Origin of the sequence: Micromonospora sp. NPDC127501 (assembly GCF_040302185.1) — a bacterium.
Taxonomy (GTDB): domain Bacteria; phylum Actinomycetota; class Actinomycetes; order Mycobacteriales; family Micromonosporaceae; genus Micromonospora.
The window spans coordinates 57363-113600 of sequence record NZ_JBEORJ010000010.1 but is presented as its reverse complement, the minus strand read 5'-3'; the positions used below and the strand labels follow the sequence as shown (position 1 = coordinate 113600).

The 56238-nt window shown below is 71.5% G+C and carries 53 protein-coding genes (2 of these 53 running past the window's edge); 21 read left to right on the top strand and 32 right to left on the bottom strand.

Annotated features, from left to right (window positions below):
- The 5 genes in view from ABTW72_RS22540 to ABTW72_RS22520 are tightly spaced (at most 50 nt apart) and all read right to left on the bottom strand, a layout consistent with a single transcriptional unit that may run on beyond the window.
- Positions 1 to 446: the beginning of an IucA/IucC family protein gene (locus ABTW72_RS22540; RefSeq protein WP_350861574.1), read on the bottom strand. The gene continues 1183 nt to the left of window position 1, outside the view; only the first 446 of its 1629 coding nucleotides appear in the window; it begins with the start codon at positions 444 to 446; its stop codon lies beyond the left edge, outside the window.
- Entirely contained in the window at positions 443 to 1612 is a 1170-nt protein-coding gene (locus tag ABTW72_RS22535; RefSeq protein ID WP_350861833.1) for an ATP-grasp domain-containing protein, read from the bottom strand. The genes ABTW72_RS22540 and ABTW72_RS22535 overlap by 4 nt, the downstream gene beginning before the upstream one ends.
- 50 nt (positions 1613 to 1662) lie before the next feature.
- On the bottom strand, positions 1663 to 3162 hold the full coding sequence (locus ABTW72_RS22530) for an MFS transporter (protein WP_350861572.1): 1500 nt from the start codon (positions 3160 to 3162) through the stop codon (positions 1663 to 1665).
- Entirely contained in the window at positions 3159 to 4430 is a 1272-nt protein-coding gene (locus tag ABTW72_RS22525) for an MFS transporter (protein WP_350861570.1), read from the bottom strand. Before ABTW72_RS22525 ends, ABTW72_RS22530 begins: the two co-directional genes overlap by 4 nt.
- Positions 4427 to 5137: a siderophore-interacting protein gene (locus tag ABTW72_RS22520; RefSeq protein ID WP_350861568.1), complete on the bottom strand. Its 711-nt coding sequence runs from the start codon at positions 5135 to 5137 to the stop codon at positions 4427 to 4429. Before ABTW72_RS22520 ends, ABTW72_RS22525 begins: the two co-directional genes overlap by 4 nt.
- 81 nt (positions 5138 to 5218) lie before the next feature.
- Here ABTW72_RS22520 and ABTW72_RS22515 point away from each other — a divergent pair, with 81 nt between their 5' ends.
- A complete protein-coding gene (locus tag ABTW72_RS22515; protein WP_350861566.1) occupies positions 5219 to 5779 on the top strand; it encodes a GNAT family N-acetyltransferase in 561 nt (186 codons plus the stop codon).
- A gap of 68 nt (positions 5780 to 5847) precedes the next feature.
- Here ABTW72_RS22515 and ABTW72_RS22510 read toward each other — a convergent pair whose 3' ends face one another.
- Together ABTW72_RS22510 and ABTW72_RS22505 are read right to left on the bottom strand one after the other, a co-directional pair.
- Positions 5848 to 6510 (bottom strand): DUF305 domain-containing protein, encoded by a 663-nt coding sequence (locus tag ABTW72_RS22510; protein WP_350861564.1) that lies wholly within the window; start codon positions 6508 to 6510, stop codon positions 5848 to 5850.
- Between the two features lie 14 nt (positions 6511 to 6524).
- Positions 6525 to 8408: a sigma-70 family RNA polymerase sigma factor gene (locus ABTW72_RS22505; RefSeq protein WP_350861562.1), complete on the bottom strand. Its 1884-nt coding sequence runs from the start codon at positions 8406 to 8408 to the stop codon at positions 6525 to 6527.
- Positions 8409 to 8730: 322 nt separating this feature from the next.
- Between ABTW72_RS22505 and ABTW72_RS22500 the strand changes: the two genes are divergently transcribed.
- Both ABTW72_RS22500 and ABTW72_RS22495 read left to right on the top strand, forming a co-directional pair.
- Entirely contained in the window at positions 8731 to 8916 is a 186-nt protein-coding gene (locus ABTW72_RS22500; RefSeq protein ID WP_350861560.1) for a hypothetical protein, read from the top strand.
- A gap of 312 nt (positions 8917 to 9228) precedes the next feature.
- Positions 9229 to 9951 carry a SigB/SigF/SigG family RNA polymerase sigma factor gene (locus ABTW72_RS22495; RefSeq protein WP_350861831.1) on the top strand — a complete coding sequence of 241 codons (723 nt, stop codon included), beginning with the start codon at positions 9229 to 9231 and terminating at the stop codon, positions 9949 to 9951.
- A 6-nt stretch (positions 9952 to 9957) separates the two neighbouring features.
- Here the strand turns inward: ABTW72_RS22495 and ABTW72_RS22490 are convergent, their stop codons facing one another.
- On the bottom strand, positions 9958 to 11025 hold the full coding sequence (locus ABTW72_RS22490; protein WP_350861558.1) for a DUF2855 family protein: 1068 nt from the start codon (positions 11023 to 11025) through the stop codon (positions 9958 to 9960).
- 67 nt (positions 11026 to 11092) lie between these two features.
- The gene (locus ABTW72_RS22485; RefSeq protein WP_350861556.1) at positions 11093 to 12307 is read right to left on the bottom strand and encodes a PP2C family protein-serine/threonine phosphatase; all 1215 of its coding nucleotides are present in this window, start codon (positions 12305 to 12307) and stop codon (positions 11093 to 11095) included.
- Between the two features lie 266 nt (positions 12308 to 12573).
- On the opposite strand from ABTW72_RS22485, the gene ABTW72_RS22480 reads away from it, so the two are divergent.
- The gene (locus tag ABTW72_RS22480) at positions 12574 to 13593 is read left to right on the top strand and encodes an ice-binding family protein (protein ID WP_350861554.1); all 1020 of its coding nucleotides are present in this window, start codon (positions 12574 to 12576) and stop codon (positions 13591 to 13593) included.
- Positions 13594 to 13869: 276 nt separating this feature from the next.
- Here the strand turns inward: ABTW72_RS22480 and ABTW72_RS22475 are convergent, their stop codons facing one another.
- A complete protein-coding gene (locus tag ABTW72_RS22475; RefSeq protein ID WP_167493730.1) occupies positions 13870 to 14043 on the bottom strand; it encodes a hypothetical protein in 174 nt (57 codons plus the stop codon).
- 419 nt (positions 14044 to 14462) lie between these two features.
- Here ABTW72_RS22475 and ABTW72_RS22470 point away from each other — a divergent pair, with 419 nt between their 5' ends.
- Positions 14463 to 15644, top strand: a complete 1182-nt coding sequence (locus ABTW72_RS22470) for a low temperature requirement protein A (RefSeq protein WP_350861552.1) — start codon at positions 14463 to 14465, stop codon at positions 15642 to 15644.
- 7 nt (positions 15645 to 15651) lie between these two features.
- Here the strand turns inward: ABTW72_RS22470 and ABTW72_RS22465 are convergent, their stop codons facing one another.
- The 3 genes from ABTW72_RS22465 to ABTW72_RS22455 all read right to left on the bottom strand — a co-directional run bounded on the left by ABTW72_RS22465 (position 15652) and on the right by ABTW72_RS22455 (position 17737).
- Positions 15652 to 16683, bottom strand: coding sequence for a medium chain dehydrogenase/reductase family protein (locus ABTW72_RS22465; protein WP_350861550.1), 1032 nt, complete (start codon positions 16681 to 16683; stop codon positions 15652 to 15654).
- Positions 16684 to 16771: 88 nt separating this feature from the next.
- A complete protein-coding gene (locus tag ABTW72_RS22460) occupies positions 16772 to 17314 on the bottom strand; it encodes a TetR/AcrR family transcriptional regulator (RefSeq protein WP_350861548.1) in 543 nt (180 codons plus the stop codon).
- Between the two features lie 90 nt (positions 17315 to 17404).
- Positions 17405 to 17737 (bottom strand): nuclear transport factor 2 family protein, encoded by a 333-nt coding sequence (locus ABTW72_RS22455; RefSeq protein ID WP_350861546.1) that lies wholly within the window; start codon positions 17735 to 17737, stop codon positions 17405 to 17407.
- A 143-nt stretch (positions 17738 to 17880) separates the two neighbouring features.
- On the opposite strand from ABTW72_RS22455, the gene ABTW72_RS22450 reads away from it, so the two are divergent.
- Positions 17881 to 18372, top strand: a complete 492-nt coding sequence (locus ABTW72_RS22450; protein WP_350861544.1) for a winged helix-turn-helix transcriptional regulator — start codon at positions 17881 to 17883, stop codon at positions 18370 to 18372.
- A gap of 5 nt (positions 18373 to 18377) precedes the next feature.
- On the opposite strand, the gene ABTW72_RS22445 is transcribed toward ABTW72_RS22450, so the two are convergent.
- Entirely contained in the window at positions 18378 to 19259 is an 882-nt protein-coding gene (locus ABTW72_RS22445) for a helix-turn-helix domain-containing protein (protein WP_350861542.1), read from the bottom strand.
- A gap of 155 nt (positions 19260 to 19414) precedes the next feature.
- On the opposite strand from ABTW72_RS22445, the gene ABTW72_RS22440 reads away from it, so the two are divergent.
- A complete protein-coding gene (locus ABTW72_RS22440; protein WP_350861540.1) occupies positions 19415 to 20281 on the top strand; it encodes an oxidoreductase in 867 nt (288 codons plus the stop codon).
- Here ABTW72_RS22440 and ABTW72_RS22435 read toward each other — a convergent pair whose 3' ends face one another.
- The gene (locus ABTW72_RS22435) at positions 20282 to 21859 is read right to left on the bottom strand and encodes an MFS transporter (RefSeq protein WP_350861538.1); all 1578 of its coding nucleotides are present in this window, start codon (positions 21857 to 21859) and stop codon (positions 20282 to 20284) included.
- Positions 21860 to 21961: 102 nt separating this feature from the next.
- Here ABTW72_RS22435 and ABTW72_RS22430 point away from each other — a divergent pair, with 102 nt between their 5' ends.
- Positions 21962 to 22441, top strand: coding sequence for a winged helix-turn-helix transcriptional regulator (locus ABTW72_RS22430; RefSeq protein ID WP_350861536.1), 480 nt, complete (start codon positions 21962 to 21964; stop codon positions 22439 to 22441).
- Between the two features lie 430 nt (positions 22442 to 22871).
- Here the strand turns inward: ABTW72_RS22430 and ABTW72_RS22425 are convergent, their stop codons facing one another.
- Genes ABTW72_RS22425 through ABTW72_RS22405 form a run of 5 tightly spaced genes read right to left on the bottom strand, consistent with a single transcriptional unit; the run spans position 22872 to position 30251 of the window.
- The gene (locus ABTW72_RS22425; RefSeq protein WP_350861534.1) at positions 22872 to 25085 is read right to left on the bottom strand and encodes a DUF8189 domain-containing protein; all 2214 of its coding nucleotides are present in this window, start codon (positions 25083 to 25085) and stop codon (positions 22872 to 22874) included.
- A 46-nt stretch (positions 25086 to 25131) separates the two neighbouring features.
- Entirely contained in the window at positions 25132 to 27219 is a 2088-nt protein-coding gene (locus tag ABTW72_RS22420; RefSeq protein ID WP_350861532.1) for an alpha-galactosidase, read from the bottom strand.
- Positions 27216 to 28037 carry a carbohydrate ABC transporter permease gene (locus ABTW72_RS22415; RefSeq protein ID WP_350861530.1) on the bottom strand — a complete coding sequence of 274 codons (822 nt, stop codon included), beginning with the start codon at positions 28035 to 28037 and terminating at the stop codon, positions 27216 to 27218. Before ABTW72_RS22415 ends, ABTW72_RS22420 begins: the two co-directional genes overlap by 4 nt.
- Positions 28034 to 28954 (bottom strand): carbohydrate ABC transporter permease, encoded by a 921-nt coding sequence (locus tag ABTW72_RS22410; RefSeq protein ID WP_350861528.1) that lies wholly within the window; start codon positions 28952 to 28954, stop codon positions 28034 to 28036. The genes ABTW72_RS22415 and ABTW72_RS22410 overlap by 4 nt, the downstream gene beginning before the upstream one ends.
- Before the next feature lies 1 nt (position 28955).
- Complete coding sequence (locus tag ABTW72_RS22405; protein WP_350861526.1) at positions 28956 to 30251, bottom strand: ABC transporter substrate-binding protein; 1296 nt, start codon at positions 30249 to 30251, stop codon at positions 28956 to 28958.
- Positions 30252 to 30398: 147 nt separating this feature from the next.
- On the opposite strand from ABTW72_RS22405, the gene ABTW72_RS22400 reads away from it, so the two are divergent.
- From ABTW72_RS22400 to ABTW72_RS22365, 8 genes are all read left to right on the top strand, one after another.
- Positions 30399 to 31157: an SDR family NAD(P)-dependent oxidoreductase gene (locus ABTW72_RS22400; RefSeq protein ID WP_350861524.1), complete on the top strand. Its 759-nt coding sequence runs from the start codon at positions 30399 to 30401 to the stop codon at positions 31155 to 31157.
- Between the two features lie 35 nt (positions 31158 to 31192).
- Positions 31193 to 31903, top strand: coding sequence for a FadR/GntR family transcriptional regulator (locus tag ABTW72_RS22395; protein WP_350861522.1), 711 nt, complete (start codon positions 31193 to 31195; stop codon positions 31901 to 31903).
- Positions 31900 to 33045: a galactonate dehydratase gene (gene dgoD, locus ABTW72_RS22390; protein ID WP_350861520.1), complete on the top strand. Its 1146-nt coding sequence runs from the start codon at positions 31900 to 31902 to the stop codon at positions 33043 to 33045. The genes ABTW72_RS22395 and dgoD overlap by 4 nt, the downstream gene beginning before the upstream one ends.
- 14 nt (positions 33046 to 33059) lie before the next feature.
- Positions 33060 to 33878, top strand: a complete 819-nt coding sequence (locus ABTW72_RS22385; RefSeq protein ID WP_350861518.1) for a hypothetical protein — start codon at positions 33060 to 33062, stop codon at positions 33876 to 33878.
- Positions 33879 to 33888: 10 nt separating this feature from the next.
- On the top strand, positions 33889 to 34509 hold the full coding sequence (locus ABTW72_RS22380) for a bifunctional 4-hydroxy-2-oxoglutarate aldolase/2-dehydro-3-deoxy-phosphogluconate aldolase (protein WP_350861516.1): 621 nt from the start codon (positions 33889 to 33891) through the stop codon (positions 34507 to 34509).
- Positions 34506 to 35447, top strand: coding sequence for a sugar kinase (locus tag ABTW72_RS22375; RefSeq protein WP_350861514.1), 942 nt, complete (start codon positions 34506 to 34508; stop codon positions 35445 to 35447). Before ABTW72_RS22380 ends, ABTW72_RS22375 begins: the two co-directional genes overlap by 4 nt.
- A 22-nt stretch (positions 35448 to 35469) precedes the next feature.
- Positions 35470 to 36351 carry an SMP-30/gluconolactonase/LRE family protein gene (locus ABTW72_RS22370; protein ID WP_350861512.1) on the top strand — a complete coding sequence of 294 codons (882 nt, stop codon included), beginning with the start codon at positions 35470 to 35472 and terminating at the stop codon, positions 36349 to 36351.
- A gap of 99 nt (positions 36352 to 36450) precedes the next feature.
- Positions 36451 to 37554, top strand: a complete 1104-nt coding sequence (locus tag ABTW72_RS22365; RefSeq protein ID WP_350861510.1) for an L-dopachrome tautomerase-related protein — start codon at positions 36451 to 36453, stop codon at positions 37552 to 37554.
- Positions 37555 to 37571: 17 nt separating this feature from the next.
- Here ABTW72_RS22365 and ABTW72_RS22360 read toward each other — a convergent pair whose 3' ends face one another.
- Positions 37572 to 38327 (bottom strand): dienelactone hydrolase family protein, encoded by a 756-nt coding sequence (locus ABTW72_RS22360; protein ID WP_350861509.1) that lies wholly within the window; start codon positions 38325 to 38327, stop codon positions 37572 to 37574.
- Between the two features lie 163 nt (positions 38328 to 38490).
- Here ABTW72_RS22360 and ABTW72_RS22355 point away from each other — a divergent pair, with 163 nt between their 5' ends.
- Together ABTW72_RS22355 and ABTW72_RS22350 are read left to right on the top strand one after the other, a co-directional pair.
- Positions 38491 to 38901 (top strand): hypothetical protein, encoded by a 411-nt coding sequence (locus tag ABTW72_RS22355; RefSeq protein ID WP_350861507.1) that lies wholly within the window; start codon positions 38491 to 38493, stop codon positions 38899 to 38901.
- A complete protein-coding gene (locus tag ABTW72_RS22350) occupies positions 38898 to 39338 on the top strand; it encodes an SAV_915 family protein (RefSeq protein ID WP_350861505.1) in 441 nt (146 codons plus the stop codon). Before ABTW72_RS22355 ends, ABTW72_RS22350 begins: the two co-directional genes overlap by 4 nt.
- On the opposite strand, the gene ABTW72_RS22345 is transcribed toward ABTW72_RS22350, so the two are convergent.
- The 8 genes from ABTW72_RS22345 to ABTW72_RS22310 all read right to left on the bottom strand — a co-directional run bounded on the left by ABTW72_RS22345 (position 39242) and on the right by ABTW72_RS22310 (position 50975).
- Positions 39242 to 41257, bottom strand: a complete 2016-nt coding sequence (locus ABTW72_RS22345; RefSeq protein ID WP_350861503.1) for an FAD-dependent oxidoreductase — start codon at positions 41255 to 41257, stop codon at positions 39242 to 39244. The two genes, ABTW72_RS22350 and ABTW72_RS22345, sit on opposite strands and share 97 nt — an antisense overlap.
- Before the next feature lie 102 nt (positions 41258 to 41359).
- A complete protein-coding gene (locus ABTW72_RS22340) occupies positions 41360 to 42040 on the bottom strand; it encodes a response regulator (protein ID WP_112677736.1) in 681 nt (226 codons plus the stop codon).
- Entirely contained in the window at positions 42037 to 44586 is a 2550-nt protein-coding gene (locus ABTW72_RS22335; RefSeq protein WP_350861501.1) for a sensor histidine kinase, read from the bottom strand. The genes ABTW72_RS22340 and ABTW72_RS22335 overlap by 4 nt, the downstream gene beginning before the upstream one ends.
- 71 nt (positions 44587 to 44657) lie before the next feature.
- Positions 44658 to 45539, bottom strand: coding sequence for a potassium-transporting ATPase subunit C (locus tag ABTW72_RS22330; RefSeq protein ID WP_350861499.1), 882 nt, complete (start codon positions 45537 to 45539; stop codon positions 44658 to 44660).
- Entirely contained in the window at positions 45539 to 47734 is a 2196-nt protein-coding gene (kdpB, locus tag ABTW72_RS22325) for a potassium-transporting ATPase subunit KdpB (RefSeq protein WP_350861497.1), read from the bottom strand. The genes ABTW72_RS22330 and kdpB overlap by 1 nt, the downstream gene beginning before the upstream one ends.
- 20 nt (positions 47735 to 47754) lie before the next feature.
- On the bottom strand, positions 47755 to 49410 hold the full coding sequence (gene kdpA / locus ABTW72_RS22320; protein ID WP_350861495.1) for a potassium-transporting ATPase subunit KdpA: 1656 nt from the start codon (positions 49408 to 49410) through the stop codon (positions 47755 to 47757).
- On the bottom strand, positions 49410 to 49499 hold the full coding sequence (gene kdpF / locus ABTW72_RS22315; protein WP_036410889.1) for a K(+)-transporting ATPase subunit F: 90 nt from the start codon (positions 49497 to 49499) through the stop codon (positions 49410 to 49412). The genes kdpA and kdpF overlap by 1 nt, the downstream gene beginning before the upstream one ends.
- A 435-nt stretch (positions 49500 to 49934) precedes the next feature.
- On the bottom strand, positions 49935 to 50975 hold the full coding sequence (locus tag ABTW72_RS22310) for a TRM11 family SAM-dependent methyltransferase (RefSeq protein ID WP_350861493.1): 1041 nt from the start codon (positions 50973 to 50975) through the stop codon (positions 49935 to 49937).
- Between the two features lie 72 nt (positions 50976 to 51047).
- On the opposite strand from ABTW72_RS22310, the gene ABTW72_RS22305 reads away from it, so the two are divergent.
- On the top strand, positions 51048 to 51899 hold the full coding sequence (locus ABTW72_RS22305) for a zf-HC2 domain-containing protein (RefSeq protein WP_350861491.1): 852 nt from the start codon (positions 51048 to 51050) through the stop codon (positions 51897 to 51899).
- A 9-nt stretch (positions 51900 to 51908) separates the two neighbouring features.
- On the opposite strand, the gene ABTW72_RS22300 is transcribed toward ABTW72_RS22305, so the two are convergent.
- From ABTW72_RS22300 to ABTW72_RS22290, 3 genes are all read right to left on the bottom strand, one after another.
- Entirely contained in the window at positions 51909 to 52568 is a 660-nt protein-coding gene (locus tag ABTW72_RS22300; protein WP_350861489.1) for a CGNR zinc finger domain-containing protein, read from the bottom strand.
- Between the two features lie 4 nt (positions 52569 to 52572).
- Positions 52573 to 53421 (bottom strand): MBL fold metallo-hydrolase, encoded by an 849-nt coding sequence (locus tag ABTW72_RS22295; RefSeq protein ID WP_350861487.1) that lies wholly within the window; start codon positions 53419 to 53421, stop codon positions 52573 to 52575.
- Between the two features lie 254 nt (positions 53422 to 53675).
- Positions 53676 to 54338 (bottom strand): TetR/AcrR family transcriptional regulator, encoded by a 663-nt coding sequence (locus ABTW72_RS22290; RefSeq protein WP_350861485.1) that lies wholly within the window; start codon positions 54336 to 54338, stop codon positions 53676 to 53678.
- A 332-nt stretch (positions 54339 to 54670) separates the two neighbouring features.
- Between ABTW72_RS22290 and ABTW72_RS22285 the strand changes: the two genes are divergently transcribed.
- Together ABTW72_RS22285 and ABTW72_RS22280 are read left to right on the top strand one after the other, a co-directional pair.
- Positions 54671 to 55837 carry an acyl-CoA dehydrogenase family protein gene (locus ABTW72_RS22285; RefSeq protein WP_350861483.1) on the top strand — a complete coding sequence of 389 codons (1167 nt, stop codon included), beginning with the start codon at positions 54671 to 54673 and terminating at the stop codon, positions 55835 to 55837.
- Positions 55827 to 56238 carry the 5' end (the start) of an acetyl-CoA C-acetyltransferase gene (locus ABTW72_RS22280; RefSeq protein WP_350861481.1) on the top strand. The gene runs 803 nt beyond the window's last position, so only the first 412 of its 1215 coding nucleotides appear in the window; the start codon lies at positions 55827 to 55829; the stop codon falls past the right edge of the window. The genes ABTW72_RS22285 and ABTW72_RS22280 overlap by 11 nt, the downstream gene beginning before the upstream one ends.

Below are 56238 nucleotides of genomic sequence, written 5' to 3'. Positions count from 1 at the left end.
GCGAGCACGTCGTCCAGGAGCGCCGCCGGCAGGCCGGTCGGGGCGAGCGCGCGTCCGGCTGCCACCTCGGTGAGCACCCGTGCCCGGTTGCGGGCGGCGAGCCGCCGGGCCCGCAGGTCGGCGTGGCACTCGACGCCGAAGTCCCGCCAGCCGGCCTCGGCCTCGGCGTTGTCGTGCGGGGCGAGCAGCGTCAACAGTCCGTCCAGCGTCTCCGTACGCCGCACGTCGCCGGCGCGGGTCACCAGCAGCACCATCGGCGCGGCGCTGCGCAGGGCCTGCTGGAACCCGTCCGCCCGAACCGGTATGCGCAGCAGGCCAGCGGGGTGTGGCACCTGCCACCAGTCGGGTCCGTCCGCTCGGCCGGCGCTGAGCAGACCGAGGTGGTCCTCGCGCAGCAGAGCGTCGAGCACCCGGGCGAAGACCTCCCGCTCGCAGTCGTCGCTCACTCGACGATGGTCCACTGGAGGTCGCCGCGGAGGGCGGCCAGCGACTGGCGGACGCTGCCCTCGTCGGGGCCGATCCCGTGCAACACGGCGAGGTAGTCGCGGTTCGTACCGGTGTGCTCGGCGGTGCGGCCCACCTCGCGCAGCGGACGGCAGCCCAGCCGGACGTCGCCGTGGACGGTGTCGAGGGGGCCCGGTGCGGCGACGAGACGGCCGGACCGGTCCGCGCAGACGTACTCGACCCGGGCGTAACGGTCGACGGTGTCGGGCAGGCCGAGGGCGGCCAGCGGCTCGCCGAGGTGCAGCCGGATGACGTACTCGAACAACGGCACACCGAGCAGTTCGGCGAGGATCAGGTCCATCCGGTCGCCGATGAGGCGGTAGTTCACCTCGATCAGCCGGACCCGGCCGTCGGAGACGACGTACTCGGTGTGGCAGGCGCCGAAGCCGACCCCGAGGACGTCGAGCCGCGCGCGCAGTTGGGCGCGCGCCCGCTCGGCCGGGGGCGACCAGGCGAGGCTCTCCTCGGTGAAGGTCGGTGGCGGACCGAGGCCGGTGCGCCACCCGCCGAGGGAGGCCAACCCGGTGCCGTCGCCGAGGGTCTCGAAGGTCCGCAGTTCGCCGGCGAGGTACTCCTCGACCACCAGTGCCACGTCCGGCCGCCGACCACGGATCTCGGCGACCCGGGCGACCAGCTCGGCGTGGTCGGCCACCAGGTACGCGTCCTCACTGGCCACCCCCTCGCGGGGTTTGACCACCGCCGGGAACATCCCGGTCGGCACGTTTGGCGTGGCGCCGGGGTCGACGGTGACGGTGCGTACCAGATCGAGGCCCGCAGCCGCGATCGCCCGGCGGGCCGCGGCCTTGTCCTTGCAGAGTCGGGCGGCGTCCGGGTCCTTGCCGGGCAGGCCGAGCTTTCGGGCGGCGATCGCGGTGGCCTCCTGGAGATGGTCGCTGTTGGACAGTAGCGCCACCGCTCGGGTGGGTGCCGCCGCCGCGACCACAGCGGCCGGGTCGCGGACGGCGCAGCGCGCCACCGGCACGTCCGCCGGCCATTCGGCCGGCCGGTCGGTCAGCACGGTCGCCGACAGCCCGAGCGACGCCGCCGCCGGGAGGAACCCGTCCAGGACGGCGTCGGTGGGGTTGAGCGCGGTCAGGTAGAGCCGCATACCGCCTCCGTCGACTACCACGATGTGACTATTAGGGTAGCCTACCCTTATTAGGCGGTTTTGGTGCGATCTGCCCGGTGCAGCAACCCGGCGGCAACCAGGCCACCGATCAACACCGCAGCCGCACCCACCAACTGCCCCGTCTCCAGCGCCGAGGCGAAGGCGACAGTCACGGCCTCCCGTTCGGCCCCTTCACCGGCGGCGGCGAGAGCCGCGGGAAACGACCCGGCACCGGCCAGGGCCGCCGGCAGCAGCGCCGCGAACCGGGCGTTCAGCACGGCACCCAGCACCGCGATGCCGAGGCTGCTGCCGACCTCGGTCATGGTGCCGTCGACACCCGCGCCCGCGCCGGCCTTCGCCGCCGGGATCGCGCTCATCACCGCATCGACGATGGCCGGATTGGCCAACGCGCAACCGACACCCATGACGAGCAACCCGACCAGCAGCACCCCGTACCCGTCGGACGGAAAGAGGGTGACCAGCGCGAGTCCAGCCGCGAGCAGCGTCATGCCAACGGCGATGGCGACCGCCAGGCCGAGCCGACGGATCACGTTCGCGACGACGCCGCTGACGTTGAGCAGCACGATGGACAGCGCGAACGGCGCCATCCGCAGACCGGCCTCCCAGGCGGGGTAACCCCGGACGAACTGGAGGTGCTGGGTGAGCAGGAACAGCGCGCCGGTGGCGCCGAACGTGATCAGCACGACGCCGGAGATCGCACCGACGAAGCGCCGGTCCCGGAAGAAGCGCATGTCCAGCATCGGGTGTGCGATCCGTCGCTCCCACCGCACGAAGATCCCGAGCAGGAGTACGCCGACAGCCGCCGCGCCGATCACCTCGGTCGACGCCCACCCGCGCTCCGGCCCGGAGATGATCGCCCAGACGACCGCGGTCAGGCCGGCTGTGGAGAACACGGCGCCGAGCACGTCGAGTCGGCCGCCGGCCGGCCCGCGGGACTCGGGGACCAGCGCACGACCGACGAGCAGGCAGACCAGCACGATCGGCACGTTCATCAGGAAGATCGCGCCCCAGGGCAGATGCGCGAGGATCGTGCCGCCGATCGGTGGCCCGACGGCGAAGCCCAACGCGCTGGTGGCGGCCCAGATGCCGATCGCCCGGGACCGCTCGGCGGCGTCGAAGACCTGCATCGCCACCGCGAGCGTCGCGGTGACCAGCAACGCGCCACCGACGCCCATCCCGGCCCGCGCGGCGATCAGCTGCCCGCTGGTGCTGGCCAGACCGGCGGCCAGCGAGCCGACCCCGAACAGGACCAGCCCGGCGAGCAGCATCCGCCGGCGGCCGTACCGGTCGGCGGCACTACCGGCGGTGAGCAGCAACCCGGACAGCACCAACGCGTACGCGTTGATCATCCATTGCACCTCGGCGGTGCTGGCACCCAACTCGGTGGTGAGCACCGGCACCGCCACGGTCAGCACGGTGTTGTCCAACACCACGACCAGTTGCGCGACACACAGCACGGCCAGGATGAGCCATCGCTGTGGCAGTCGTGCCGAAGTCGCGGTGTCGGTGGCCGGCTGGACGGTGGTCACGCCACCGCCTTGACGCCGTCCACTGCGGGCTGCCCGGTGGGCTGCTCGGCGGTCGGGCCGACGGCGGGGCCCGGCCGGTGCGGGAATCGCCGCTGGTGGGAGAGGCCGAGGGCGACCCCGGCGACCACCAGCACGATGGCCGCGACCGCTACCGCCGGATAGCCGACCCGGTCGGCTGCCGCGAGACCGATGGACGCCGCCACGAACGAGCAGACCAGGCCGAACGACGACAGGACGGTGAAGTCGGTGCCGCCGGTGTCGGGCCGGGAGTAGTCCATGTTGACCGTGTAGAGCACGACGTTGGCGATGGTGTAGGCCACCATGAAGCAGCAGAGGGCGGCGACCGTCCCGCCCAGCGGAGCGCGGCCGTTCATCAGCGGCAGCAACAGCAACGTCGACACGGTGAGCGCCACGCCGCCGACCACGAGCACGCCACCGCGCCCGAACCGCCCGATCCCGAGCCCCGCGACCAGGCCCGCCACGATGGCCGGGGCGCTGGTCACCACGCCGGTGACGACGCCGATCCGACCCAACGACCACCCGGCGTCGACCAGCGCCGGGGTGACCAGGGCGTACGCCATGCCCGCGCCGACGTAGACCAGCGGCACCACGCCGAAGGTCCACCACCGGCAGCCCGGCTGGCCGAACACCGACAGCAACGCCCGGTAGGCGGCGCCGACCCGCTCCACCCGATCGGTACGGGGAGGCTCCCGGAACCGCCACACCACCAGCAGGCCGACAGCCGTCATCGCGGCCAGCAGGCCGATCGCCGGCACCCAGCCGAACTGGTCGTAGACCAGCACGCAGGCTCCGCCGCCGAGCAGGTTGCCGAGGTAGCTCGCGGCGACCTGGATGCCGTTGCCGGTGCCCCGGGCCGAGTCGGCCAGCATCCGGACCGCGACGGCGTCCACGGCGATGTCCTGGGTGGCCGAGAAGAACACGTAAGCGGCGCAGATCGCGATGATCGGGCCGAGCGCGTCAGCCGGGCTGGCGAACGGCAGCAGCGCCAGCAGGGCGAGCACCAGGGCGGTCTGGAGCACGAGCAGCCAGGAGCGGTAGTGGCCGCGGTGCCGTGAGCCGTACCGGTCGAGGATCGGCGCCCAGAGGAACTTGATGGGCCAGATCAGGCCGACGATCTGCAACAGCGCCAGCGTATCCAGCGAGGTGCCGCCGTCGCGCAGGATGGCGGTGAGCCCGACGGTGATGAAGCCGACGCCGAGGTACTGGGTGACGTACAGCGCGGTCAGGGTGCCGAGCCGGCCCTTCATGCCGCTTTCCAGTAGCCGAGGGAGGTCAACCGCTCCTTGTCGACGCCCAGCGTCTTGCGGAGGTGCCGGGTGATGCCCCGGGTGGTGGCCGCCTCGCAGGCCACCCAGTAGTGGCCCGCGCCGCTGGTCGGCAGGGCCGCGCAGACCGTGTCGACGAAATGCTGACCCGCATCGCGCCGCGGCACCCAGGTGATGTCGTGGTGCGCCCGGGCCCGCAGCGCGAGTGCCTTCTCACCCTCGTGGGCGTACTCCAGCCAGATCGTCGCCGGGATGTCGGCACCGGCGTCGAGCAGGCTGTTCACCGCGGGCAGGGAGGCCGCGTCGCCGACCAGGTAGAGGTGCTCGGGCGCGGGGTCGGGCAGTTCGAACGCGCTGCCCTGCACTGTCGCGCTGATGGTGTCGCCGACAGTGGCCGTGGTGGCCCAGCGGGCCGCACACCCGTCGTGGATGGCGAATTCGAGGGTGAATCGGCCGGTGGCCGGGTCGGGGTCCACCAGCGTGTACGCGCGCTGGTGCGCCCGGCCGTCGTTGTCGAACCACAGCCGGATCCACATCGTGGGGTGCACCCCGCACGTCTCCAGCAGGCCGCCCCCGTCCAGGAGGAGCCGCTGGTAGTGCCCGTCGATCGACTCGGTGCTCAGGACGGTCAGCTGAAAGTCCCGCCCTCCCATGGCCTTGAGGACCAGGGCCTCCCAGTTCCGTTTCACGCACCCCTCCAGGTAAGGTCATCCTTGGTTAGGGGAGGTTAACCTAAGTTGCGCCCCGGATGGAACAGAGGACAGCGCCCGATGACGTACCAGGAGAAGATCGCCGGTCTCGGCGAGCTGTCGTTGGTGACCGTGGACCCGGACCGGGACGCCGCACTCCTGCACGGTTGGGTGACCCTGCCCCGCAACTCCTTCTGGGGCATGGGTTCGCACACCCTTGAAGAGGTACGCGAGATCTACGCCTTTGTGGACAGTCTGCCCACGCACCACGCGTACCTGATCAGGGTCGACGGGGAGCCGGTCGGCCTCTTCCAGAGCTACCAGCCCGAGGCGGACCCGGTCGGCGAGCGCTACCCCGTCCAGCCCGGCGACGTGGGGATGCACCTGCTACTCAGCCCCGACCGACGCCTCGCTCGCAGCCTCACCAACGCGGCCGGCCCGGCCGTCGTCCGCTTCCTGTTCCGCGACCCCACCGCGCAGCGGATCGTGGTGGAGCCGGACGTCCGCAACCACCTCGCCCTACGCCGACTGGAGATCGAGGGCTTCACCTTCGACTCCGAGATCGAGATGCCGGACAAGCGGGCCCAGCTCGCGTTCCTGACCCGCGCCCGGTTCGCGGAGAGGCACCCGACGCCGGCCTGACCCAACGCCCCGTCGGGACGTCGGCGTGCAGGTGACGTCCGCATCGGCCGGTCCTCCGGGCCGCATGCTCAGCCGCCCGGTGCGGCGGTGGGCGCGCCGGGCCGGTCGTCCAGCGCGTTCAGCTCGGCAGTTCGCGCCTGCTGGATCCGGCCGGCGAGCGCCTTCAGCTCCGGGCTTCCCCCGCCGGTCTGCTCGCCCCGGCACAGCACCACGCTCTGCGCGAGGTGCGCCCGGATCAGGCCAGCCGCCCGGGACGACACCTCCGCGTCGGACGCGGCACGCAACTCGGCGAGGCTGGCCTCGGTGACCATGCCGGGCATCTGATGCCCCTCGTGGATGTTCAGCTCCGGCACGTTGCCCGCGGCCAGGAGCCCACGCAGGTCCCGCAACTCCGCCTGATGGGCCTTCCGAACCTGGCCGAGGAGGCCCCGCAGCGACGGATCCGCCGGGCGGGTGTCGAGCTGGTCGATCAGCGCGAGCGCGCCCTCGTTCATCGGGATCAGCAGTTGGATGAAGGCGTCGTCGGTGCCGTTGAGCACCACCGGCGCGGTGGGCACCGCAACGGCCGACGACGCTGCCACCGACGACGCTGCTGGCGCCTGGTTGGTGCGGCCCCAGCCCTGGCTGAGCCCGACGGCCACCGCCGTGGCGACCACTGTCGCGACGACGCCGACCAGCCGCCCGGCCCGTACGCGAAACCCTCGGCGCTCCACCATGATCTGCTCGTCCATCCGTTCGCCAGTGCTCAGCGGGCGGCTTGGAACGCGCGGCCGACCACTGTCGCCTCGGTCCCGTCGCTGAACAACCCGGACCGATCCTTGTCCGTGGCCGGTAGCCCGAACCAGGCGTAGCGCTGCAGGTAGGGGAGTTGGCCGAGCATGGCGGTGGCCGCCGTGAGGAAGGCCGCCTGCTGCTGCTGACTGGGAAACTGCGAACCGCCCCCGGCGAACCGGATCAGCGCGAACTCGGTCAGCCAGATCGGCTTGCGGTACCGCTGGTAGACGGCCTGGAGGTACTGCCGGAGTTGAGCCACCGCGGTGGCGGTCGTGAAGTCGGCGCCGAACCAGTGCAGCGTGATGAAGTCCACCCGGTGGCCGCGGGCCTGGGCACCGGTCATGAACCTGTCCAGCCAACCCTGCGGGTCCGGCCCGCCCCAGGCCACCGCCGGGCTGCCCAGTCTGCTGCCCGTCGCCATCAGCTGCGGCCACAGGTCCAACGCCTGCTCGACGGTCATGTTCGCCTGCTCGGGCAGGTCCGGCTCGTTGAAGGTGAGCAGGTACGGTCCGGCGGCCCTGGCCCGAGCCAGCTCCGCGGCGGTGACGTTCTCCGCGCTGCGGATCATCGGCACGAACGTCGCACCGCGCGGCGTGCTGATCCCCGGGTGCTGGGTGCCCCAGGTGTAGTACCAGCTGGCTTTGGAGTTCGCCAACGCCTCACTCGCCCCGGTGAAGTTCCACACCCCGACGCCCTTGCGGGCGGAGCTGACCGCCGGCGCGACCGGAGCCTTCGACGAGGGGCGTGCGCTCGGCGAGGGCGCGACGCTGGGGGTGGCGACGGCGGTGGGCGCGGCAGACGGCGGCGCCGCCCACGAGGGCGCGGACGGATCGTCCGGCAGGATCACCACCGCCATGGTGATGGCCAGGACGGCGGCGGCCACACCGGCGGCCAGGGACGGCACGAGGCCACGGGGCCGGTTCACGGCGAGGTCGACGACGCTCGGGCCGCCGCCCGCATCGGCGGGCACCGCGCCGGGTGGGGTCGGCCCGGCGGAGGGTCCGGCCGTCGCGCCAGACGGCGCGACGGCCTGCGCGGCGGCTGCCGGGGCGGACGCGCTCGGCAGGTGGGCGCCGAGACCCGCCGGCAGCGGCAGCAACGGCATACCGGCGAGCAGCCGATCGATCGGCAGGAGGGTGGTGCCCAACCCTGCACAGAACGCGCAGTCGCGGACGTGTCGAGCCAGTCGCTTGCGCCACAGCGAGCTGGGCGTGCCGTCCCACTCGGCGGTCACGGCGCCCAGGTCCGGGCAGCCAGGGCGGGCGCGGAGCGCGCGTACGACGCCACGGGCGCTCTGGATCTGCTCCTTCATCCGGTGGATCCGCACCGCGACGTGCCCGGGTGACAATCCGAGCGCGTCGGCGACCTCGTTGCGGGTGATCTCGCCGGTCTCCTCCAGCCACCACAGCGAGAGCAGTTCCTGGTCGTCCGGGTCGAGCCAGCGGGTCGCCTCGGCGACCTCGCGTCGTTGGTCGGTGAGGCCGAGCCGGAGGATGGTCATCCCCGCGAAGTCGGAGGCCGGGTCGGGCACGTTGTGGATCGCGTCCAGCCCGGCATCGCGGTTGAGCGCGACGCGGCGGCGCGTCTCCCAGTCACGCACCTGGCGGATGGCGATCGCCACCAGCCAGGACCGGTATGCCGCTGGGTCGTTGAGCGCGGGCAGGTACCGGATCACTCGTACCAACGTCTCCTGGACCACGTCGTCGACGTCGGCGTGCCCGCGCAGCGCACGCCCGACGATGTTGTAGACCAGCGGGAGCGAGGCCGCGACGACGTCGTCGAGAGCGCGCTGATCGCCCTGCCGGGCCGCGACGACCAACCCGACATCGGGCAGTGCTCGACCGGCTGACGACATGGGTCTCACTCCTTGGGTGCTCATCCGCGCGGCGCCCACGCTGGGTGTGCTGACCGCCCTCAGGATCGGAGACTCGCGGCAGCGGGTGGGATTACAGAATTCCGGGGCGGCCGGTTCGCCACAAGCGAGGCGGGTCCGTCGGCGGCGCATATGTGGTGGCGGCGCCGGGTATGGTGCGGGGTGTCGGTGTCGCCGGGCGCTCGCCCGTGCACAGGACACCAGCATTCGGGCGCCAGCGTGTGCGCCGAAGCGTCACCAGGTCGCACGGCCGACGTTGCCGAGGCCCCGGACGCACCCCTTCTCGGAGAGACAGGATCCCTGCATGACATCGAACGACAACGGTCGACCCGCCCTGTTCCTCGCCACGTCGCACGGTGACGTGCTGGACGGACCGGCGGTGACCTTCGACAGCAGCGAGGAGGCCATGCGGCAACTGCGCCACCCGTTCGCGGTGAAGCCGGCCCAGCCGGCCGCGACCACTGCCGACGCCTCGGACCAGCGCGGCTGATCCCCGCCCGCTCCCCCTCCAAACGCCTAGCCTCATACTTTCGGCTAGAAATTAATCGGTCTTTCGGGTAAGGTCCGTCATCAAGTGAACGACATGACGCGGTGGCGAGGTCCGTGTTCGTGGCCTTGCGACAGCGCACCTTCGCCCGTATGTGCGCCCCGGCGGTAGCCGGTTCGGAGACCCTTCCGGTCGACTGGATCGACGGGCATGTGCGGGAGGGACCATCCCATGGCCATCATCGTCGAGAACGCGACCAGCACCGGCGTCGACCAGCGGAGCAGCGACCAGAGCCCGGAAGCGCTGCTCGCCGCAATGAAGGCGGTCCAGGCCGATGACCCTCGCCGCCCAGCAATGCGGGACCGTGCCATCGAGGCATGGCTGCCGCTCGCCCGGCACCTGGCGCGCCGCTACGGCGGACGCGGCGCACCCGACGACGACCTGGCCCAGACCGCCTTCGTCGGGCTCATCAAGGCCGTGGACAACTTCGACCACGACCGAGGTGTCGACTTCAGCGGGTACGCCATCCCCACCATCATCGGCGAGATCAAGCGGTACTTCCGGGACCGCACCTGGGCGGTGCGCGTACCCCGCCGCCTCCAGGAGCTGCGTCTTTCGATCAGCGCGGCGAACAGCGCCCTGACCCAGAACCTCGGCCGCTCGCCGACGGTCGCCGACATCGCGTCCTACCTCGACGTGACCGAGGAGACCGTCCTGGAGGGGCTGGAGGGTGCGCGCGCCTACCGGGCCACGTCGCTGTCCACCCCGACCGGGGCCGACGGCAGCCGTGAGCTCGGGGACACCCTCGGCGACGACGACCGCGCGTTCGACCTCGTCGAGATCCGCGTCGCCCTCGGTCCGGCCCTCGCCACGCTGCCGGAACGCGAACGCGAGATCCTGAGCCTGCGGTTCCACGGCAACCTGACCCAGGCCCAGATCGCCGACCGGATCGGCGTCTCACAGATGCACGTTTCCCGGCTGATCACCCGCTCGCTGGCCGCGCTGCGTCACCAGCTCAGCCCAGACATCGCCGCCTGAGCCCGATCACAGTTGGATGACGTGGCCAACCCGTGGCGGCGTACGACCGGCGAGAACGTCCAGCCAGGCGTGTTGCAGCGCCGCCGGCCCGGCACCCACCCGAACGTCCAGCCACCCGCTCACCACGGCGGCGAAGCGTTGCCACGCCTCGGTGAACCGCTGGTCGAGGCCGTCGCGGCCCCAGTCGTGGCTGCGCTTGCGCATCTGCACCGGCGCGAAGAACACCTCCTCGGCGGCGTCGGCGTTCGGCGTCTGGTTGGTGAGCCCGACCGCGATGTCCCGGACGAGCCGGTCGCCGAGGCGCCGACGCAGGGCCGCGCGGGTCGACGGCGCGCCGGACAGGTCGAGGTAGACGGTCGGGACCACGTCGAGGGCGTCGATGTCGTCGTACGACACGACCTCGTCGTAGCAGCCGAGCGACCGGGTGAACTCCAGGTTGCCCGGTGAGGTGAGACCGACCAGGCGCGGCCCGCGCCGGTGCAGCTCGAACGCGGCGGCGTACGCGGTCTTGCTCGACGCGGACGACACCAGCAGCGCCTCGGCACCGTAGAAGTCGTTGTCGACAACCTGGTCGGCCAGCATGAACGAGGTGAAGAACAGCGGGCGAAAAAGGATCAACAGATCCTCCTGGTCGCGCTGGTACGCCGGGTCGCCGGTGGTCGACCGGTACGCGTTGTACGGCGACGGCAGCTCGGCCCGGTGTGGGCTCGCCTCACGGAACCCGGCCGCGTCCACCCGGTCCGGCCGCACCACGAGGTGACCGGCGGGCGGGAGGTAGCCGTAGATTCGTTGCCCCACCTCGACACCGGCCACCGCCGAGGCGACCACCTCGGCGAACCCCCAGAGCGGCGGCAGGCCCCACTGCGGCCCGAGGCCCTGGGCCGCCGGCGGAAAGAACTGCCAGTACCGCATCGAGTCGCCGAGCACCGCGTAGGTCACGTTGTTGGCGGTGAGGCCGACGCGGTCCACGCGCAGCAGCGCTTCACCGTCGGCCAGGGCGGGGGTGGGGCCATCGACGAGCGTGGTCTGCCCGAGGTCGTCACGCGCCACGGCGAAGGTCCATGAGTCAGCCATGAGGTGACGCTAGACAGCCTCGCAACCGGAGACAAGTGCACTGTGAGTGCAAAATCCCACTGCGCGGTCAGGGTCGGCGCGCGGCGAGGTCGCGGAGGTGCGCGAGCGGCAGGTGCGGTGGCCGCCACTCCACGAAGAGGGCCGTCGCGTCGTCGTCGAGCTGGTCGTCCTGGTAGCCGACGACCGCGCGGACCAGGCGACGCATCGTCTCCGGGCTGGGCAACCCGTCGTTCAGGGCGCGGTTGACGAAGTCGACGAGCCGGTCCAGCCCGAACTGCTCCCCCTCCGCGCTACGGGCGTCGGTGATGCCGTCGGTGTAGGCGAGGATGCGGTCACCCGGGTGCAGGTTCTCCACGTGCACCTGCGGTCGGCGAGGCGACAGGTGGCCCAGGCCGAGCGGCAACATGGTCGGCCCGGGTAGCTCCCGAACGGCCTTGCCGTCACGCAGCAACATCGCACCCGGATGCCCCGCGTTGATCATGCTGAGCCGGCCGGTCCGGCGGTCCAACTCGATGAGCAACCCGGTCGCGAAGAAGTTCGGGTGCTCGGAGCGCACCCACCGGTCGATGCTGATCGCCGTGTCGACCAGGTCGAGGCCACACCGACGGGCGTTGCGGTACGCGCTGACCACCAGCGAGGCCAGGGTGCTCGCCTTGATGCCGTGCCCGCAGGTGTCGAAGAGCCCGACGCTGAGCACGTCGTCGTTCAACGCGTAGTCGAAGATGTCGCCGCCGACGTCGTAGCACGGTTCGAGGATGGCGGTGACCACCAGATCGTCGGTGGCGAAGGTCAGCGGCGGGAGAAGACCCCACACGATCTCGGCCGCGACCTGCATCGGCATCCGCCGGCGCATCCGCTCGACCACGTCACCGTAGAGCCGGCGGTTGACCAGGATCTGGGCGACGTTGACCGCCACCTCCCAGGCCGGAGCATCCATCGTCTCGTCGGTGGCGGCCGGGGAGACGATCTCCAGTACGCCCATCCGCTCACACCCGAGCAGCAGTGGCACCCACACCCGGTCCGGGTTGTCGGGCGCGCGCTGGATGTCGAGGGTGGTGAAGGCCCGGCCGGCGAGCGTCGTCTCGATCGGCAACTGATCCCGGTCGAGGCCCGCGCCGAGCAGCGGCACGAGGAGCGTCTGCGTGTAGTCGGCCAGATAGATCACGATCTCGCTGGCATCGATCGCGGGCGCCGCACGGGCGACCAGTTGCGACACCTCGTCCGGGCCACCTCGGGGCGCGTTGAGCTGCAACCAACGCACCACCTCGCCGATGTCGGCCATGCTTCACCTCCCCCTGTCCTCCCCATCGCAGGAGCACGTAGTGCGAGCGGTGAGGCTACCGCGCCCCGCCGCGTTCCTTGCCTGCCGATCGTCCACGCCTGACCGAGGCGCCCCCTTTCGCCCCACCGACCTCATCCATCTCGCTGGTTTTGCAACTTTTGCGAATTAGGTGTGTAAAAGTCCGGTTGGGAACCTCTGTGGCTCGTGCGGCCTTCAGCCGCCGCACACCTGGCGTCTGGTGAGATGCCTTCGCGAAAGGGCACGTCGTGACAACCAAACTATTCAGCCAGCCGAGACGGGCGGCCCTGTCCGCACTGGCGGCCATCGCCGCCAGTGGCACAGCCGTCGCCGTCCTTCTCGTCAGCGGCACCGGCGCGAGCGCCGCCGAAGCACCGGTGGGACTCGGGACGGCGGCGAACTTCTCCGTACTCGCCGGCTCCACGGTCACCAACACCGGTCCAAGCTTCCTCGCCCAGAGCCTCGGCGTCAGCCCTGGCAACACCGCACCCGGCTTCCCGCCGGGCATCGTCGGCGGCGAGGTCCACCTCGGCGACGCCGTCGCCCTGCAGGCCAAGAACGACCTGACCACCGCCTACAACGATGCGGCCGGCCGGACCCCGTTCACCAACCTGCCGGCCGAGCTGGGTGGGACCACGCTGCTCCCTGGCGTCTATCGGATCGGTGCCGCACAGCTGACCGGAACCCTGACGCTCGACAGTCAGGGTGACCCGGCGGCGGTGTTCATCTTCCAGATCGCCTCGACACTCATCACGGCGCCCAACAGCAGCGTCGTGTTCATCAACGGGTCCTCACCCTGCAATGTCTACTGGCAGGTGGGCAGCTCGGCCACGCTCGACACGGGCACCCGGTTCATGGGCAACATCCTGGCCCAGACCTCGATCACCATGAACACCGGCGCCACCCTCCAGGGCCGCGCCCTGGCACAGACCGGCGCCGTCACCCTCGATACCAACACCATCAACGCACCTGTCTGTCTCCAGCCGACGGGAACGCCCACCCAGACCCCGACCGGCCAGCCCACGGGTACGCCCACTGGCACGCCGACCAGCACCCCGACCGGGCAGCCCACCGGTACGCCGACCGGTCAGCCCACGGTCACGCCCACCGGGCAGCCCACGGCACGGCCCACCCGCAGCGAGTTGCCCGTGACCGGCAGCAGCGGCGATGCCGCCCTGCTGCCCGTCCTGACCGGAATCGGCAGCGTCGCCGTCGCCACCGGCGCGGCTCTGCTGCTCCTCTATCGACGCCGCAGGTCTGAGTCCTGACCGATGCGCCCCGGCGGCCGGTGACCAACCGGCCGCCGGGGCAGCACCACCGGCGCTCATTCGTTTCGATTGCCCGACGGTGGGGCCTCGACCACCGCGCTGAGGAGCGCGGACAGCGGCACGGTGGCGAACCCCACTGGCGTGTCACTCGCCCCGTGCGGCACCCACAGCTCACTGCCGTGCACGAGCGCACCGCTGAGCAGGCAGGTCACCTGCTCCCACGGGTCGCGGTGGAGTGGGGCGTACGCCAGGCGACCGGTCCGAGCAGCGCAACCCTCAAGGGGAGGACGCGTCGACGAGATCAGCTGGGTTGAGGTTCAGGGTGGCGAGCAGCCCGGTGTGCTTGGCCGGATCCACGCGCTCCGGCAGCTCGCGCTCGACCCAGTCGGCCCGGGCCTGCTGACCCCGGTCGCGAAGTGCGGCAACGATCCTGTCTCTGGCGATTCTCATCTGGCGCTCCCCTGGTTAAAGTGTTCAAAACGATCATTCGTACGGACAGTGGTGCGCACGCGCGCTCGGATCCGGACCACCAACCGTTCCGACCGCGATGACGGGCGAACCCGACGGCCGGGGCGTGGTCCGGGACCGGGCAACACGACCAGCGAGTCGCGGCGACGGGGATGACGTTCGGTAACGCCCCTGATGGGCTGGTGGCGACGGCGTCTGGCGGCCACCGGGGTCCCGGGCGACATGTTCACCGTACGCCCCTGCTACGTGCGGCTGCACACGCACGGGCAGCCGGGCCGGTCGGAAGGTTCCGCCCAGCCGCCTGGATCCGGCACCTCGACGAGGCCAGCCCACCGACTTTGCCCGAATTGCCACCTTTATCTCACTAGGATCGAAGGTCGGAGCACGTAGGCGGGCACCTGATGACGACCGACCAAGCGGTAGGGCTGACCCGCGAGGATGAAGGGCCCCAGCGGGTGACCCTGCTGGAACTCTTCCTCGATCTGGTGTTCGTCGCCGCGCTCGCCCTGACGTCGCGGACCCTGGCACAGCGTCTCGACTGGGTCGGGCTTTTCGAGACCGGGGTGCTGTTGACGGCCATCTGGTGGGTCTGGGCAGCTAGTGCCCTGGCCACCGAGCTTCAGCACCTCGGCCAGCCACCGATCTTCGCCGTGACGCTCTGGGTCATGTTCGGGACGATCCTGATGGCGGGGGCGGTGCCCCGAGCCTTCGCCGAGCACGGGCTGATCTTCGCGGGCGCCTACGTGGCGATCCAGGTGGGACGTGGCACCTTCCTCGTCGCCGCGCTGGGCGGTCGAATGGAGCAGCAGCGCTCCGGTCGGTTCATGTTCTGGTTCAGTGTGTCCGCCGTACCGTGGCTCGCCGGCGCCTTCGTCAGCGGTCCGGCCCGGGGCCTGCTGTGGGCCGCCGCGCTCGCTGTCGACTACGCGGCCGCCTGGCTTCGTTACCCCACACCGCGGATCGGTCGTCTACCCGCACCTCACTACGCGGTGGCGGCCGACCACCTGGCGGAGCGCTACCAGCAGATCTTCACGCTCGCTCTCGGCGATCTCATCCTCGTCATCACCCTGACCTACGCCGCCCACGACCTGACCATCGAGCGGACAGGGGCACTCCTGATCGGGTTCGCCGCGACCGTGTTGCTGTGGCAGATCTACGTCCACCGTGCCGGGGCCCTGCTGAAGGCCGCCATCGAGGCTTCCCGGGACCCGGGCGGGTTCGTACGGTCGGCGCCCAACACCCACCTACTCATGGTGGCCGGCGTCGTGGCTGCCTCCGCCAGCTTCGAAGTCATCATCAGCGAGCCCGCCGAGGAGACGTCGCCGTGGTTGGCCGGCGTCCTCCTCGGCGGGCTCGCACTGTTCCTGCTTGGACGCGCCCGGTTCGAGTACGAGGTGTTCAGCCGCGTGTCGCCGTCCCGACTGCTCGCGCTGCTCGCGTTGGCGGTCGCTGGACCCGTCCTGATGCTCGCCCCCGCGCTGGTGGCCGGCCTCGCCGCGACCCTGGTGCTCGCCGGGGTTGCCGTCACCGACAGTATTCGGGCCCACGGAAAGCCGCCCGAACCACCGATGCCGTCGACGTAGGCGATGATCAGGGCTCCAGCACCACCTTGCCGGCCCGGCTGCGGTTCTCGGCGAACACCATTGCCGCAGAAACCTCGCTGAGCGGGTAACGGGCGGCGATCTGCGGCACGATCACTCCCTGCCGCAGCAGGTCGAGCACGATGCCGAGGTCGGTACGCAGGCGGCGGCGGAACGCGGCGCGGCGGGTGAGCTGGCCGGCCCAGAAGTTGTAGAAGCCGGCCCGGTGGCCGTTGGGCAGCGCGTTCCAGGTGTAGAGGCGGGTCAGCAGCTTCACGAAGACCCACGCGACCGACTGACCGGTGCCCACGGCGGCGGCGTTGCCGTAGACGACCAGCTTGCCGCCGGGGGCGAGCAGGGCGTACGAGGTGCGTACGCCCGGGCCGGCGACCGGGTCGAAGACGGCGTCGACGCCACCCGGCGACAGCTCGCGGGCGCGCGCGGCCATGTCCGGGTCGCGGTAGTCAAGCGGTTCGACGCCGAGTTCGCGCAGCCCGGCGTGGTGCCGTTCGGCAGCGGTGCCGATGACCCGCAGGCCGAGGTGTCGGCCGAGTTGGACGAGGACGCTCCCGACGCCGCCGTTCGCGCCGTGCACGAGGATGGTCTGTCCGGCCGTCAGGTCGGCGTCCCGCAGCATCTGCCAGGCGGTCACCCCGTTGACGACGACGGTCTCGGCCGCGGCGGGGTCCAGCCCCACGGGCACCGGGGCCAGGACGTCGATGTCGACAAGCGCGTGGGTGGCCCAGGCACCGGTCTTGGTGACCGCCGCCACCCGGGTGCCGACCAGCGCGTCGTCGCCGCCGGGACCGACCGCCCGGACGGTGCCGACGAGGTCGTAGCCGGGAACGAACGGGAACTTCGGCTGGCCGGGGTAGAGCGCGTGGCGCATCTGCTGCTCGGCGAACGAGATACCGGTGGCCTCGACCTGGACGAGCGCCTGCCCCCGGGCGGGGGCGGGCATCGTGCGTCGGTGCAGCCGGAGGCCGTCGGGCTCCACCACGCCGGGCAGCACCACTTCGGTGATCGTCGTCTCGGTGGTCATCGGGGTTCTCCCTTGTTTGTAAGTGTGCACTCACACACTTGTTGGCCTGAAAGAATGGGCCGCCGAGGCGGCCCAGCATCGGGGTCGGTCAGGGGTGGCGGATGCCGGCGGTCAGGGCGCGAGCCCAGGGTTCCGGGACCTGCTCCAGGCCAGCGGTCACGATCAGGTGGCACAACTGGCCGTACGCGAAGAACTGCTGCACCTGGGCGTCGCTGGCCTGGGCCCGGCTCTGCACGAAGGTCGCGACCCGCCGGTAGCCGGCCCGCACCGCCTCGGCGACCTCCGGGATGTCCGTGACGGCCTGCGCCTGCACCTGGAAGAGCAGCAGGTCGCGGTCGGCGATCAGCTCCGCGTAGGCATCGCCCATGGCGTCGAGGATCTCCTCCGGGCTGTCACCCCCGGCGCGCTCCGCGCCCGCCTCGATCGCGTCGGCGATCCGGTCGAAACACGCCCCGGCCGCCGCCACGAACAAGCCGAGCTTCCCGGAGAAGAGCCGGAAGACGTACGCCTCGGAGATGCCGGCGGCGGCGGCCACGGCGGTGACCGGTGTGGCATGGAAGCCGGCGCGCGCGAACACCGACACCGCGGCGTTCAGGACGGTGACCCGGCGGGCTTCGGCGGTGGATCGCATGTTTGTAAGTGTGCACTCACAAACAAGTGCCGTCAACCCGGGGGTTCGTCATACCGTCCACCGCTCGGCCGTCACGGTGCGACGCGGTCGTCAGGGGGCGATGCGCAGCTGTCGGATCGCGGTGTCGTCGTAGTCGCTGAAGCGGTAACGGAGGCCGGCGAACGGGCTGCCGGGAAAGTCGCCGGTGATCGTCGCGGTGACGACGGTGCCGGCGGGAGTGTCCTCGACGTCGGTGATCTCGTACGACACCAGCGGCACGGCGCGACGCCACGCGCGGATGGCCTCGATGCCCCGGTACTCGGTCGACTCGTCCTCGACCACGGCGTCCTCCGCGAAGAGGGCGAAGTAGTCCTCGGAGTCAGGCCGCCCGGCCAGTTCGAAGTAGCGGCGGATGATGGCCGGTGCGGCCTGGGTGACGGTCATGACTGGAGCCCTCTCCGGACGTCACTTGGCAGCATGGGCGCACGTCACCAGGACGTCGTATAGTTACTTCTGAAATAGCACCAATTAACTTCGACACTAGCACCTACTCGGGAGAGGGCACAGTTGTGGCCGGGAAGATTCGCTTGGAGGACCGCGAATGCCCGCTGTCCAGCGCGCTGGGCCACGTGGGCGAGTGGTGGACGCTGTTGATCCTGCACGACGCCTTCGACGGGTACACCCGGTTCGACCAGTTCCAGGCCAACCTGGGCGTCTCGTCCAGCATCCTGACCAGCCGGCTCAAGACCCTCACCGGTCAGGGGTTGCTCGAACGTCGCCGTTACCAGACCAGGCCCGACCGCTACGAGTACGTCCTCACCGACCTCGGGCGCAGCCTGCGGCCCGTCGTCGTCGCCCTTGCCGCCTGGGGTAACTCACGCCTCGATCCGAGCGAGCGCAGCATGATCCTCGTCGACCGGACCACCGGGCTGGAGGCCGACCCGGTGATCGTGGACCGCAGCACCGGTCGCCCGCTCGACGACGCCGACTTCGTGTTCGCCGCCGGCCCGGCCGCCAGCGAGACCATGCGCAAGCGTTACGAGCACATCCCCACCCAGGCGGCCCCGCAGCGGCCCTGACCGGGTCACTCCAGCGGATAGAGGCGGGCCGGGTCGCCGGGTCGGAGGCTGTCCGGCACGTCGTCGGCGCTGCTGGCGGCAATCGAGCCGAGCAGCGCCAACGAGCGGGCGGACTCCGTACCGGGCTCGGCGTGGTAGATCACCAGCAGCTGCCCGTCGGCGCCCGCGACCGCGAGCTTGTCGCAGTACAGGTCGAGGTCGCCCACCTCGGGGTGGTGCAACCGGCTGACAATGCCCTCCCGTCGACGCACCTCGTGGCGCGCCCAGAGTTGCCGAAAGCATTCGCTCTTGAGTGACAACTCGCCCACCAGTGCCGTCAACCGTGGGTCGTCGGTGGCGCCGCCCGAGTCGGCACGCATCTGCCCCACGACGCTCTGCATCGCCTGCCGCCAGTCGCGGAACAGCTCCCGCTCGGCCTCGTCCAGGAACACCGCGAGGAGTCGGTTGGCGCCCGGGGCGAGATTCGGCGACAGCGCCCTCGCCATCGGGTTCGAGGCCAGGATGTCGAGGTAGCGATTCTGCACGAAGGCCGGCATGGAGAGCTGCCGCAACAGGTGCAGGATGCTGGCCGGAACCCGCGCGGCGGCCGGTCGGGACGCCCGGCGCGACCGCGCACGGCTCAACCCGATCATGTACGCGGTCGCCTCCGGATCCAGCCGCAGCACCCCGGCGAGGGCATCGAGGACCTGCACCGAAGGGTGCCGCTCGCGACCCTGCTCCAAGCGGAGGTAGTAGTCGGCGCTGATGCCGGCCAGCATCGCCACCTCCTCACGCCGCAGCCCCGGCACCCGGCGCAGGCCAACGCCCGGGCCGAGCCCGACGTCCTCGGGCCGGGTCTGCTCCCGGCGGGCGCGCAGGAATTCGCCTAGCGGGTTCGTTGCGTCCATACCACCGACGGTAGATCGCCGGGCGGCCCGGTGACTGGCTGTGTCACTACCAGGAACAGCTCGCCCTGCCGCCCGGGTGGATGTCGGCGGACAGTCGTCCAAGGGCCGGTTCGTCACGGCCACAGATGTCACGACGACAACGGACAGAGGATGAGATGAGCGAGAACCTTCCCGGCGGTGCCCTCACCCCCGCTGACGGCCTCACCCTGAGCCGGATGGGCTACGGGGCGATGCAGTTGGCCGGCCCGGGTGTCTTCGGCCCGCCCCGCGACCGCGAGCAGGCGCTCGCCGTGCTCCGCGAGGCCGTCGACCTGGGCGTCCGGCACATCGACACCAGCGACTTCTACGGGCCCGTCGTGGTCAACGAGCTGATCCGCGAGGCGCTCCACCCGTACCCTCAGGGTTTGCACCTGGTCACCAAGGTCGGCGCCCGCCGCGGCGCCGACCGCTCCTGGATCCCGGCTCTGGAGCCGGACGACCTCAAGGCCCAGGTACGGGAGAACCTCCAGCATCTCGGCCTGGACGTCCTCGACGTGGTCAACCTGCGGGTGGGCGTGGCGGAGGGCACCGGCGACGCGCCGCTCGGTGCGCAGTTCGCCGCCCTGGCGGAGCTGCGGCAGGAGGGCCTGATCCGGCACCTCGGGCTCAGCAACGTCACGCTCGACCAGCTCACCGAGGCCCAGGCCATCGCGCCGGTGGTCACCGTGCAGAACCTCTACAACGTCGCCAACCGGCAGGACGACGCCCTGGTCGACCGGTGCGCGGCGGAGAACATCGCGTTCGCGGCGTTCTTCCCGCTCGGCGGGTTCACGCCGTTGCAGTCCGACACGCTCGACGGCGTGGCCGCCCGACTGGGCTCCTCACCGCAGCAGGTCGCCCTCGCCTGGCTGCTCCAGCGCTCCCCCACCACCGTGCTGATCCCCGGCACCTCCAGCGTGGCGCACCTGCGGGAGAACATGGCGGCAGCCGACCTGAAACTGCCGGCCGACGCCATCGAGGAGCTGGACGCGCTGGCTTCCTAGCTAGTGCTGGTGCGGCCGGTTGCGGATCAGGGTGAGCGCCAGCACGGCGGTGACGAGGAAGACGACGCCGTTGACCCGCAACCCGGCCTGGACCCCGGAGGTCAGTGCCTCCGCGATCGCCGCCCGGACCGGGTCGGGCAGCGGTTGGCCGCCGTTGGCGCCGGAGGCCACCGCCGCCTGCACAGCGGTACGGGTGGGTTCGCCGATCTGGTGCGCGGCGAGCCGGTCCGGCAGGTCGGCCACCATCGTGGTGGTGAGGAGCGTGCCGAGCAGAGACGAGCCGAGCACCGAGCCGACCTGGCGGGCGGCGTTGACCGCGCCGGAGGCCATACCGGCCTGGGCGGGCGCGACGCTGGCCAACGCCGCCGCCGTCGCCGGGGCCACCACCAGACCGCCGGCCGCACCGAACAACGCGAACAGCGCCCAGCGGTCACCGAACGACGTGGTCGGCCCCTGGTTCGCCAGCGCGAAGCTGGCCACCGCACCGAGGACCAGGCCGAGGGTCAACGGCGCCTTGAATCCGGTACGACGAATCGCGCGCCCGGCACCGAAGGCGACCAGCACGTACGCGCCGAAGAGCACCAGCATCCGCCAGCCGGTGTCCAGCGGGCTGAGCGCCTGGGCACGTTCGTGGAAGAGGACCAGCAGGATCGCCACGCCGGTGAAACCGAAGAGCGACACCGCGCCGACGACCATGACGGCGCTGAACGACGCGGACCGGAACAGCCGCACGTCGAGCATCGGCGCGCTGGCCCGCAGCTCGACCAGGACGAACGCGACAAGGGCGACGACCGCGACGACCCAGGCCGTCGACACCACCGGGCTGGTGTAGCCGGTCTTGCCGCCCTGGATCAGCGCGTAGACGGCGGCCGCGATGGCGACGGTGCCCAGCAGCAGGCCGGGCACGTCCAGTCGGGCGGCGCTCGGCCGGGACTCGGCCACCCCGACGACGGCGACGACGAGGGTGACCAGACCCAGCGCGATCGTCGACAGGTAGACGCTGTGCCACTGGTAGTGCCGCAGCAGGAAGCCGGCGATGAGCGGGCCGATCGCGAGGCCGATGCCGGACGCCGCCGACCACGCGGTGATGACCTCGGTCCGTCGGTGCGGGTCGGTGAAGGTCGCGCCGAGGATCGCCAGGCTGTTCGGCAGGATCAGGGCCCCGCCGAGGCCGGCGACCAACTGCCCGACGATCACCCATCCGACGGTCGGGGCCTCAGCCACGACGGCCGCGCCGACGATCATCGCGACGACCCCGGCACCGAACATGCGCCTACGCCCGTAGCGGCTGCCCAGGGTGGCTGCGGACAGCACGACGCTCGCCACCATCAGGGTGTAGGCGCTGGGGATCCAGACCAGGGTGGTGGGGTCGACCCGCAGGTCCTGCTGGATCGTGGTCAACGCGGAGACCGTCGCGGTGATCTGCAGGAACGTGATCATCGCGCCCAGACACATGGCGATCAGGGTCACCGGGCGGGAGCCGCGCAGGGATGAGCGGGCGGGGGCGGCCGGCCCGAATGCCGCCGGCCCTGATGGGGCGGCTCCGGGTGGGGTCGGGGCCGTGGCGCTAGTGGTCACTGAAGATCCTTCAGGCTGAGGTTCTGACTTGCGTACGCTGAAGTCAGCTCGACCCAGTGAAGCACCTGGCTAGCCTCCATGCAAGTCAGGTACGCTGGGGGCATGGAAGACCTACGAGACGATCGCGATTCCTGGACGAGCGAAAACTGCTCCGTGGCCCGGGCGATGGACATCGTGGGCAGCAGGTCAACGGTCCTGATCCTGCGCGAGGCCCTGCTCGGCACGCGCCGCTTCGACGACTTCGTCCGCCGGGTCGGCGTCGGCGAGCCCGCCATGGCCGCCCGCCTCAAGGAGATGGTCGCCGCCGAACTGCTCGAACGAATCCCCTACCGGGAGCCTGGGCAGCGCACCCGCCACGAGTACCAACTCACCCGCAAGGGCCGCGAACTCCTGCCCGTCATCACCGCACTGCGCAACTGGGGCGACACCTGGGCCGCCACCGACACAGGCCCGTCCGTCGTCGCCACCCACCACGACTGCGGCGAGCCGATCCGCGCGGTGCTCCGCTGCGTCGCCGGCCACGAGATCGCGGACGGTGACATCGACATCATCGCCGGCCCGGGCCTCGTCCGGCGCAACTGAGACCTCTGGCCACGGCCGAACCGCCACTGCTTGGGTCGCGCGGCAACCTCCGGTCCGACAGCTCCTCCTCGCCGCACACCTTCGCCCCACCCGCCGCGCCCTTCACCACGCACTTGCGTCGACGCCGCTGCCTGGGCCCTGCCGGAGCACGAGCTGATCGCCGCGCTCGATGCCGCGCACCCCTTGGAGCAACGGCTCGCCGCCGTCAAACTCGCTCTGATCCGTGAGCTCGACGGCCGCGGCACGCCCAGCGCGCAGGGGCCCTCCTGCACAGCGGTCTGGCTGCGCGAACGCCTGCGACTCACCATCCCGGCCGCGCGCCGCCTGATCGACCTCGCCACCGCCCTCGACACGTGGCCAGCGCGAGGACGATCCGGCCGCCGGATGGTGCGGGTGGCGGGCCGTCAGGTCGACGGCCCGCCACCGTGGATCAGAGGGTGACCTGGTGCACCCGGTCGTCGACGCCGCGTACCGCCAGCCAGGCGCTGCCGTTGGCACCGGCGGCGGCCCCGGGCGCACCCGGGAACGCGCCGGTGGCGAACTCACCGCGGCGGAACCAGCCGCCCCAGGCGCCGTCGGCCAGGTTGCGCTGCCAGAGCCGGTTGTCGGCGGCCAGCGCGAACAGGTAGACCCGGCCGGAGGTGGCGAGCAGGGTCGGGCTGCCGCTGGTGGTACCGCCCAGGTTGGTCCACGCCGACCAGGTGGTGCCGGTCCGGCTGCTCCACCACACCTCGTCGGTGCGGCTGCGGACCGCCACGTGCAGCACGCCGGCATCGTCGACGACCGCGCTCGGCCGACCGTAGAACGGCCGGTTCTCGGGAGCCCCGACGCCGGTCCAGCCGGCGTTCGGCGTACGCGACCAGAGCTTGCCGTCGGCACCGCGGGCGACGAGGGTCCACTGCGTCGGGTTGGTCCAGGCCACAGTCGGCGCGTCGGTCAGCGTGCCACCGAGGCTGCGCCACGGTCCCCAGCTGCCGGCCACGTAACTGCGCTGCCAGGCCGCGTTGTCGGTGCCGCGGACGAAGACGTCGAGCCGCCCGTCGGCGGAGCCGTACGCCGACGGCTGGCCGAGGATCCGGCCGCCGACCGGGCCCCCGAGCGAGGTCCAGTGCGTGCCCCACGTCGTACCGGTGCGGGTGTTGACCGCCAGGGCGCCCTGTGCGTCGCGGACGAAGGCGGTGGCGTGGGTGTCGTCCACCCGGACCAGCGCCGGGCTGGCGCTGGCGGTGCCACCGAGGTCGGCGCCGGCGACCTGGTCGGTGCCGGTCAGGCCGAGCATGGCCACCCCGTGCGCCGGCACCTCGACGGTGTAGGAACCGGCGAACGGCTGCACGCCCGGGCTGCCCGGCTGGGCGTCCACGGTGGAGCGGGACCACAGGTCACGGACCCGAACCGAGCCGCCGAGGGCGACGTCGGCGAAGTTCACGGTGATCTGCTGGGCGGTGTCGTGCCGGTTGAGCAGCGCGACCGCCCGCTTTCCGGAGCCGGCGAGCACCTTGCTCCATACCTGCGCGTCGGTGCCGGTGTCGGCGACCTTGACGCCCTGCCGGACCAGCGGGTCCTGGTCCACCGCGATGATCTCCGGGTTGGTCAGCGCCGAGATCATCTCCTTCGGCAGGCCACGCGGGTCGGAACCGATCACCAGCGGCGCGGCCATGATGGCCCACATGCCGAGCTGCGTCTTGGACTCGTCCAGGCTCAACTCGTACCCGCCGTCGGGCAGCGGACGCATCGGCAGCAGGTAGTCCGGGTCGTTGTAGTGCCCCGGGCCGGTGGCCGCCGGGTGGTACGCGTTCACGTCCATGTTGCGCAGCACCCACTGGTACGCCCACTGCGGGGTCGGGTCGGTGAGCCCCACGTCCGTGTAGGTCCGCCAGGAGTCGGCGATGGTGGGCGCGTACGTGTAGCTCCAGGTGGAGAGCTGCTCCGGGGTGTAGGGGCCGCCGCCCCAGTCGGAGCTGACCGGGTTGCAGATGTTGAGCAGCATCGGTCGGGGCGACTGGCGTACCGCCTCGGCCAGTTCCCGGAAGGTGGTCTCCGGGTCGAGGCCGGCGGCCCGGCCGCACAGCCAGTCGGCCTTCAGCGCGTCGAAGCCCCAGCCGGCGAACTGGGCGATGTCCGCCCGGTAGTGGCCGTTGCTGCCGAGCCCACACTGCCCCGGCAGGTACGGGCCGGCGTCGGTGTAGATGCCGGCCTTCATCCCCTTGCTGTGGATGTACGCGGCCAGCGCGGCCATTCCGCCGGGGAAGCGCGCCGGGTCGGCGACGAGCTGACCGGCCTCGTTGCGCGGGGTGGGTGCGGCCCAGTTGCCGTCGATCCACACGTAGGTGTAGCCAGCGTCCCGCAGGCCACTGTGGACCATGTAGTCGGTGACCGACCGTACTTCGGCCTCGGTGGGGTCGCCACCGAGACCGAAGTAGGTGTTCCAGCCCTGGTAGGGCGTCGGGGCGAGGCCGCTGTTGAAGAAGGTCGGCGCGCCCTGGTCCTCGGCGCCGGCGGCCGCCGGGGCGTGACCGGGACGGCCGGGCCCGTGGCCGGCCTGTGGTGGGTCGGCGTGGGGTGGGCCGGCCATCGCCGGCATCGGGCTGGCCAGGCCCAGGCCGAGCACGGCCAGGGCGGCGGTCAGCGGTCGGTTCAGGCGCATGGAGGTACTCCTGTCCCTCGGGGGTGGGGGCGGTGGTGCTCCGATCTCAGTCGCGGGTCAGCACGATGAGGTCGGCGTCGTGGGTAGCGCTCCACTGCACGGGCAGGCCGACAGTGGCGAGGTGGCTGCCGGAGTAGTGCCGATCGCCGTGCGAGTAACGGGCCGCCGGGTCGAGGCCGCGCAGGGGCAACCGGACCGGGCGGGACGGAAGCAGCCCGGCGCCGTCGAGCCGGCCGGTGTGCCAGGCCAGCACGACCACCTGGTTCTCGTCGGGCGCGGTGTACTGCACCGCACAGCGGGCCTGGTCGGGGCCACCGATCAGGTGCACCTCGCCGTGCGTGACGACGTCCCGGATCTCCTTGTAGCGGGCGATCCAGCCGGCCGCCTCGGCCCGCTCGGCGGGAGTCCAGGCCCGGATGTCCGCGCCGATGCCGAGCACACCGGCCATCGCCAGGACGAACCGGAACGCCAGCGATCGGTGGCGACTGTCGAACAGGCCGGGCGCGTCGGTGACCCAGGAGCTGAGCAGGTGTGGGGCGTTGGCGTGCAGGAAGCCGTACTGGATGGCCAGCCGGTCCAGCGGGCCGGTGTTGTCGCTGGGCCAGAAGACATCGGCCCGGGCGGCCATCGCCAGGTCGGTCCGCGCGCCCCCACCGGCGCACGCCTCGATCAGCACGCCGGGATGGTCCCGGCGCAACTGCTCGTAGATCCGGTGCAGGTTGGCGACGTGCGCGCCGTCCAGGTCGAGCGGGCCCACCCCACCGGACCGACCCGGCTCGGTACGCGGCCGGTTGAAGTCCCACTTCAGGTAGTCGATGTCGTAGCGGCGCAGCAGTCCGTCGACCGTGGAGTGGACGAACTCGGCGACCTCCGGCCGGCCCAGGTCGAGCAGGTACTGGTTGCGGACCGGGGTGAGTGGTCGGCCGTCGACGGAGTAGACCCAGTCCGGGTGCTGGGCGTACAGGGAGGACTTCGGGTTGACGCACTCCGGCTCGACCCAGAGCCCGAAGTTCAGCCCGAGCGCGCGGACGTCGGCGATGAACCTGTCGAACCCGGCCGGGAACTTCGCCGGGTCGGGCGTCCAGTCGCCCAGCCCGGCGGTGTCGTCGTCGCGGCCGACGAACCAGCCGTCGTCCACGACGAACGTCTCCACGCCCAGCTCGGCGGCGATCCGGGCGAGCGCGAGCTGACTCTGCGCCTCGACGGCGAAGTAGGTCGCCTCCCAGGAGTTGTAGAGCACCGGGCGAGGGCTGAGCCGGTCGGCGGCCAGCAACCGCTGGTGGGTGTGCCAGACCCGGGCCAGCCCGTCCAGGCCGTCCGGGCTGTACGCCCCGGTGGCCACCGGCAGGGTCATCCGCTCGCCCGCGGCCAACTCCAGCGGGCCGTCGACCAGCTGGCGGCCGACCCGCACCCTGGTCAGGCCGCCGGTGTCCCGCTCGGCACTGATCTCCCACGAGCCGGTCCACGCCAGCGCCATCCCCCAGGCCGGACCGGCCGGCTCGGCGGTGTCGCGCACGGCCAGCCAGGGCACGTGCAGATGCCCGGGTACGCCCTGAGAACTGCCGATGCTGAACGTGCCGTGGCCCAGCTCGACGTGGGAGAGCTGGAACTCCTGCGCCCACTGCCCCCACTGGTGGCTGAGCAGCGCGCCGTGCGGGGTCGGTACGCAGAACCCGCCCGATCCGGCCCGGACGACCCGCAGCGCGTCGGCGCCGTCGTTGGCCAGTTCGACCCACCGCTGCACCACGTCGGTGCCGGCGGGCACCCGGTAGTGCACCGTGGCGCGCAGCCCGGTGACCGGATCGGCGAAGTCGACGGCCAGCTCCCGCTGGTCGGCGTCGATGCGCGCGGCGGTGTACGCGAAGCCCACCCGGCGCTGCCCGTTCGCAATCTCGATCACCAGGTCGGCGCCGGTGAACGGGCGGTCGGCGTCGGTGGCGTACTCGATGGGGGCCGCGTCGCCGGCGGTGAGGAACGGGACCGGACCGTCGTAGGCGACCGGCGAGGGCCCGTCGGAGACGCCGTGCGGCCCCCACGCGACAAGTTCCAGCCAACGACCGTGCGCGGGCACCGTCACTGTGTACTCGGTGTGCGCGCCCCGCAGCGTCCAGCGCTGCCCGGCCTCGGCGGTCACTTGACCGCTCCGAGCGCCAGGCCGGAGACGAAGTGCCGCTGGAAGCGGAGGAACACCGCGACGGTGGGCACGGCCGCGATGACGGTACCGGCGGCGATGACGTTCCAGGACGAGACGAACTGACCCTGGAGGGCGAGCAGCGCCGGGGTGACCGGCATGTTGTCATCGGTACGCAGCACGGTGATCGCCCAGAGCAGGTCGTTGAAGATCCAGGTGAAGGAGAGCGCCCCGAGCGCGGCCAGCGCGGGTCGGGTCAGCGGCAGCATCACCCGGGTGAAGATCTGCGCCGTGCCGGCACCGTCGATGGTGGCCGCCTCCTGGATCTCGCCGGGCAGGTCCCGCATGAAGCCGTGCAGGACGAACGTGTAGAAGCCGAGCCCGAAGCCGACCTGCACCGCGATCAACGCCCAGAGCGTGTCGTACAGACCGGTCAGCTCGCTGAACTTGGCCACCGGGATGAGCAGGATCTGCGGTGGGAGCAGGTTGCCGGCGAGCATCAGCAGCAGGATCGTGCGCCGCCCGGGAATCCGGAAGCGACTCAGCGCGAACGCGGCCATCGCGGCCAACCCCAGGCTCAGCGCCACCGACGGGACGGTGACCAGCATGCTGTTGATCAGCGCCCGCAGCTCGCCGCCGTCGGTCCACGCCTGCCGGTAGGTGTCCACCGTGAACGACCGGGGCAGGCTGCCCACGCCGTGCGCGGCGATGTCGTCGAACGACCGGGTGGACATCACCACCACCCAGAGCACCGGGCCCAGCCAGAGCAGCGAGAGCAGGATCATGCCGGTGTGGAAGGCCCCGGTACGGAGCTTGTTCATGATGCTTCCTCCCGGAACGCGCGGACCAGGTAGCCGAGGATGACGGCCAGCGCGAGCACGAAGATCACGACAGCGATCGCCGAGGCGTAGCCCAGCCGCAGGCTCTGGAAGGCGGTCGAGTACATGTAGGTGCTGAGCAGCTCGGACGAGTGGTACGGCCCGCCCTTGGTCAGCGACCAGACGATGTCGAACGAGCGCAGCGAGTCGATCACGATGACCGACAGCACCACGGCGTTGACTCCCTTGAGCTGGGGAATCGTGACGTGCCGTAGCCGCTGCCAGGCGTTGGCGCCGTCCATCCGGGCGGCCTCGTGCAGCGCTGGATCGATCGCCTTCAACCCGGCCAGGAACAGCACCATCACGTACCCGATCTGCCGCCACAGCGCGGGCAGGATCACCGCGTACAGGGCGGTCTGCGGGTCGGCGAGCCAGGGCCGGATCAGCTGTTCCAGGCCGATCGCCCGCAGCAGCGTGTCGGCGATGCCGTCGGGCTGGTAGAAGACCCGCCAGACCAACGCGGTCACCACCAGCGAGAACACCACAGGGGTGAACAGCGCGGCCCGGTAGAAGCCGACCCAGCGCCGCTCCTTCTGCAGGACGAGCGCCATGCCGAAGCCACCCAGCACGGAGAGGCCGCCGAAGAGCACCAGCCAGATCACCGTGTTGACCAGCGCACCCCGGAAGGTGGCGTCGCCGGCCAGCTCGACGTAGTTGTCGGTGCCGACGAAGGTCGGCGGTGTCATCCCGTCCCAGCGGGTGAGGGAGAACCAGAAGCCCTGGATCGCCGGCCAGAAGACCCAGACGCTCTCGACCGCGAACGGCACGAGGACGAACGCCACCAGCAGCGGCGACAGTCGAGCCGACCGTCGCCGCCGCCGGGTGGGGGTGACCGAACTCGTGGAGATCGTTGCTGTCACGTCAGCCCTTGAAGACCTTCTCGGCGCCGGCCTGCCACTCCCGCAGGATCGCGTCGATCTGGTCCGGCTTGTCGATGAACTTGGTCAGCGCGGTGTCCGCGGTCGGCTGGAGCGCGTCGCTGGAGTCCCGGTTGAAGAACTGGGTCAGCTCCTTGGCCTCGTTCAGCATCGCCTTGCCCTTGACCACCAGCGGCGAGTCCGACGCCCTGGCCCTGGGGTTGGCCGGCAGCACGATGCCGGAGCTGGCCTTGACGTACGCCTCCTGCGCTTCGACCCCGGCCAGGTAGCTGAGCAGGGCCTTGGTGCCGGTCGGGTTGGCGGTCTTCGCGCTGGCGAAGAAGCCGTCGGTCGGCGCCTCTTCGGCCAGCGGCACCGCCGGGTCGATGATCGGGAACCGGAAGAAGTCCAGGTCGCCGAGCGCGTCCTTGGGTGCGGCGTCGGCGAAGAAGGTGCCGATCAGGAACATGCCGGTCTTGCCGGCCAGCAGCGCGGTGGTCGCCTCCTGGAACGGGTACGCCTTGCCCTTGGGGTCGAAGTAGGGCAGGGCCTCGCGCCAGCGGGTGAAGACCGCCTTGATCTTCGGGTCGTCGAAGCGCTGCTTGCCGGCGAGCAGCTCGCGGTGGAACGGCGCGCCGTTGATCCGGATGTTCAGGTAGTCGAACCAGGCCGAGGCCACCCACGGGGTGTCGCCGAGGCCGATGCCGATCGGCGGGACGCCCTTGCTCTTCAGCGTCTCGCAGAGCGCCAGGAACTCGGTCCAGGTCTTCGGCTCCTGCACGCCCCACTTGGCGAAGTTGGACTTGCGGTAGAAGAAGCCCCACCAGTAGTTGTTCATCGGCACGAAGATCTGCTTGCCGGTGGCGTCGGTGGAGAGGGTGCGCAGCGACTGGGGGTAGTCGTCGAGTGACTTCCACACCTCGGAGACGTCCAGCAGCAGGTTCTTGCTGGCGTAGTCGTTGGCGACCGAGCCCGCGTACCAGGTGTAGAGGTCCGGCGGGTTGGCCGAGGTCAGGTAGGTCGGCAGCTGGGTCCGGAAGGTCTCCGAGGCGATCGTGTTGAGGCTCGCCGCGCCCTTGCCCTGCGCGTTGAAGGTCTCGATCAGCTTCTCCATCGCCGCCTTGGCCTGCGGCGAGGAGAGGTTGGACTGGATGGTGACAGCGCCCGAGCCGTTGCTCGTGGTCGGCCCGCTGGCGGAGCTGGCGCACGCGCTGAGGAACGAGCTGGCGCCGAGCGCGCCCAGGCCGGCGAGCCCAAGGTGGCCAAGGAATCGCCGGCGACCGGGGTCGAAGTCGCTCACGGAGGTATCCCTTCCTTTACGACACTCAGCGTCACCACGCGATGTGTCGTCCATGTGAATGCTGTGACGAGAAGGTTGCATCGGCCGTCGCCGACTGTCAAGATATCTTCGTAATTAATGATTAGACGAGACCAAGGTGAGGGTCGGGTGGATCAGCTTATGCGTCGGCTTGAGGGCAAGAACGCGCTGGTCACCGGTGCTATGGGCGGGATCGGCGCGGCCATCGCCCGGCGACTCGCCGCCGAGGGGGCAGCGGTCGCGCTGCTCGACGTGGCCGACCCGGCCCCGCTGGCCGAGGAACTGACCGCGCGGGGTGACCGCGCACTGTCCGTAGTGGGCGATGTCAGCGACGAGGTCGACTGGACGGCCGCCGTGAGCGCCGTACGGGACCGCCTCGGCCCGGTCGACATCCTGGTCAGCACCGCGTACGCCGTGCGGGTCGCCCCGGCACACGAGACCAGCCGGCAGTCCTGGGACCACCAGCTCGGCGTCAGCCTCACCGGCTCGTTCCTCGGCGTCCGCGCCTGCCTGGACGACCTGCGGGCACGCTCGGGCGCGGTGGTGCTGATCTCCTCGGTGCACGCGCTGGTCGGGTTGCCCGGCCGGCCCGCGTACGCCGCTGCCAAGGGCGGCCTGGTCGCGCTCGGCCGCCAACTCGCCGTCGAGTACGGCCCGCAGGTGCGGGTCAACACCGTGCTGCCCGGGCCGATCCTCACCGCAGCCTGGGCCGACGTGTCCGAAGAGGACCGCCAGCGCAGCGTCGCGGAGACCGTCGCGAAGCGCTTCGGCACACCGGACGAGGTGGCCGCCACTGTCGCCTTCCTCGCCTCGCCGGACGCCGCCTACGTCACCGGCGCGAGCCTCGTGGTGGACGGTGGTTGGACAGCGGTGAAAGCCTCGGCCTGAGAGATCGATACCGACCAGCGAAAAGGCCAGGAGCATTGGCACAGTACGCACGCCGCGGCGTCCACGGGCAGACCGTCGAAGCGATCGCCCGTCGCATCCTCACCGGCGAGATCCCGGCCGGCGCGACCCTCAACATCGTCGCGTTGCAGGAGGAGTTCGACGTCAGCCTCACCGCGCTCCGCGAGGCGCTGAAGGTCCTCTCGGCCAAGGGCATCGTCGACGCCCGGCAGAAGCGCGGCACCTTCGTCCGGCCCCGCTCGGACTGGAACCTGCTCGACGGTGACGTGATCCGCTGGCAGTTCGCCGAGGGCACCGACCAGCGGTTGCTCGACCAACTGCACGAGGTGCGCGCCATCATCGAGCCGGCCGCCGCCCGGCTGGCCGCCACCCGCGCCACCGAGGACGACCTGACCGCCCTCGACCGGGCACTGGCCGAGATGGCCCAGGCCAACGGTGATCCCGCCGCCGCCATCGCCGCCGACCTCGCCTTCCACCGCGCGCTGCTCACCGCCACCCACAACGAGCTGCTGGAGCGGATGGAGGTGGTGATGGAGACCGGGCTCGCCGAACGGGACCGGCTGGTGCACGGTGGCAGCCCGCACGACGACCCGGTGCCCAGCCACCGCGCGGTGGTCGACGCGCTGCGCGACCGGGACGAGACGGCGGCCGAGACCGCGATGCGTCAGTTGCTGGACAAGGCCGTCCGCGACGTCGAGAAGGCACGGGGACGAAGGGGCAGTCAGTGAAGATCGAGCGGATCGAGACCTTCCTGGTCGCGCCACGGTGGTTGTTCTGCCGGGTGGAGACCGACGACGGGCTGGTCGGGTGGGGTGAGCCGGTGGTCGAGGGCCGCGCCGAGGTGGTGCGCAGCGCGGTCGAGGTGCTCTCCGAACATCTGATCGGTGCGGACCCCCTGCGCATCGAGCAGCACTGGCAGGTGCTCACCAAGGGCGGCTTCTACCGGGGCGGCCCGATCCTCTCCAGCGCTGTCGCCGGCCTCGACCAGGCGCTCTGGGACATCGCCGGGCAGGCGTACGGCGCGCCGGTGCACGCGCTGCTCGGCGGGCACGTGCGCGACCGGGTACGGATCTACTCGTGGATCGGCGGGGACGAACCCGGCGAGGTGGCCGACGCCGCCGCCGCGCAGGTCGCCGCCGGCCTCACCGGGGTCAAGATGAACGCCTGCGGGCGGCTCTCGCCGATCCCCACCTCAGCCGAGGTGGACGCGGTCATCGGCCGGGTGGCCGCCGCCCGCGAGGTGCTCGGCCCCGACCGGGACATCGCTGTGGACTTCCACGGTCGCGCCGGGATGGCCGCCGTCCGCCGGATCCTGCCCGAACTGGCCGCCCTGCGCCCGTTCTTCGTGGAGGAGCCGGTCCTGCCCGATCAGGCTCACCACCTGCGCGACATCGTCGCCGGCACGCCGATCCCGGTGGCCACCGGCGAGCGGCTCTACGGTCGGTCCGAGTTCCTCGGCCCGTTGCAGGCCGGAGTCGCCGTGGTCCAACCGGACCTGTCGCACGCCGGCGGGATCTCCGAGGTCCGCCGGATCGCCGCGCTGGCCGAGACGTACGGCGCGCTGCTCGCCCCGCACTGCCCGCTCGGCCCGATCTCCCTGGCGGCCAGCCTCCAGGTGGCCTTCGCGACGCCGAACTTCCTGATCCAGGAGCAGAGCATCGGCATCCACTACAACGCCGGCTCGGAGTTGCTGGACTACCTGGTCGACCCGGAGCCGTTCCGATTCGTGGACGGGCACATCGCCCGCCTCGACCGGCCCGGTCTGGGCATCACTGTCGACGAGACGGCGGTCCGCAAGGCCGCCCAGACCCCGCACGCCTGGCGCAACCCGGTCTGGCAGCACGCCGACGGGTCGTTCGCCGAGTGGTGACCGGCGCGCGGCCGGTGGCCCTGCGTGTGGCGTACGACGCGGCGCACGGCGGCCGGTGGACGAGTCTGCACGGCGGTGGCCGGGAGTGGCTGTGGCGTGGCCCGGAACCCGGCCGGCACGAGGTACGCCCCGACGACGTGTTCGTCGACGCCGGTGGGCTGGAGGAGTGCCTGCCCACAGTGCGCGGCGAGCCCGACCACGGCGAGGTGTGGTCGCGGCCGTGGCGCGACGCTGGCCCCGACACCGCGGTCATCGAGCGGCCGACGTTCACCCTCACCCGCCGGATCACCGACTCCGGCGGCGCGGTGGTGGCCGACTACCGGTTGGCCGCCGACCCCGGGTACCGGTTCGTCTGGGCCGCGCACGCCCTGCTCGACCTCTCCGCCGGCGCCCGCCTCGACGCACCCGCCGGCACCCCGACCCGGCTGCACCCGGAAGCCGCCGCGCTCCTGACACCGGGCAGCTGGCCCACCGGTGACCCGTGGTTGACCGGGTCGTGGCCGGCCCCGGCCGGGCTGACAATGGACACGTTCGGCCCGGACGACGGCACCGCGCTCGGCGCGGTCCTGCTCGACTGCGCCCGGGTCCAGGTGATCGACGGAGACGACCGGCTGACCCTGGAGCTGGAGTGCGCCGGCCAGCCCCGCAGCACCGCGCTCTGGCGCAACCTGGGCGGCTGGCCGGCGAACGGCCCCTACCGCAGCGTCGGCATCGAACCGATGCTCGGCGCGGCCTTCGACCTGGCCGACGCCGGCCCCTCCGACGCGGCGGTCGTCCCGCGCACCGGCGAGGTCACCTGGCGACTCACCATCTCCGCCCACCGCATCCCCTGAGGACACCGTGATGAACCTGCTCGACGAGCTGCGTACCCATCGACTGTTGGCCATCGTGCGCGGCCCGGACCCGGCCGCCGCACTGGCCGCCGTGCTCACAGTGGCCGAGAGCGGCGTCGCCCTGGTCGAGGTCTCGATGACCAGCGCCGACGCGCTCGGCGTCATCCGCCGCGCCCGGGCCGCCCTCGGACCCGACTTCGCCCTGGGTGCCGGCACGGTGCTGAGCGTCGAGGACGCCCGCGCGGCGGCCGACGCAGGCGCCGGTTTCCTGGTCACCCCGGCCATCGCGGCAAGCCTCGCCGAGGGCGGCCGGCTCGGGCTGCCGGTGCTCGCCGGTGCGCTCACCCCCACCGAGGTGGTGCAGGCCACCGACGGCGGGGCCACCGCGATCAAGCTCTTCCCGGCCTCGCTCGGCGGGCCCGACTACCTCGGCGCACTGCGTGACCCGTTCCCCGGTACCGCGTTCGTGCCGGTCGGTGGTGTCGACGCCCACGGTGCTCGGCGCTACCTCGAGCGGGGCGCGACAGCGGTCGGCGTCGGTTCCCCGCTGCTCGGCGACGCCGTCCGTGGCGGCGACCCGGCGGCGTTGCGGGAGCGCGCCGCCGCCTTCCTCGCGGCGGTTCGGCCATGACCGACCTGCTCACGCTCGGCGAGACGATGGCGGCGTTCCGCACCACCGGCCCGCTGCGACTGGGCGGTACCGCCGCTATCTCCGTCGCCGGGTCCGAGTCGAACGTGGCGATCGGCGTGGCCCGGCTCGGCCATCGGGCGGCCTGGGTCGGTGTCACCGGCGCCGACGAGCCCGGCGAGCTGGTCCGCCGTACGCTGCGCGCCGAGGGTGTCGACCTGACCTGGTCCCGGGTCGACGCGACCGCCCCGACCGGGCTGATCCTCTTCGAGAACCGGGTCGCCGACATCAACCGGGTCACCTACCACCGCGCCGGGTCGGCCGGCTCCCGGCTGGGCCCGGCCGACGTGACCCGGGCCTTCGACGCACCCGGGCCACCACCTCGGCTGCTGCACGTCACCGGCATCACCTGCGCGCTCGGCGTCGAGCCGTACCAGGCGGTGGTGGAGGCCGTGCGACGCGCCCGCGCGGCCGGCAGCACGACCTGCCTGGACGTCAACCACCGCAACCGGCTCTGGTCGGTAGCGGAGGCCGCCGCCGCGTTGCGCCCGCTGCTGCCCTCGATCGATCTGGTGATCGCCTCCGACGACGAGTTGGCAGTGCTGACCGACGCCACCGACCCGGTCTCGGCGCTACTCTCGGCCGGCGTTACCGAGGTCGCGGTCAAGCACGGCGGCGACGGCGCGACCAGCCACAGCACGACCGGCGTCATCCACCGTCCAGCCCGGACGGTCCCCGTGGTGGACACCGTCGGCGCGGGCGACGCCTTCGTCGCCGGGCTGCTCTCCGGCTGGCTCGACGGCCTCGACGCGCCGACCCGACTGGACCGGGCCGTCACCACCGGCGCGTTCGCGGTCGCCACCCGGGGCGACTGGGAGGGCCTGCCCGACCGGGCCGAGCTGGCGCTGCTCGACCACGGCCCCGGCGGTACGGTCCGCTGACGATCCCCTTTGGAGGAGCACCATGGAGCTGACCGAGCCGACCGTCTGGAGCACCGACCGGCTGGAGTTGGGTGAGGGCCTGCGCTGGGTCGACGACCGGCTGGTCCTCGTCGACCTGCTGGCCGGGCGACTGTTGGAGACCGACGGCGACGCGCCGAGCCCGCTGCGGGAGCTGCGCCGCCTCGACGTGCCACTGGGCGCGGTCGCCCCGGTGGTCGACCGACCTGGCGACTGGCTGGCCGCCACCGGGACCGGCGTCACGGTGCTGCCCGCCACCGGCGAGCCCCAACCGGTCGCCGACCTGGTCGCCGACGCGCCCGAGCCGACCCGGATGAACGACGCGGTCGCCGACCCGCACGGCCGCTTCTGGGCCGGCAGCATGACGTACGCGATGGTGCCCGGCGGGGGCACGCTCTTCCGCCTCACCCCGGGCGCCGCGCCGGTCCCGGCGGTGACCGGGCTGACCATCCCGAACGGGCCGGCGTTCGACGCGACCGGCACCACCATGTACCTGGCCGACACCCCGCGCGGCGAGATCGACCGGTTCACCGTCGACCCCGCCACCGGTGACCTGCGCGGGCGGGAGCCGTTCCTGCGGTTGTCCCCCGCCGACGGCGGCCCGGACGGCATGACGCTCGACGCTGCCGGCCACCTCTGGATCGCGTTGTGGGGCGGCTCGGCGGTACGCCGCTACCGACCCGACGGCACCCTCGACCGGGAGATCCGGCTGCCGGCCAAACAGCCGGCCGGCATCTGCCTCGGCGGCCCCGACCTGCGCCGACTCTTCATCGGCACCGCCCGGGTGGGGCTGGACTCGGCGGGCCCGCAGGACGGCGCGCTGCTCGCGGTGGACGTCCCGGTGCCCGGCCTGCCCGCCGCGCGGGCCGCCGCGCCAGCGAGCTGATCGGAGGCATATCGGATGCCAGGGCGGGAACAACCGCACCGGAGCGCCGTAACGCCGACCGGTAGGGAGCGAGCCGATGAGCACCGTGGGGCGGACGTCATGAACGGGCCGGTCGGCGACGAGCCGATGGGCGAGCTGGAGCTGGTGCACACCTTCACCGGCCCGATGCCGACCGGTGTGAGCGTCTCGCACCGGGGCCGGATCTTCGTCAACTTCCCGAAGTGGGGCGACGAGGTGCCGGCCACCGTCGTCGAGCTGCGCGACGGCCGGGAGATGCCCTACCCCGACCAGGCCTGGAACAACCCGTCCGGCGACGACGACGCGGGCGCGTTCGTCTCGGTGCAGAGCATCGTGGTGGACCCGGCCGACCGGCTCTGGGTGCTGGACACCGGCAGCCCGATGTTCCAGCCCACCAAGCCGGGCGGCCCCAAGCTGGTCCGGATCGACCTGGACACCGACACGGTCGCCCAGGTGATCACCTTCCCGGCGGACGTGGCGCTGCCGACGACGTACCTCAACGACGTCCGCTTCGACCTGCGGCGGGGCGAGGCGGGGGTCGCGTACATCACCGACTCGGCGGACTCCGGGCCGAACGGGATCATCGTGGTGGACCTGGCCAGCGGGGCCTCCTGGCGGCGGCTGCACGATCACCCGTCCACCAAGGCAGAGCCGCTGACGTCGTTCCGGCCGGTGGTGGAGGGCCGACCGTTCCTCGAACGGCCGGCCGACGGCCCGCCGAAGCCGGTGAGCATGGGCTCCGACGGCATCGCCATCTCCGCCGACGGTGATCGGCTCTACTACTGCCCGCTGGCCTCCCGGCGCCTGCACAGCGTCTCCACCGAGGCGCTGGCCGACCCGAGTGTCACCCAGGAGGCGGTCGCCGCCACAGTTGTCGACGAGGGCGACCGGGGCACCGCCTCCGACGGGTTGGAGAGCGACGACGCCGGACGGCTCTACCTCACCGCGTACGAGCACAACGCGGTGCTGCGTCGCCTGCCCGACGGCGAGTACGAGACCCTGGTGCACGACCCGCGACTGCTCTGGCCGGACACCATGTCGGTGGCCACCGACGGGTACCTCTACGTCACCGCCAACCAACTGCACCGGCAGCCGCAGTACCAGCGGGGCAAGGACCTGCGGCGCAAGCCGTACGCGCTGTTCCGCACCCGCATCGACGCCGGCCCGGTGCTGCTGCGACGCTGATCAGGCCGGCGCGCTGGTCAGCTGACGGGCAGGGTGCGGTCCAGGAGGTCGAACAGGGCGGCCCAGTGGCGCTCGGTGGCCTGCTCGTCGTACGCCGGGGTGTCGGCCATGGTGTAGCCGTGGTGCGCCCCGGTGTACACCTCGGAGCGGTAGCGCACCCCGGCGGCGTCGAGCGCCTTCTCCAGCGTGGCGATCTGCTCGGGGGTCATCGACTGGTCGGCGTCGGCGTGGCCGAAGTACAGCTCGCCGGTGATCGAGCCGACGCCCAGGTGTGGGCTGTCCGGTGCCTCGGTGACGATCCGCCCACCGTGGAAGCTCGCCACCGCGGCGATGCGGTCCGGGTGCGCCTCGATGGCCCGCAGCGCGTTCGTGCCGCCCATGCAGTAACCGGTGATGGCGACCGGGCCCGGCTGGACGTCGTCGCGGGCGGCCAGGAAGTCGAGGAATGCGGCGGTGTCCCGGTTGATCACGTCGGGAGTCAACGCGCCGACCAGCGGCATGATCTTCTCGAAGAGGGCGGCGCGCTGATCGGCCTCGCCGAGGCGGGACAAATCGAACAGGGGTGCCCGACCGGCCCGGTAGAACAGGTGGGGCGTCAGCACCAGGTAACCGCGGGCGGCGATCCGCTCGGCCATCTCCACCAGCCGGGGGCGCGGCCCGAAGGCGTCCATGAAGAGCAGCACCGCCGGGAACGGGCCGTCGCCGTCCGGTCGGGTCAGGCTCGCGTCCGCCACTCCGTCACTGGTCGGGATGTCCACCGTCGTCGTCAGCACCGTGCCTCCTCGTACGCCGATCTTGGTCCGATCGGAACGTTACTCGGCGTATCGGCACCCCCGGCGGGCAGCCGCGTGAACGCGGCGTCAAGAAATGGCGGTGGCCCGTCGAAACCGCGTATCGACCGGTGCTCCGCCGTCGCACGGTGGTGACGATGGGTCCATGAGTCCTTGGCGGATGACACGCTGGGAACGCGGCGAGCCGCCACCCGGCACCGACACGGCCAGCGATCCCGGCGGGCCCGTGACCAGAGCGGACGAACCGGAGCGGCGGCACGAGGCGCTGGTCAGTGTCCGGCTCGGCCCGTCCGCGCCCGGTAGCCACCTGGTGGAGTACCTGCGGCACGAGCCGTGCGCGGTCGCGGCGTGGTGGATCGCCGCCGACGTCGACGCCGTGGTCCGCCTCTCCGCCGACAGCATCACCGTGCTGCACCGCGCCGTGGCCGACCTGCGCCTGCGCGCCGGGATGGAGGTGGCGGAGGCCAACTACATCCTGCGCGCCCTCGACCTGACCACGCCGACCGACCCGCCTACCGCGAAGGACAGCCCGGCCTGGGTGGGCTCCGCCGCATGAACCGCCGCACCGACGCCCGCCGCTTCCCGACACGTGTGGAAAGGACCAACCCGACAATGGACGAGGCCCCGATGATCCTTGCCGTTCCGGTGCGCGACGTGCCGGGACGGCTGGTGCGGACGGTGCGGACCGGCCGTTCGCCGCAGGGGCAACGGGTCGGAATCGCCTTCACCCGACCGGAGCTGCTGGTCGCCGCGATGGGCGCGGACCAGCCCTGGGAAGAGCTGTGCGAACCCGCACTGCGGGGGATGCTGCGCCCGCTCGGCATCGGGGTGATCCAGGTCGACCCGCTGCTGGTGGCCCCGCCGCTTGACCGGGTCGACCCGGCACCCGCCTCCCGTCAGGCGCGCACGAAGCGCACCGCGTCCGCGACCACGTGGCCGTCGGTGTCCTCGGTGCGGATCAGCACGCTTCCGTCGCTGCCCGCCGTGAACTGATAGGTGCCCAACGGCACCCACTGGCCGCCGGACTGTCGCTGGTTGACCGTCCGGGTGACCAACCCCCCGGAGTACGCGATGTCCACCGGCACGTTCGTCGCGCGGTTCGGGTCCGCGGTCCAGCGCAACTGCACGGTCCACGACCCGGAGGTGGGCAGTGAAGGGCGGAACCGCAGCCGGTTGACTCCCTTGGCGGTGTTGCCGTCGTGCTCGTAGTCCGGGCCGTAGTAGCCGCCGATGCTGGTGCTGCGCAGCCACGTCCCGGCCCGGGTGATCCCGCTGGTCGACGCGTTGTCCAGGATCACCTCGCCGGTGGAGCCCCACTCCAGCACCGCGCCGTCCTGGCGTAGCCGGGTCTGGAGGGCGGGCACGGAGACGGCCTGCACGGCGAGGTTCCCGGCGAGCGCCAGGGACGCCGCGGTGGCCGCGGCCTGCCCGAGGATCATGAAAACGGGTTCCATCCGGATCGAGCCGTACGCGATGTGGCTCGCCGAGAGGCAGACCGGCACCAGCAGGTTGGCGCACTGCGCCTGGTGCGGCACGATCGCGCGGTAGCTCACCGGGTACGGCGCCGGCACACCGATCTGCACGTCCCCCTCGTTGCGCACCTTGCCGTCGACGACCACCCGCTGACAGTTGTGCGAGTCCATCGTGTAGCTGGCCAGGCCCACCGAGTCGGTGGCGCGTACCCGGCCCCGGCAGTCGGCCTCGGTCATCACGTACGCGGAGATCATCCGGCGTGCCTCGCGGATGTAGAGCATCGGCGGCCAGCCGCCCGTGCCGGTGAACTCGTCCACCGGCAGCCCCCACCGGGCCGTCGAGTCGCGGACCGACGCCGGCAGCCGCGGGTCGTTGGCCAGGAACCACATCAGCCCCTGCTGGTACGTGCGGTGCTCGGCGATGATGCTCTCCCGCGTCGCCCAGCTCGCCGTCGGGTACGCGTAGTTGAAGCCGATGTTGTCGGTCGACACGGCGCCGTTGTTGTTGGAGTCGGTCTTCCCGCCGCCGACCGAGTGGGTGGTGAAGTACGGCCCGGCGTAACCGGCCTGGATGTGCCGCAGCAGCAGCTCGTACCGGATCGGGTCGTAACCGGCCGGCTTGCCGAACGGGATCCGGTTGGCCGCCTGGGTCAGGCACATCCGGAAGCAGTACGCCTGGATCTTGTCGTCGCCGCTGCCCTGCGGGGCGAGCGGGGTGGCGGAGATGCCCGGCAGCAGCCCGCTGGCGGGCGAACCGGCCGTCACGTACGGGTCGACGGGGTAGGCGAACTGGTGGGTGTTGCGCGACTGCACCCCGTTGATCGTCTCGCCGTAGGTGTCGTTGGACTCCCGCCCGACGGTGAACCCCACCCCGGCCATGGCGAGCAGATCGCCCTCGTAGGTGGCGTCGACGAACACCCCGCCCCGGTAGATCGACCCGTCCTCGGTGCGCAGCTCGGTGATCCGGTTCCCGGTTCGGCCCAGGCCGGACAGCCGGGCGCCGACGACCACCGGGACGCCCGCCTCGGCCAGCATCTCGGCGAAGACGGCGGTGGCGACGTGCGGTTCGAAGGTCATCCGCAGCGGCGACGTCGGCGTGAGGGTTCCGCCGTGGTACTTCACGTACACCCGGCGGTAGAACTCGGCGGCGAGCCCGCCGATGGACGCCTGGACGCCGGTGTCGGTGGCACCCAGCCCGGCGGTGCTCAACCCGCCGACGTGGCCGGTGGGCTCCACCACCACGGCGGTGCGGCCGAGCCGGCGCATGGTGATCGCGGCGGCCAGCCCGCCGGAGGTGGCGCCGTAGACGACCAGGTCGGCGGTGGTGACGGCGGCTCGGGCAGGGGCGGCCCGGAACGGATCGGTGAGACCGGCCAGGACGAGGCCGGCACCGCCGGCGACCAGCAGCCGACGACGGGACAGGGGCAGGGGCACGGACACGGCGAGCTCCCGAGGGGTAACCGGTGAAGGGGACGGTTACAGAAGCACGCCGCTGCCGCTGCGAACGAAATTCTTCAATCCCTGCCGGCGGGTGTCAACGGTTCACGGCCGGTAGCGGTAACCCATTCCCGGCTCGGTGATGAGGTGGCGGGGGCGGGCCGGGTCGTCCTCCAGCTTGCGCCGCAGCTGGGCCAGGTACTGCCGCAGGTAGTTGGTCTCGTTCTGGTATTCCGGCCCCCACACGTCCTGGAGGAGCTGACGTTGACTGACCAGCTTGCCGGGGTGACGCAGCAGCTTCTCCAGCACACTCCACTGGATGGGGGTCAGCTTGACCTCGGTGCCGTCGTCCCGCAGCACGCTGTGGTCGGCCAGGTCGACGGTGTGCTGGCCGATCCGCAGGGCCGGCACCGCGTCGCTGGGCGCGCCGAGGCGGCGGGTCACCGCGCGGATGCGGGCCAGCAGCTCCTCCACCCCGAACGGCTTGGTGACGTAGTCGTCCGCGCCCGCGTCGAGCGCCGCGACCTTGTCCTCGCTGCCGGCCCTGCCGGAGAGCACGATGATCGGCACTGTCGTCCAGCCGCGCAGACCCCGGATCACCTCCACGCCGTCGATGTCGGGCAGGCCGAGGTCCAGCACCACCAGGTCGGGCGGGTGACTGGCGGCGGCTTTCAACGCGGCGGCCCCGGTGCCGGCGACGTCCACGTCGTACCGGCGGGCGCGCAGGTTGATCCGCAGGGCACGCAGGATCTGCGGTTCGTCATCGACGACCAGGATGCGCGTCATTCCTGCGGCCCCTCCGAGGTGGTCGGCGCGGCCGGCAACCGCAGCACCATGGTGAGCCCACCGCCGGGGGTGGTCTCCGGGGTGATGCTGCCACCCATCGCCTCGGCCAACCCCCGGGACAGGGCAAGACCGAGACCGACGCCGGTCTGGTTGTCCCGGTCACCGAGGCGTTGGAACGGCAGGAAGACGTGCTCCCACTGGTCCTCCGGGATGCCCGGCCCCCGGTCGATCACCCGCAGCTCGACCTGACCGGCGTGGGCACTCGCGGTGATCACGGGCGGCTGACCGGGCGGGCTGTACCGCAGCGCGTTGGCGACGATGTTGACCAGCACCCGTTCCAGCAGGCCCGGGTCGGCTGTGGCGGCCGGCAGGTCGGCCGGGATGTCCGTGCCGACCGTCGCGGCCGCCGGGCCCAGTTCGTCAAGCGCCAGGGGTACGGCGTCCTCCAGGCCGATCGCGGTCGCCGAGATGCCCAGCACGCCCGCCTGGAGCCGGCTCATGTCCAGCAGGTTGCCGACCAGCCGGGCGAGGCGGTCCAGCGACTCCTCGGCGGTCTCCAACAGCTCCTCGCGGTCGGACTCGTCGAACTCGATGTCGTGGCTGCGCAGGCTGGTCACGGCCGCCTTCGCGGACGCCAGTGGGGTACGCAGGTCGTGGCTGACCGCCGCGAGCAGCGCGGTGCGCATCCGGTCCGCGGCGGCCAGCGGCCGGGCGGTGGCCGCCTCCTCGGCGAGCCGTTCCTGGCGCAGCGCGACGGCTGCCTGGGCGGCGAACGCCTCGACGATGCGCCGGTCGGCGGCCTCCAACCGTCGGCCGCTGAGCACTACGGTGATCCGCTCGTCGACCGGTACCGCCGTCTCACCGCCGTCGGGCGTGCAGGCCGGCTGCTCGCCGACGCTGGCCACCACGCACCAGGCGTGCTCCTCGCGGGCCCGCTCCGGACGCCCACCCGCCTCCTCGGCCAGCTCCAGCACGCTCACCGCGCGCAGCCCGAAGGTCTCCCGGAGCTGGTCCAACAGGGCCGGTAGCGGGCGTTCGCCGCGCAGCACCCCACCGGCGACGGCGGCGAGGGTCTGCGCGTCGGCGGCGGCCCGCGCGGCCTCCCGGGTACGCCGGGCGGCCACGTCGACGATCCAGCTCACCGCCAACGCCACTCCGACGAAGACGGCCAGGGCGAGCAGGTTGTCCGCCTCGGCGATGGTCAGCGTGCGGAAGGGCGGCGTGAAGAACCAGTTGAGCAGCAGCGAGCCGCCGAGCGCGGCCACCAGGGCCGGCCACACCCCGCCGACCAGCGCGACCCCGACCACCCCGGCGAGGAACAGCAGGATGTCGTTGGTCAACGTCAGGTCGGGCAGGGTCTTCAGCAGCACTGTGAGCAGCGGCATGCCCAGCACCGCCAGGCCGAAGCCGAGCAGCCGGCGGCGTCGGGACAGCGCCGCCGGAACGGCCGCCGCCCGGCGGCCCTTGCCGGCCTGCTTGTGGGTGACCAGGTGCACGTCGATCGAGCCGGACAGCGCGGTGGTGGTCACCCCGACCCCCCTGGCGAAGATCTGCGCGAGGCGACCACGCCGGCTGGCCCCCAGCACCAGTTGGGTGGCGTTCACGCCCTGGGCGAAGTCCAGCAGCGCGGCCGGCACGTCGGTGCCGAGCACCTGGTGGTACGTGCCGCCCAGGCTCTCCACCAGCACGCGTTGCCGGGCCAACTGGGCCGGGTCCGCCCCGGCCAGACCGTCGCTGCGGGCCACGTGCACGGCGAGCAGGTCGGCACCCTTGCTGCGGGCCGCGACCCGGGCCGCCCGACGGATCAGCGTCTCACCCTCCGGGCCACCGGTCAGCGCGACCACGACCCGTTCCCGGGCCTCCCAGGTGGCAGCGATCCCCTGCTGGCTGCGGTAGCGGTCGAGTTGCTCGTCGACCTTGTCGGCCAGCCAGAGCAGCGCCAACTCGCGCAGCGCGGTGAGGTTGCCGACCCGGAAGTAGTTGCCCAACGCGGCGTCGATCTTGTCGGGCCGGTAGATGTTGCCGTGCGCCATCCGCCGACGCAGCGCCTCCGGGGTCATGTCGACCAGCTCGACCTGCTCGGCGGCGCGGACGATCTCGTCCGGCACGGTCTCCCGCTGGGTGGTGCCGGTGATCTGCGCGACGACGTCGTTGACCGACTCCAGGTGCTGCACGTTGACCGTGGACAGCACGTCGATCCCCGCGTCGAGCAACTCCTGGACGTCCTGCCAGCGCTTGGCGTGTCGGGAACCGGGCACGTTGCTGTGCGCCAGCTCGTCGACCACCGCGATCTGTGGCCGGCGGGCCAGCACCGCGTCCAGGTCCATCTCGGTGAACGCCGCGCCCCGGTAGTCCATGGTCCGGCGGGGCACCTGCTCCAGGTCGCCGAGCATCGCGGCGGTGTGTTGGCGGCCGTGGGTCTCCACGAAACCGATCACCACGTCGGTGCCGCGCGCGGCCCGCCGCTGGGCCTCCTCCAACATGGCGTACGTCTTGCCGACGCCGGGGGCGGCCCCGAGATAGATGCGCAGTTCTCCGCGTGGCACGGGGACCATCCTCCCTGGTCAGATCGGCGGGCGGGGCCGTGCCGGTCGGCACGGCCCCGCCCGCGGGGTGCTCAGCGTGCGGCGAACTGCTTGTCGAGGGCGAGGTTGAGCTCCAGCACGTTGACCCCGGGCTCACCCATGAAGCCGAGCCCTCGCCCGCCGGTGTGCTCCTCGACCAGCTTGCGGACCGCCGCCGGGTCCGCGCCGCGCTCCCGCGCGACCCGGTTCACCTGCAACTCCGCGTACGCCGGGCTGATCTGCGGGTCGAGGCCGCTGGCGCTGGCGGTGACCGCGTCGGCGGGCACCGCCGGCTCGGCGGGAGCGTCGCCCCGGATCGGGGTGACCACCCCACCGGCGGCCACGTAGTCCTCGCCGGGCTGGGCCGGCTCCACCGTCACCCCCTGGTACTCGGTGACGAACGGAGTCGCCGGGGCGGCCTGGTTGACGCTGACCACCCGGGTGACCGGGCCGGTCAGACCGTCGGCGCGGAAGACCGCGAGCACGGCACCCACCCCGTCGTCGGTGCAGTACGGGCGCCGGCCGTCGACGCCGTTGAGCTCGCCGACGGCCTTACTGCGCCCGCAGACCTGGGTGAGCAGGCTCTCGCTGGATTCCTCCGGGTCGGTGGCGATGGTGTCGACCACGCTCTCCGGGCCCAGGTTGCTGGCCGAGGTGGCCGTCGGGTCGTAGCCGTCACCGGCGGCGGAGGGGCGGGACTGGAAGTACCGGGCGACGGGGTTGCCGTCCGCGTCGGTGAAGGACTGACCGATCAGCGCACTGCCGACAGTCGTCCCGCCCGAGGAGATCAGCGAGCCGTCGCTCTTGTGGTTGAGGCCGGGCAGCTGACCGACCGCTACCAGAGCCAGCGGGTAGACCAGGCCGAGCAGCACGGTGAAGACGAGTACGGCGCGCAGCGCGGCGAGGTGTTGGGCGATCCAGGTGGGTAGGCGCATCACGAAATCCCCGGGATGAACTGGATGAGCAGGTCGATGAGCTTGATCCCGATGAACGGCACGATGATGCCGCCCAGCCCGTAGACCAGCAGGTTGCGGCTGAGCAGCTTCGACGCGGCGGCCGGCCGGTACCGCACGCCCCGCAGGGCGAGCGGGATCAGCGCGATGATCACCAGGGCGTTGAAGATGACGGCGGAGAGGATCGCCGACTCCGGGCTGGACAGCCGCATGACGTTCAGCGCGTCCAGGCTCGGGTAGAGGCCGGCGAACATGGCCGGGATGATCGCGAAGTACTTCGCGATGTCGTTGGCGATGCTGAAGGTGGTCAGCGCGCCACGGGTGATCAGCAACTGCTTGCCGATCTCCACGATCTCGATCAGCTTGGTCGGGTCGGAGTCGAGGTCGACCATGTTGCCGGCCTCCTTGGCGGCCGACGTGCCGGTGTTCATCGCCACCCCGACGTCGGCCTGCGCGAGCGCCGGCGCGTCGTTGGTGCCGTCACCGGTCATCGCGACCAGCCGGCCACCCTCCTGCTCCCGCTTGATGAGCGCGAGCTTGTCCTCCGGCGTCGCCTCGGCCAGGAAGTCGTCCACCCCGGCCTCGTCGGCGATCGCCTTCGCGGTCCGCGGGTTGTCACCGGTGATCATCACGGTTCGGATGCCCATCCGGCGCATCTCGTCGAACCGCTCCCGCATGCCGGACTTGACCACGTCCTTGAGGTGGATGACGCCCAACGCTCGGGCGGGCGCACCGTCGACGTGCTCGGCGACCACCAGCGGGGTGCCGCCGGTGCCGCTGATCGCGTCCACGATCTCGCCGACCTGCTCGGTCGGGTGGCCGCCGTTCTCCCGTACCCACTTCATCACCGCGGCGGCGGCGCCCTTGCGGACCCGACGGGCCGTGCCCACCGCGCCGGCGTCCACGCTGGCGTCCGGGGTCAGGTCGACGCCGCTCATCCGGGTCTGCGCGGTGAACGGTACGAACGTGGCGTGCGGCATCACGCCGGGCTCGCGCTCGCGCAGCCCGAACTCGTTCTTGGCCAGGACGACCACCGAGCGCCCCTCCGGGGTCTCGTCGGCCAGGCTGGACAGCTGCGCGGCGTCGGCCAGCGCCGCGGGGTCGACTCCCTCGACCGGTACGAACTCGGCGGCCTGCCGGTTGCCCAGCGTGATGGTGCCGGTCTTGTCCAGCAGCAGGGTGTTGACGTCGCCGGCCGCCTCGACGGCCCGGCCGCTCATGGCCAGGACGTTGCGCTGCACCAGCCGGTCCATGCCGGCGATGCCGATGGCGGAGAGCAGCGCGCCGATGGTGGTGGGGATCAGGCAGACCAGCAGCGAGATCAGCACCACGCCGGTGACACCGGAGTCGGTGATCGCCCCGCTGTTCGGTGCGGCCGCCTGGTACGCCTTGGAGAAGATGGCCAGCGGCTGGAGGGTGACCACGGCCAGCAGGAAGATGACAGTGAGCGCGGCGAGCAGGATGTTCAGCGCGATCTCGTTCGGCGTCTTCTGCCGATTGGCCCCCTCGACCAGGGCGATCATCCGGTCGATGAAGCTCTCCCCCGGCTTCTGGGTGATCTTCACGATGATCTGGTCGGAGAGCACCTTGGTGCCGCCGGTGACCGCGCTGCGGTCCCCGCCGGACTCCCGGATCACCGGGGCCGACTCGCCGGTGATGGCCGACTCGTCGACGCTGGCGATGCCCTCGACGATGTCGCCGTCGCCGGGGATGATGCCGCCGGCCTCGACGAGCACGACGTCGCCCTGACGCAGGTCCGGCGCCGGCACCGCCTCATCGCGGTAGGTGTTGGCCCGCGCGCCCGGCTTCCAGTCGATCAGCCGGGTGGCGATGGTGTCCTTCTTTGCCTGCCGCAGGGTCGCGGCCTGGGCCTTGCCCCGGCCTTCGGCGACCGCTTCGGCCAGGTTGGCGAAGACCACTGTCAGCCAGAGCCAGATGGTGATCGCCCAGGCGAACACCGACGGGTCGATCACCGCCAGGACGGTGGTGAAGGCCGCACCGACCTCCACGATCAGCATCACCGGGTTGCGCCACAGCGTGCTGGGGTTGAGCTTGCGTACCGCGTCCGGCAGGGACCGGATCAACTGCTTGGGGTCGAGCAGGCCCCCGCCGATCCGGTTGCCCTGGGTGGCGGGCGTGCCGGGGAGTTGCTCTGTTGGGGCGGACGTGACGGACATGTCCTCGTTCCTCATGATGGTCAGAGCCCCTCTGCCAGCGGACCGAGCGCGAGCGCGGGCAGGAAGGTCAGCGCGACGAGGACCACGGTGACGCCGACGACCATGCCGATGAACAGCGGTCGGTGGGTCGGCAGGGTGCCCTCGGACGCGGGGGTGGGTGCCTGGCGGGCCAGCGAGCCGGCCAACGCGAGCACGAAGATCAGCGGCAGGAACCGGCCCAGCAGCATGCACAACCCGAGCGCGGTGTCCCACCAGGTGGTGTTGACGGTGATGCCGCCGAAGGCCGAGCCGTTGTTGTTGCTGGCCGAGGTGAACGCGTACAGCACCTCGGAGAGGCCGTGCGGGCCGACGTTGAGCGCGGTGGAGTTGTTGCCGGTGGCGAACGCCGTCGCCGTACCGACGAGCACCAGGATCGGCGTGATCAGGAAGTAGAGCGAGGCGAACTTGATCTCGCGCGACCCGATCTTCTTGCCCAGGTACTCGGGAGTGCGGCCCACCATCAGCCCGGCCACGAAGACCGTGATCACCGCGAGGATGAGCAGGCCGTACAGCCCCGAACCGGTGCCGCCCGGCGCCACCTCGCCGAGCATCATGTTGACCATCGTCATCATGCCGCCGAGCGAGGTGAACGAATCGTGGAACGAGTTCACCGCACCGGTCGAGGTGAGCGTGGTGGCGGCGGCGAAGGTGGCCGAGTTCGACACGTCGAACCGCACCTCCTTGCCCTCCATCGCCGCGCCGACCGCCTGCGGCACCGTGCCGTGGCCGGCCAGCTCGAAGATGTTGGTGATGGCGACGCTGAGGAACGCGAGGATGCCCATCACCGCGGCGATGGCGTAGCCCTGCCGGTTCTGCCCGACCATCCGACCGAAGACCCGGGGCAGGCTGAACGGGATGAGGAAGATCAGAAAGATCTCCAGCCAGTTCGTCCAGGTGGTGGGGTTCTCGAACGGGTGCGCGCTGTTGACGTTGTAGAAGCCGCCACCGTTGGTGCCCAGCTCCTTGATCACTTCCTGGCTGGCGACCGGACCACCGGTGATGGTCTGGGTGCCGCCGGTCAGCGTGCTCACGTCGGTGCCGGCGGACAGGTTCTGCACCGCCCCGCCGATCATCAGCGCGATGGCGCCGAGCACCGCGATCGGCAGCAGGATCCGCAGCGTGACCCGGGTCAGGTCGACCCAGAAGTTGCCGAGCTGCCCGGTGCGGCTGCGGGCGAAGCCGCGTACCAGCGCGACCGCCACCGCGATGCCGACCGCCGCCGAGACGAAATTCTGCACGGCCAGGCCGGCCATCTGCACCAGGTGGCCCATCGTCGACTCACCCGAGTACGACTGCCAGTTCGTGTTGGTCACGAACGACACGGCCGTGTTCCACGCGCCGTGCGGCACCACCGGGTCGAAGCCCAGCGACAGCCACAGGTGGTTCTGCACCCGTTGGAACAGGTACAGGAACAGGATCGAGACCGCGGAGAACGCCAGCACGCTGCGCGCGTACACGCCCCAGGTCTGCTCGGCGGCCGGGTTGACCCCGACCAGTCGGAAGATGCCCCGCTCGACCCGCGACTGCCTGGTGCCGGAGACCGCCCGGAACATGTAGTCGCCGAACGGCTTGTAGACGGCGACCAGGGCCGCCACCAGCGTCAACACGAAGATGACGCCCGCTGTTGTCATGGTCATCAGAAGCGCTCCGGAAACAGCAGGGCGAACACCAGGAACGCGCCCAGGACGACCGCGAGCACCAGACCGACGGCGTTGACAGCGTTCACAGCTTCTCCACCGCCCGGACCACCAGGGCGAGCACTGCGAACAGCACCACCGTCAGGACCACGAACACCACGTCAGACACGCTGACTCCTCAGCCGGAAAGGTTCGTCGCGACCGCCTTCCGGTCGCGCCGGGCAATCAAAGCCCCACCCCCCGCCGGACGGCAGGGGTCATAACGCGACCATGACGGCGGCGAACCTTTTCTTGACGTGGTTTTCACATCGAGGCGCTGATCAGGTGAAATGCGGCACAGTCCCTCGGTGGTCCGCGAGAGGCCACAACCGGTTGCCCGCCCTCTGCTCGGCACCCACGGAGGCGACACTCACGGTCCGTGGCTGGTGCGTCCCCAGGTGCAGAGCAAGGGCAGTGCACGAAAGAACCATGCGCTACCCGGATGGGTGACGCATGGCGCAGCGGAGGCGCAGGGGCGAGGCCGTTCAGGCCGGGCGGCGGGCCACCAGCACGTCTCGCATGATCGACTGGTCCACCCGGTGCCGCAGCGCGCGGTAGGGCTCGGCGTCGACCACGGTCAGGCCGGCGTCGGCCAACGCCGCCGCCGCGTCGTCCCGGCTGGCGACGTGGGTGTTCCAGGAGATCCCGAGCGCACCGCCGGGGCGCAACAACCGGGCCCAGACCGGCGCGGCGTCCGCGAGCAACGCGAGCGGGTCGCGGGCCAACCCCTGCCCAGCGGTACGACTGCCGTGCTGCACGCCGTACGGCGCGTCGGCGACGACCAGGTCCACGGTCTCCGGGCGGAAGAACTCCGCCGAGCGAGCGGTGTCGGCGTTGACCACGTCCAGCAACTGCGTCTGGCCGGCCTTGTGCTCCTCGCGGGTCGGCGCCAACTCGATCCGCACCCGCCGGCCGACCACCTTGCGCTCCCGCCGCACCGGCCCCGACTCCAGCACCCGGTGCTTGACCCTCTTCTGCTTCAGCCAGGTGGTGATGAACGCCCGGTACGCCTCGACGTCCTTCTGGTCGCGCTCGATCCCGGCGGCGTCGAAGCCGTACATCAGCGCCTGGTTGAGGGTGGTGCCCCGACCGCAGAGCGGGTCGAGCACCCGAAACCGGCGGCTGGTCATCTCGGCGGCCCAGTCCGAGGCGAGCAGGGTGACGTTGAGCAGCAGCTTGGTGAACTGCTCATTGGTCTTGCCCGGGTACTTCTGGATGGTGAGCAGATCGTCGTCGTAGCGGTCCAGATGGCTCCACTCGATCGGCCGCAACAGCTCACCGACGATCTCGAACAACGCGTACCCGGCGGAGAGGTTGCCCAGGACGGCCAGGTCACGCTCGGTCAGCCCGTCGCCGGTGAACGTGATGTAGGACGCCCCTCCGACAACCTCGGTGTCCAGCTCGCCGATCCGACCGACCAGCGCCGAGCGGCCGAAGATCTCCAGCTCGGCTCGGGTGAGGTCGACGGCGGCGCGGGCGTACACCCGGTTGGTGGCGGGCAGGATCAGCAGGCCGTAACGCGTCATGATCCGGGGAGTATTTCACAACCGGTCACGGTCGTCGGGAACCGGAGCGCCTGCCGGAGCGACTACCGATACATGGGGTGTGAGCAGTGGCGGGAGGTCCTGTCCGCGCAGCTGGACGGGGAGGAGACCGCCGCCGAACTGACGGCGGTGCAGGGGCACCTGGACGGGTGCGCCGATTGCCGGGCCTGGTTCACGGCGGCGGCCGCGGTGACCCGTCGGGTTCGTACCCGATTGGTGGTTGAGGTGCCCGACCGGACTGCGGCGATCCTTGCCGCCGCCAACGCGGCCCCGGCCCGCCGATCGCGGTGGCGGCGTTCGGACGGACGTGGCCCGCTGGTCGCCGGGTTGCGCGCGGCGTTCGGACGTGGCCCGCTCGTCGCCGGCCTGCGGTCGGCGCTCGGGTTGCTCGGCGCGGTGCAACTGGTGCTCGGCCTGGCCCAGGTGGGCCGGGGCGCGACCGCCGACCACCTGCACCCCACCGGCCAGCACCTGTGGCACGAGTCGGCGGCGTGGAACGTGGCCGTGGGCGCGGGCTTCCTCTTCGTGGCGCTGCGCCGCAGCCCACCCGCCGGGCTGCTGCCGATGCTCAGCGCGTTCGTCGGCACGTTGCTGCTGCTGTCGGTCAACGACCTGGCCACCGGTTCGGTGGGCGGGGAACGGCTGATCAGCCACGGCTTCCTGGTGGTCGGCTACCTGATCACCGTGCTGCTGTCCCGGCCCGGCCTGCGCCCCGGTGGCCCGGCACCACAGCGGCAGCCGGCACCGTCGCGCTGGCGGTTCGGGGCCGACGAGGTGGACCGGCCGCTGCGGGTGGTACGCCCCGAGTCCTATCCAGCGCAGGCGGCCGACCGGTACGCCGCCCCGGCGGCGCATGCCGGTCGATCCACCCGCGCCGGCGAGGCCGACGAACGCCGGGCCGCCTGATCGGCTGAGTCAGTCCACCTGCCGCTGCCGCGCGCGGTGGGCGCGCAGGTTGGTCGGGTGCCCGCAGGCGCGTACGGAGTGCCAGACTCCGCTGTTGTTGCGGGAGCGGTCGTAGAACGCCACTCGGCAGCGGGGGTTGCGGCAGGTCTTGATCCGCCGCCCGACATTGGCGAGCTGCGCCTCGAACAGCGCGGCGAGGACGAGCGAGACCAGCAGATCGGCACCGACCCCGGCCGGGTCGAGGTGGACGGATCCGTCTCGATCGAGCCGGAGCGTGGCACCGGCGGTACGAGATCCGGTCGGAACCCGGTCCACCCGCACGACCGGTTGCCCGGGGTCGGGCGTGGCGTGGAGCCTGGCATCGATCTCGTCCAGCAACTCCTCGCGGAAGATCCGTAGCGTCCGGAGCCCTGCGGCGTCGAGCGTGACGTCGGGCGCCGGGCGCCCGGTGGCCGTCGACCACTGCCCGACGGCCAGCCGTACCCACTCGGTAGCGCTGTCCAGACCGTCCAGGAGGTCCGCCTGCCGTGGCGCGCCGGCCGAGATCGTGTTGAGCAGATCCTGGACGAGCCCGAGGCCGCCCGGAGCAGGGTCGATGCCGTACCTCGCGGTGGCCATCCACGGCCCGGCCACCGCACCTGCCGTGGGTTCGGGCATGGAGGTAGCCATCAGGTCACTTCCCGAGCAGGGCGAGCGCCCCGTACCAGGCCGGGCCCGGATTCACCCAGTCCGGGTAGAGCCGCACCATCTCGTCGAAGAACTCGCGGGCGGTCGACTTCTCGGCCAGCAGCCGCTCCACGTTCAGCAGGTACTTCCGGGTCAGGTGGATGCTTGCCGGATCGTCGGGGCGGTTCCGGTTCTTGTGGCCGGCGACGACCGCGCGGGGCGCGAGCGCCTCGACGCGGTCGAGGGCGTCGAGCCACTGCCGCAGGCCCCCGTCGACCGTCTCCACGATGTACTGGTGAACCCCGTTGTAGACGACGTCGCCGGCGACCACCAGGCCGATCGACGGGACGTGCAGAACGGTGGTCTGATCGGTGTCGGTGTGGCCGGTCTCGACGGGCTGGATGAGATTGCCCTCGAGCAGGAACCCTTCGGCCGGCACGGGCACCGCGTCGACCGGCGACTCCGGGATCAGGCCGGGGAAGACCCGATCGAACAACTCACTCCGCCCGACGGTGGCCTGCTGGTGCATGACCTCGATGGTGCCGGGCGTCGCGTAGGTGACCGCACCGGGGAAGCGTTTGACCAGCTCAGCCGCGCCGAACCAGTGGTCACCATGCCCGTGGGTGGCGTAGATGTACGTCAGCCGCCTGCCCGACCGGGCGATCCAGTCCCCCACCTTCGAGATCTGCTCGTGGGTGAACGGTGGATCCACGAGGAGCGCTTCCTCGGCTCCGTAGACCAACGTGGACGAGACCGGATTCCAGTGGATCCGCGACCCGTCCGGCATGCGCTGGTCACCCGCTCGCACCGGACCGTCCGAGACGAAGACCTCGTAGGACAGGACAGATGTGGTCATGTCTCCTCCTCGGTGGCGCGATCGCCCGCATGTCGCGGGTGGGTACCCGCCGACTACTGAAATAACCATAGGCGCTATGCCTATTTCACTACGATCATCGCGCCCGTGGCCTGCGGCACACCACGGGTCGGACACGCCGAGGACCACCGGCTGGAGGTGAGCCGGCCTGCCACGTGACCAGGGCAGAGCGGCCCGACCCGGGAGCGGGTGCGGGTCCGGGCCGCCTGCTACGCCCTACGCCGGAGGCTCAGCCGCTACGCCGGAGGCTCAGCCGGTTGCGCCGGCCGGGTCGAACCGTCCACGGCGAGGACCTGCGGGATGACCTGTTCGACGATGGTCAGCAGGGTCATGGTGAGCAGCAGGTGCACCTGGGCGCGGGTCAGCGCGCCACGCTGGAGCCATTCGCGGGCGGTCGAGGTGGCCAGACCCCCGTACGCCCGGACCATCCCGCGCAACTCCTCGCGGTGCTCCGCCTCGCCGGCCAGCCCGACGGCGACCAGCATGCGGTCCGCGGCGACCTCCTCGGCCTCGGCGAGCACCCGCTCCACGTCGGCGTCGCCGCCCATCCCCCGGGCGGTGACCGCCGCCAGCCACGAGGTGCTGTGCCGGGAAACCACGTCGAGGAACCAGGTGACGCTGGCGTCGACCCGGCTGCGGAGATCACCCTTGGGCAACCGCTCCAGAGCAACCTCGGGGATGGTCACCATGACCCGGACGACCTCCAGGTAGAGGTCCTTCTTCGCACCGAAGTAGTGGTTGACCAGACCGCGAGCGACACCTGCCTCGCGGGCGACGTCGGTGGTCGACACGTCCGCGTACGGGCGCTCACCGAACAGCCGGACCGCGCAGGCCAGGATCTGCCCACGCCGGGCGTCCGGCTCCAAACGGCGGCGGCGCGGGGCCGTCTCGACACTCATCTGCCCGACCCTATCGACAGCTCACCGGTCGGCCGCCGCTCCTCACCCTGACCACTTGGTCGCTCAGCAGTCGTCAGAGCTGCCACTGGCCTACTCACGCGGCGTCAGCTCGCCAAGATCGTGCTACTTCCAGGATGTAGTGGCATCGCCGAGCAGCCGAGGCCACTGCATCCTGGTTCGAGCACGATCTTGCACCGCCACCTCGTCCAGCATCGGCAGCGACCTCCCACTTCTCGCTCAGCCTGCCTCTTCGCGGACGAGCCGAAAGCCCGCGCCCAGCAGCTGATCACGACTTATTGACATGCCGCCAACAGAGCGCGAGGGTGGTGCACATGCCGACCCCCCCGCCCGACGGCTCCCCCTCACCCTGGCACGAGCCGGAGCACGACGACCTGGCCGAGCTGGCCCGCACCTTCTTCACCAAGGAGGTGTTGCCGCACGCCGACCGCCTTCAGGAGCAGGGCCACCCGGACCGCGAGCACTACCGGCGCGCCGGTGAGCTGGGGCTGCTCGGCCTGTCGGTCCCGGAGGAGTACGGCGGTGGGGGCGGCGCGTTCACCCACGAGGCGGTGCTGCTGCACGAGCAGGCGTACGCCGGGGAGGGCAGCCTCGGCCTGGCCGTCCACAGTGGCATCGTCACGGGCTACCTGGTGGCGTACGGCAGCGAGGAGCAGAAGCGACGCTGGTTGCCCGGCCTGTGCAGCGGTGAGCTGGTCGGCGCCATCGCGATGACCGAGCCGGACGGTGGCTCCGATCTTCAGGCGATGCGCACCCGGGCGGTCCGCGACGGCGACGACTACCTGGTGACCGGCGCGAAGACGTTCATCACCAACGGCGGTCTGGCCGACCTGGTCATCGTGGCCGTGAAGACGGACCCCGAGCAGCGGGCGGCCGGCGTCTCACTGCTGGTCTGCGAGGTGGGCGGCGACCCGGAGGGGTTCCGGCGAGGCCGACTGCTGTCCAAGATCGGCCTGCACGCCAACGACACCGCGGAGTTGTTCTTCGACGAGTTCCGGGTGCCGGCGGCGAACCTGCTCGGTGGCGCCGAAGGGCTGGGCTTCATCCAGCTCATGCAGCAGCTCCCGCAGGAACGGCTGGTCATCGGCGTCGGCGCGGTCGCGGCCATGGAGCGGGCGGTCGCGCTGACTGTCGCGTACGCCAAGGAGCGCACCGCCTTCGGCAAGACCCTGATGGGTCACCAGAACACCCGGATGGTGCTCGCCGAGTGCGCTACCCGCGCCCGGGTCAGCCGCGTCTTCCTGGACGACTGCATCGTCCGACACACGCGCGGCGACCTGGACGTCTCCACCGCGGCGATGGCGAAGTCATGGCTCACCGACGGGCAGTGTGAGGTCGTCGACCGGTGCCTCCAGCTCTTTGGCGGCTACGGCTACACGACGGAGTACCCGATCGCCCGGATGTACGCCGACGCCCGCGTCCAGAAGATCTACGGCGGCACCAACGAGATCATGAAGGAGTTGATCGCCCGTGCTCTCTGAGGCGTACGTCTATGACGCGGTCCGCACCCCGCGCGGACGCGGCCGGGACACCGGCGCGCTGCACGGGGTCAAGCCCATCTCGCTGGTGGTCGGCCTGATCGACGCGTTGCGTGAGCGCAACCCCGGCCTGGACGTCGGCCGGCTGGAGGATCTGCTGCTCGGGATCGTGACCCCGGTCGGCGAGCAGGGCGGCGACCTGGCCCGCGCTGCCGCGCTGTTGGCCGGGCTGCCCGACCAGGTGGGCGGGGTGCAGCTCAACCGGTTCTGCGCCTCCGGGTTGGAGGCGGTCAACTCCGCCGCGGCGCGGATCCGCTCCGGCTGGGAGCATCTGCTGCTGGCCGGCGGGGTCGAGTCGATGTCCCGGGTGCCGATGGGCTCCGACGGCGCGGCCTGGGCCACCG

Bases quoted from the DNA above. Each gene is read 5' to 3' on its own strand.
- ABTW72_RS22535 (WP_350861833.1), bottom strand. From the start codon at position 1,612: ATGCGGCTCTACCTGACCGCGCTCAACCCCACCGACGCCGTCCTGGAC.
- ABTW72_RS22525 (WP_350861570.1), bottom strand. From the start codon at position 4,430: ATGAAGGGCCGGCTCGGCACCCTGACCGCGCTGTACGTCACCCAGTAC.
- ABTW72_RS22515 (WP_350861566.1), top strand. From the start codon at position 5,219: ATGACGTACCAGGAGAAGATCGCCGGTCTCGGCGAGCTGTCGTTGGTG.
- ABTW72_RS22510 (WP_350861564.1), bottom strand. From the start codon at position 6,510: ATGGACGAGCAGATCATGGTGGAGCGCCGAGGGTTTCGCGTACGGGCC.
- ABTW72_RS22505 (WP_350861562.1), bottom strand. From the start codon at position 8,408: ATGTCGTCAGCCGGTCGAGCACTGCCCGATGTCGGGTTGGTCGTCGCG.
- ABTW72_RS22500 (WP_350861560.1), top strand. From the start codon at position 8,731: ATGACATCGAACGACAACGGTCGACCCGCCCTGTTCCTCGCCACGTCG.
- ABTW72_RS22495 (WP_350861831.1), top strand. From the start codon at position 9,229: ATGAAGGCGGTCCAGGCCGATGACCCTCGCCGCCCAGCAATGCGGGAC.
- ABTW72_RS22490 (WP_350861558.1), bottom strand. From the start codon at position 11,025: ATGGCTGACTCATGGACCTTCGCCGTGGCGCGTGACGACCTCGGGCAG.
- ABTW72_RS22485 (WP_350861556.1), bottom strand. From the start codon at position 12,307: ATGGCCGACATCGGCGAGGTGGTGCGTTGGTTGCAGCTCAACGCGCCC.
- ABTW72_RS22475 (WP_167493730.1), bottom strand. From the start codon at position 14,043: ATGAGAATCGCCAGAGACAGGATCGTTGCCGCACTTCGCGACCGGGGT.
- ABTW72_RS22470 (WP_350861552.1), top strand. From the start codon at position 14,463: ATGACGACCGACCAAGCGGTAGGGCTGACCCGCGAGGATGAAGGGCCC.
- ABTW72_RS22465 (WP_350861550.1), bottom strand. From the start codon at position 16,683: ATGACCACCGAGACGACGATCACCGAAGTGGTGCTGCCCGGCGTGGTG.
- ABTW72_RS22460 (WP_350861548.1), bottom strand. From the start codon at position 17,314: ATGCGATCCACCGCCGAAGCCCGCCGGGTCACCGTCCTGAACGCCGCG.
- ABTW72_RS22455 (WP_350861546.1), bottom strand. From the start codon at position 17,737: ATGACCGTCACCCAGGCCGCACCGGCCATCATCCGCCGCTACTTCGAA.
- ABTW72_RS22445 (WP_350861542.1), bottom strand. From the start codon at position 19,259: ATGGACGCAACGAACCCGCTAGGCGAATTCCTGCGCGCCCGCCGGGAG.
- ABTW72_RS22440 (WP_350861540.1), top strand. From the start codon at position 19,415: ATGAGCGAGAACCTTCCCGGCGGTGCCCTCACCCCCGCTGACGGCCTC.
- ABTW72_RS22430 (WP_350861536.1), top strand. From the start codon at position 21,962: ATGGAAGACCTACGAGACGATCGCGATTCCTGGACGAGCGAAAACTGC.
- ABTW72_RS22425 (WP_350861534.1), bottom strand. From the start codon at position 25,085: ATGCGCCTGAACCGACCGCTGACCGCCGCCCTGGCCGTGCTCGGCCTG.
- ABTW72_RS22415 (WP_350861530.1), bottom strand. From the start codon at position 28,037: ATGAACAAGCTCCGTACCGGGGCCTTCCACACCGGCATGATCCTGCTC.
- ABTW72_RS22380 (WP_350861516.1), top strand. From the start codon at position 33,889: ATGAACCTGCTCGACGAGCTGCGTACCCATCGACTGTTGGCCATCGTG.
- ABTW72_RS22375 (WP_350861514.1), top strand. From the start codon at position 34,506: ATGACCGACCTGCTCACGCTCGGCGAGACGATGGCGGCGTTCCGCACC.
- ABTW72_RS22370 (WP_350861512.1), top strand. From the start codon at position 35,470: ATGGAGCTGACCGAGCCGACCGTCTGGAGCACCGACCGGCTGGAGTTG.
- ABTW72_RS22365 (WP_350861510.1), top strand. From the start codon at position 36,451: ATGAACGGGCCGGTCGGCGACGAGCCGATGGGCGAGCTGGAGCTGGTG.
- ABTW72_RS22355 (WP_350861507.1), top strand. From the start codon at position 38,491: ATGAGTCCTTGGCGGATGACACGCTGGGAACGCGGCGAGCCGCCACCC.
- ABTW72_RS22350 (WP_350861505.1), top strand. From the start codon at position 38,898: ATGAACCGCCGCACCGACGCCCGCCGCTTCCCGACACGTGTGGAAAGG.
- ABTW72_RS22340 (WP_112677736.1), bottom strand. From the start codon at position 42,040: ATGACGCGCATCCTGGTCGTCGATGACGAACCGCAGATCCTGCGTGCC.
- ABTW72_RS22330 (WP_350861499.1), bottom strand. From the start codon at position 45,539: ATGCGCCTACCCACCTGGATCGCCCAACACCTCGCCGCGCTGCGCGCC.
- kdpB (WP_350861497.1), bottom strand. From the start codon at position 47,734: ATGTCCGTCACGTCCGCCCCAACAGAGCAACTCCCCGGCACGCCCGCC.
- kdpA (WP_350861495.1), bottom strand. From the start codon at position 49,410: ATGACCATGACAACAGCGGGCGTCATCTTCGTGTTGACGCTGGTGGCG.
- ABTW72_RS22310 (WP_350861493.1), bottom strand. From the start codon at position 50,975: ATGACGCGTTACGGCCTGCTGATCCTGCCCGCCACCAACCGGGTGTAC.
- ABTW72_RS22305 (WP_350861491.1), top strand. From the start codon at position 51,048: ATGGGGTGTGAGCAGTGGCGGGAGGTCCTGTCCGCGCAGCTGGACGGG.
- ABTW72_RS22300 (WP_350861489.1), bottom strand. From the start codon at position 52,568: ATGGCTACCTCCATGCCCGAACCCACGGCAGGTGCGGTGGCCGGGCCG.
- ABTW72_RS22295 (WP_350861487.1), bottom strand. From the start codon at position 53,421: ATGACCACATCTGTCCTGTCCTACGAGGTCTTCGTCTCGGACGGTCCG.
- ABTW72_RS22290 (WP_350861485.1), bottom strand. From the start codon at position 54,338: ATGAGTGTCGAGACGGCCCCGCGCCGCCGCCGTTTGGAGCCGGACGCC.
- ABTW72_RS22285 (WP_350861483.1), top strand. From the start codon at position 54,671: ATGCCGACCCCCCCGCCCGACGGCTCCCCCTCACCCTGGCACGAGCCG.